56 protein-coding genes are annotated in these 56,208 nt (G+C 60.8%); 28 read left to right on the forward strand and 28 right to left on the reverse strand.

All coding sequences use genetic code 11. From position 1 onward, the window contains the following. Positions 1-254: 254 nt before the first annotated feature. The 9 genes from AC0L3L_RS10300 to AC0L3L_RS10340 all read right to left on the reverse strand — a co-directional run bounded on the left by AC0L3L_RS10300 (position 255) and on the right by AC0L3L_RS10340 (position 10,032). Positions 255-473 carry a DUF3072 domain-containing protein gene (locus AC0L3L_RS10300; protein WP_473487318.1) on the reverse strand — a complete coding sequence of 73 codons (219 nt, stop codon included), beginning with the start codon at positions 471-473 and terminating at the stop codon, positions 255-257. Positions 474-717: 244 nt separating this feature from the next. Next, positions 718-1,314 carry an ATP-dependent DNA ligase gene (locus AC0L3L_RS10305; protein WP_473637482.1) on the reverse strand — a complete coding sequence of 199 codons (597 nt, stop codon included), beginning with the start codon at positions 1,312-1,314 and terminating at the stop codon, positions 718-720. A 368-nt stretch (positions 1,315-1,682) separates the two neighbouring features. Next, complete coding sequence (locus AC0L3L_RS10310; protein WP_473487320.1) at positions 1,683-2,021, reverse strand: slr1659 superfamily regulator; 339 nt, start codon at positions 2,019-2,021, stop codon at positions 1,683-1,685. A gap of 18 nt (positions 2,022-2,039) precedes the next feature. Continuing rightward, positions 2,040-2,600 carry a slr1658 superfamily regulator gene (locus tag AC0L3L_RS10315; RefSeq protein ID WP_473487321.1) on the reverse strand — a complete coding sequence of 187 codons (561 nt, stop codon included), beginning with the start codon at positions 2,598-2,600 and terminating at the stop codon, positions 2,040-2,042. A gap of 2 nt (positions 2,601-2,602) precedes the next feature. Next, complete coding sequence (locus AC0L3L_RS10320) at positions 2,603-4,987, reverse strand: SpoIIE family protein phosphatase (protein WP_473637483.1); 2,385 nt, start codon at positions 4,985-4,987, stop codon at positions 2,603-2,605. Further along, a complete protein-coding gene (locus tag AC0L3L_RS10325) occupies positions 4,984-6,162 on the reverse strand; it encodes a methyltransferase domain-containing protein (protein WP_473637484.1) in 1,179 nt (392 codons plus the stop codon). The genes AC0L3L_RS10320 and AC0L3L_RS10325 overlap by 4 nt, the downstream gene beginning before the upstream one ends. After that, entirely contained in the window at positions 6,159-6,680 is a 522-nt protein-coding gene (locus AC0L3L_RS10330) for a ubiquinone biosynthesis methyltransferase UbiE (RefSeq protein ID WP_473637645.1), read from the reverse strand. Before AC0L3L_RS10330 ends, AC0L3L_RS10325 begins: the two co-directional genes overlap by 4 nt. A gap of 172 nt (positions 6,681-6,852) precedes the next feature. Then, complete coding sequence (locus AC0L3L_RS10335) at positions 6,853-8,595, reverse strand: putative bifunctional diguanylate cyclase/phosphodiesterase (RefSeq protein ID WP_473527954.1); 1,743 nt, start codon at positions 8,593-8,595, stop codon at positions 6,853-6,855. A 294-nt stretch (positions 8,596-8,889) separates the two neighbouring features. Beyond that, positions 8,890-10,032: a helix-turn-helix domain-containing protein gene (locus AC0L3L_RS10340; RefSeq protein ID WP_473637485.1), complete on the reverse strand. Its 1,143-nt coding sequence runs from the start codon at positions 10,030-10,032 to the stop codon at positions 8,890-8,892. A gap of 230 nt (positions 10,033-10,262) precedes the next feature. Here AC0L3L_RS10340 and AC0L3L_RS10345 point away from each other — a divergent pair, with 230 nt between their 5' ends. The 3 genes from AC0L3L_RS10345 (at position 10,263) to AC0L3L_RS10355 (ending at position 11,384) form a co-directional block, all read left to right on the forward strand. Further along, positions 10,263-10,565: a hypothetical protein gene (locus tag AC0L3L_RS10345; protein ID WP_258117201.1), complete on the forward strand. Its 303-nt coding sequence runs from the start codon at positions 10,263-10,265 to the stop codon at positions 10,563-10,565. Positions 10,566-10,652: 87 nt separating this feature from the next. After that, positions 10,653-10,886: a hypothetical protein gene (locus AC0L3L_RS10350; RefSeq protein ID WP_258117200.1), complete on the forward strand. Its 234-nt coding sequence runs from the start codon at positions 10,653-10,655 to the stop codon at positions 10,884-10,886. Between the two features lie 372 nt (positions 10,887-11,258). Continuing rightward, positions 11,259-11,384, forward strand: coding sequence for a hypothetical protein (locus AC0L3L_RS10355; protein WP_473637486.1), 126 nt, complete (start codon positions 11,259-11,261; stop codon positions 11,382-11,384). A gap of 166 nt (positions 11,385-11,550) precedes the next feature. On the opposite strand, the gene AC0L3L_RS10360 is transcribed toward AC0L3L_RS10355, so the two are convergent. Together AC0L3L_RS10360 and AC0L3L_RS10365 are read right to left on the reverse strand one after the other, a co-directional pair. Continuing rightward, positions 11,551-11,811, reverse strand: coding sequence for a hypothetical protein (locus AC0L3L_RS10360; RefSeq protein WP_473637487.1), 261 nt, complete (start codon positions 11,809-11,811; stop codon positions 11,551-11,553). 234 nt (positions 11,812-12,045) lie between these two features. Continuing rightward, a complete protein-coding gene (locus AC0L3L_RS10365) occupies positions 12,046-12,213 on the reverse strand; it encodes a hypothetical protein (RefSeq protein ID WP_473637488.1) in 168 nt (55 codons plus the stop codon). Positions 12,214-12,408: 195 nt separating this feature from the next. Here AC0L3L_RS10365 and AC0L3L_RS10370 point away from each other — a divergent pair, with 195 nt between their 5' ends. The 18 genes from AC0L3L_RS10370 (at position 12,409) to nuoG (ending at position 32,953) form a co-directional block, all read left to right on the forward strand. Beyond that, the gene (locus AC0L3L_RS10370; protein ID WP_473637489.1) at positions 12,409-14,457 is read left to right on the forward strand and encodes a family 16 glycosylhydrolase; all 2,049 of its coding nucleotides are present in this window, start codon (positions 12,409-12,411) and stop codon (positions 14,455-14,457) included. Positions 14,458-14,932: 475 nt separating this feature from the next. After that, positions 14,933-16,519, forward strand: a complete 1,587-nt coding sequence (locus tag AC0L3L_RS10375; protein WP_473637490.1) for an adenylate/guanylate cyclase domain-containing protein — start codon at positions 14,933-14,935, stop codon at positions 16,517-16,519. A gap of 370 nt (positions 16,520-16,889) precedes the next feature. After that, on the forward strand, positions 16,890-17,393 hold the full coding sequence (locus AC0L3L_RS10380) for a ParB/Srx family N-terminal domain-containing protein (RefSeq protein WP_473637491.1): 504 nt from the start codon (positions 16,890-16,892) through the stop codon (positions 17,391-17,393). Between the two features lie 424 nt (positions 17,394-17,817). Then, on the forward strand, positions 17,818-18,249 hold the full coding sequence (locus AC0L3L_RS10385) for a CBS domain-containing protein (protein WP_123151424.1): 432 nt from the start codon (positions 17,818-17,820) through the stop codon (positions 18,247-18,249). A gap of 279 nt (positions 18,250-18,528) precedes the next feature. After that, positions 18,529-19,029: an NADH-quinone oxidoreductase subunit J family protein gene (locus tag AC0L3L_RS10390; RefSeq protein ID WP_473527961.1), complete on the forward strand. Its 501-nt coding sequence runs from the start codon at positions 18,529-18,531 to the stop codon at positions 19,027-19,029. Continuing rightward, positions 19,029-19,331 (forward strand): NADH-quinone oxidoreductase subunit NuoK, encoded by a 303-nt coding sequence (gene nuoK, locus AC0L3L_RS10395; RefSeq protein WP_473637492.1) that lies wholly within the window; start codon positions 19,029-19,031, stop codon positions 19,329-19,331. The genes AC0L3L_RS10390 and nuoK overlap by 1 nt, the downstream gene beginning before the upstream one ends. Before the next feature lie 4 nt (positions 19,332-19,335). Continuing rightward, positions 19,336-20,799 (forward strand): monovalent cation/H+ antiporter subunit D family protein, encoded by a 1,464-nt coding sequence (locus AC0L3L_RS10400; protein WP_473637493.1) that lies wholly within the window; start codon positions 19,336-19,338, stop codon positions 20,797-20,799. Then, positions 20,796-21,050 carry a hypothetical protein gene (locus AC0L3L_RS10405; RefSeq protein ID WP_473527963.1) on the forward strand — a complete coding sequence of 85 codons (255 nt, stop codon included), beginning with the start codon at positions 20,796-20,798 and terminating at the stop codon, positions 21,048-21,050. The genes AC0L3L_RS10400 and AC0L3L_RS10405 overlap by 4 nt, the downstream gene beginning before the upstream one ends. After that, entirely contained in the window at positions 21,043-22,803 is a 1,761-nt protein-coding gene (locus AC0L3L_RS10410; protein WP_473637494.1) for a Na(+)/H(+) antiporter subunit D, read from the forward strand. The genes AC0L3L_RS10405 and AC0L3L_RS10410 overlap by 8 nt, the downstream gene beginning before the upstream one ends. A 7-nt stretch (positions 22,804-22,810) precedes the next feature. Next, the gene (locus AC0L3L_RS10415; protein ID WP_473637495.1) at positions 22,811-24,286 is read left to right on the forward strand and encodes an NADH-quinone oxidoreductase subunit M; all 1,476 of its coding nucleotides are present in this window, start codon (positions 22,811-22,813) and stop codon (positions 24,284-24,286) included. Next, positions 24,283-25,722: an NADH-quinone oxidoreductase subunit N gene (locus AC0L3L_RS10420; RefSeq protein ID WP_473637496.1), complete on the forward strand. Its 1,440-nt coding sequence runs from the start codon at positions 24,283-24,285 to the stop codon at positions 25,720-25,722. Before AC0L3L_RS10415 ends, AC0L3L_RS10420 begins: the two co-directional genes overlap by 4 nt. A gap of 152 nt (positions 25,723-25,874) precedes the next feature. Continuing rightward, complete coding sequence (locus AC0L3L_RS10425; protein WP_023800384.1) at positions 25,875-26,240, forward strand: NADH-quinone oxidoreductase subunit A; 366 nt, start codon at positions 25,875-25,877, stop codon at positions 26,238-26,240. Next, positions 26,228-26,731: a NuoB/complex I 20 kDa subunit family protein gene (locus tag AC0L3L_RS10430; protein ID WP_027152448.1), complete on the forward strand. Its 504-nt coding sequence runs from the start codon at positions 26,228-26,230 to the stop codon at positions 26,729-26,731. Before AC0L3L_RS10425 ends, AC0L3L_RS10430 begins: the two co-directional genes overlap by 13 nt. Next, positions 26,728-27,264, forward strand: coding sequence for an NADH-quinone oxidoreductase subunit C (locus AC0L3L_RS10435; RefSeq protein ID WP_473637497.1), 537 nt, complete (start codon positions 26,728-26,730; stop codon positions 27,262-27,264). The genes AC0L3L_RS10430 and AC0L3L_RS10435 overlap by 4 nt, the downstream gene beginning before the upstream one ends. Positions 27,265-27,292: 28 nt before the next feature. Then, a complete protein-coding gene (nuoD, locus tag AC0L3L_RS10440; RefSeq protein WP_473637498.1) occupies positions 27,293-28,507 on the forward strand; it encodes an NADH dehydrogenase (quinone) subunit D in 1,215 nt (404 codons plus the stop codon). Positions 28,508-28,525: 18 nt separating this feature from the next. Next, positions 28,526-29,038: an NADH-quinone oxidoreductase subunit NuoE gene (locus AC0L3L_RS10445; protein ID WP_123151400.1), complete on the forward strand. Its 513-nt coding sequence runs from the start codon at positions 28,526-28,528 to the stop codon at positions 29,036-29,038. Positions 29,039-29,043: 5 nt separating this feature from the next. Then, entirely contained in the window at positions 29,044-30,309 is a 1,266-nt protein-coding gene (gene nuoF / locus AC0L3L_RS10450; protein ID WP_473637499.1) for an NADH-quinone oxidoreductase subunit NuoF, read from the forward strand. Positions 30,310-30,340: 31 nt separating this feature from the next. Beyond that, the gene (gene nuoG / locus AC0L3L_RS10455; RefSeq protein ID WP_473637646.1) at positions 30,341-32,953 is read left to right on the forward strand and encodes an NADH-quinone oxidoreductase subunit NuoG; all 2,613 of its coding nucleotides are present in this window, start codon (positions 30,341-30,343) and stop codon (positions 32,951-32,953) included. Positions 32,954-32,976: 23 nt separating this feature from the next. Here nuoG and AC0L3L_RS10460 read toward each other — a convergent pair whose 3' ends face one another. From AC0L3L_RS10460 to nuoH, 3 genes are read right to left on the reverse strand one after another with little or no spacing between them, the layout of a single operon-like run. Beyond that, positions 32,977-33,417 carry a CBS domain-containing protein gene (locus AC0L3L_RS10460; protein ID WP_127316750.1) on the reverse strand — a complete coding sequence of 147 codons (441 nt, stop codon included), beginning with the start codon at positions 33,415-33,417 and terminating at the stop codon, positions 32,977-32,979. 39 nt (positions 33,418-33,456) lie between these two features. Then, on the reverse strand, positions 33,457-34,023 hold the full coding sequence (locus AC0L3L_RS10465) for an NADH-quinone oxidoreductase subunit I (RefSeq protein ID WP_292396800.1): 567 nt from the start codon (positions 34,021-34,023) through the stop codon (positions 33,457-33,459). Positions 34,024-34,051: 28 nt separating this feature from the next. Beyond that, positions 34,052-35,038 carry an NADH-quinone oxidoreductase subunit NuoH gene (gene nuoH / locus AC0L3L_RS10470; protein ID WP_123151391.1) on the reverse strand — a complete coding sequence of 329 codons (987 nt, stop codon included), beginning with the start codon at positions 35,036-35,038 and terminating at the stop codon, positions 34,052-34,054. 618 nt (positions 35,039-35,656) lie between these two features. Between nuoH and AC0L3L_RS10475 the strand changes: the two genes are divergently transcribed. Further along, positions 35,657-36,379: a hypothetical protein gene (locus tag AC0L3L_RS10475; protein WP_473637500.1), complete on the forward strand. Its 723-nt coding sequence runs from the start codon at positions 35,657-35,659 to the stop codon at positions 36,377-36,379. 151 nt (positions 36,380-36,530) lie between these two features. On the opposite strand, the gene AC0L3L_RS10480 is transcribed toward AC0L3L_RS10475, so the two are convergent. From AC0L3L_RS10480 to AC0L3L_RS10500, 5 genes are all read right to left on the reverse strand, one after another. Further along, positions 36,531-37,004, reverse strand: coding sequence for a hypothetical protein (locus AC0L3L_RS10480; RefSeq protein ID WP_473637501.1), 474 nt, complete (start codon positions 37,002-37,004; stop codon positions 36,531-36,533). Between the two features lie 117 nt (positions 37,005-37,121). Next, on the reverse strand, positions 37,122-37,436 hold the full coding sequence (locus tag AC0L3L_RS10485; RefSeq protein ID WP_473637502.1) for a hypothetical protein: 315 nt from the start codon (positions 37,434-37,436) through the stop codon (positions 37,122-37,124). 536 nt (positions 37,437-37,972) lie between these two features. Continuing rightward, the gene (locus tag AC0L3L_RS10490; RefSeq protein ID WP_473487341.1) at positions 37,973-38,329 is read right to left on the reverse strand and encodes a VOC family protein; all 357 of its coding nucleotides are present in this window, start codon (positions 38,327-38,329) and stop codon (positions 37,973-37,975) included. A 29-nt stretch (positions 38,330-38,358) separates the two neighbouring features. Further along, on the reverse strand, positions 38,359-38,757 hold the full coding sequence (locus AC0L3L_RS10495) for an SRPBCC family protein (RefSeq protein WP_292178882.1): 399 nt from the start codon (positions 38,755-38,757) through the stop codon (positions 38,359-38,361). 68 nt (positions 38,758-38,825) lie between these two features. After that, complete coding sequence (locus AC0L3L_RS10500; RefSeq protein WP_473487342.1) at positions 38,826-39,623, reverse strand: helix-turn-helix domain-containing protein; 798 nt, start codon at positions 39,621-39,623, stop codon at positions 38,826-38,828. A gap of 271 nt (positions 39,624-39,894) precedes the next feature. Here AC0L3L_RS10500 and AC0L3L_RS10505 point away from each other — a divergent pair, with 271 nt between their 5' ends. Continuing rightward, positions 39,895-40,581 carry a TerC family protein gene (locus AC0L3L_RS10505; protein WP_473487343.1) on the forward strand — a complete coding sequence of 229 codons (687 nt, stop codon included), beginning with the start codon at positions 39,895-39,897 and terminating at the stop codon, positions 40,579-40,581. A gap of 151 nt (positions 40,582-40,732) precedes the next feature. Then, positions 40,733-42,046 carry a 30S ribosomal protein S12 methylthiotransferase RimO gene (rimO, locus tag AC0L3L_RS10510; protein ID WP_473637503.1) on the forward strand — a complete coding sequence of 438 codons (1,314 nt, stop codon included), beginning with the start codon at positions 40,733-40,735 and terminating at the stop codon, positions 42,044-42,046. Positions 42,047-42,216: 170 nt separating this feature from the next. Here rimO and AC0L3L_RS10515 read toward each other — a convergent pair whose 3' ends face one another. From AC0L3L_RS10515 to AC0L3L_RS10550, 8 genes are all read right to left on the reverse strand, one after another. Further along, positions 42,217-43,284 (reverse strand): BMP family ABC transporter substrate-binding protein, encoded by a 1,068-nt coding sequence (locus AC0L3L_RS10515; RefSeq protein WP_473549540.1) that lies wholly within the window; start codon positions 43,282-43,284, stop codon positions 42,217-42,219. Between the two features lie 50 nt (positions 43,285-43,334). Then, entirely contained in the window at positions 43,335-44,255 is a 921-nt protein-coding gene (locus AC0L3L_RS10520) for an ABC transporter permease (protein WP_473637504.1), read from the reverse strand. Next, positions 44,255-45,367, reverse strand: coding sequence for an ABC transporter permease (locus tag AC0L3L_RS10525; protein ID WP_473527976.1), 1,113 nt, complete (start codon positions 45,365-45,367; stop codon positions 44,255-44,257). Before AC0L3L_RS10525 ends, AC0L3L_RS10520 begins: the two co-directional genes overlap by 1 nt. Further along, a complete protein-coding gene (locus AC0L3L_RS10530; RefSeq protein ID WP_473637505.1) occupies positions 45,364-46,941 on the reverse strand; it encodes an ABC transporter ATP-binding protein in 1,578 nt (525 codons plus the stop codon). The genes AC0L3L_RS10525 and AC0L3L_RS10530 overlap by 4 nt, the downstream gene beginning before the upstream one ends. 229 nt (positions 46,942-47,170) lie before the next feature. Beyond that, complete coding sequence (locus tag AC0L3L_RS10535) at positions 47,171-48,148, reverse strand: quinone oxidoreductase family protein (protein WP_473637506.1); 978 nt, start codon at positions 48,146-48,148, stop codon at positions 47,171-47,173. 20 nt (positions 48,149-48,168) lie between these two features. Continuing rightward, positions 48,169-48,936 (reverse strand): phosphatidylcholine synthase, encoded by a 768-nt coding sequence (gene pcsA, locus AC0L3L_RS10540; protein WP_246684285.1) that lies wholly within the window; start codon positions 48,934-48,936, stop codon positions 48,169-48,171. 35 nt (positions 48,937-48,971) lie between these two features. Then, a complete protein-coding gene (locus AC0L3L_RS10545; protein WP_473527979.1) occupies positions 48,972-49,586 on the reverse strand; it encodes a DUF1326 domain-containing protein in 615 nt (204 codons plus the stop codon). 12 nt (positions 49,587-49,598) lie between these two features. Continuing rightward, positions 49,599-50,495 carry a DUF2182 domain-containing protein gene (locus AC0L3L_RS10550; protein ID WP_473637507.1) on the reverse strand — a complete coding sequence of 299 codons (897 nt, stop codon included), beginning with the start codon at positions 50,493-50,495 and terminating at the stop codon, positions 49,599-49,601. A gap of 104 nt (positions 50,496-50,599) precedes the next feature. Between AC0L3L_RS10550 and AC0L3L_RS10555 the strand changes: the two genes are divergently transcribed. Both AC0L3L_RS10555 and hspQ read left to right on the forward strand, forming a co-directional pair. Next, complete coding sequence (locus AC0L3L_RS10555) at positions 50,600-51,811, forward strand: UbiH/UbiF family hydroxylase (protein ID WP_473637508.1); 1,212 nt, start codon at positions 50,600-50,602, stop codon at positions 51,809-51,811. Positions 51,812-52,038: 227 nt separating this feature from the next. Continuing rightward, positions 52,039-52,362: a heat shock protein HspQ gene (gene hspQ, locus AC0L3L_RS10560; RefSeq protein WP_473487406.1), complete on the forward strand. Its 324-nt coding sequence runs from the start codon at positions 52,039-52,041 to the stop codon at positions 52,360-52,362. A gap of 109 nt (positions 52,363-52,471) precedes the next feature. Here hspQ and AC0L3L_RS10565 read toward each other — a convergent pair whose 3' ends face one another. Beyond that, positions 52,472-53,101 carry an invasion associated locus B family protein gene (locus AC0L3L_RS10565; RefSeq protein WP_473487352.1) on the reverse strand — a complete coding sequence of 210 codons (630 nt, stop codon included), beginning with the start codon at positions 53,099-53,101 and terminating at the stop codon, positions 52,472-52,474. Between the two features lie 231 nt (positions 53,102-53,332). Between AC0L3L_RS10565 and AC0L3L_RS10570 the strand changes: the two genes are divergently transcribed. Beyond that, entirely contained in the window at positions 53,333-55,153 is a 1,821-nt protein-coding gene (locus AC0L3L_RS10570) for an extracellular solute-binding protein (RefSeq protein ID WP_473637509.1), read from the forward strand. 23 nt (positions 55,154-55,176) lie between these two features. Further along, the gene (locus AC0L3L_RS10575; protein ID WP_473637510.1) at positions 55,177-55,857 is read left to right on the forward strand and encodes a DsbA family oxidoreductase; all 681 of its coding nucleotides are present in this window, start codon (positions 55,177-55,179) and stop codon (positions 55,855-55,857) included. Positions 55,858-56,208: the final 351 nt, after the last annotated feature.

Genomic DNA, 56,208 nt, shown 5'->3' on the forward strand with positions numbered 1-56,208 from the left:
GGGGCCAATGAGTCATTAAGGTCTGCAACATCGCCAGGACTATCCAGCGAGCGGTTGCAGAACGCAATGCAGCTCATGCCCGGCGTTGATTAGCACCTCTTGACCAAGTTTTGGCCGCAGTCACCCAATTCGTAATGCAGAGCACCGCAAGCCTCCAGACCACGGTAACAAAACTGGACAGAGCCGCTGCCTGGTTCGATGGAACGGCCCCAGGAACGGCCCCCGTCACTGGAGACCAGGAGCCACAGCGGGCACTACAGGCCTAACTTCTCCCGGAGTGCATCAATGCGTTTAGAGGCTTCCGCCTTGCTGAGGCCGTCAGCATAGGCGTCAGGGTCGTCGGCCTGTTCGGCCAAAGTTTTCAAATAGGAGGCTTGTGCGGGGGTCATGGGGTCATCTCCGCTGATCCAATCTTCCGGGTCCTTTTTGACAGTTGCCGGTGCCTCGATTTTTGGGTTGTGCCGGTCGCCCATGATCAATCTCCCTTGATGATCATCACAATGAGAATGATCATGATTTGTTCCGCCAGATTGTGTCGCGTCCGCCCGCCAGGCCGGTTACGCGCAAGCGGAGCGAATCTCTTCTTGGCTATTTCATAGCGTGGATACCTATGGTTGTAATCTTGCACGATCCTCAAATCGGTGAGGACGCCCCTTGAGCAGCGATCAGGGCCATTGGAGCCGTACCTGGCTCAACTCGGGAGTCGGCTTCTTCGAATTATTTGGCCTTCAGCCATGTGTTCGACAGTCCGCTCCTGTAGCGGCTGTCGGCGCGCTTCGAGATAATTCCATTGAGCCCGATCTTCTCGACGGTGCGGAAGAGCGCCAGCGCACTGCCCTCGAAGTGCTCACTGTATTGGATCTTGCCGAGGCCAGGCTCAACCAGTTGCCATAGCGCCTGCTTGCGCTGCAGCAGCGGCAAGGAGCCTAGATCGCGGCCGTCGAGATGGAGGATATCGAAAGTGACGAACACCAGCCGGCTCGGCTCGTTCCAGATCGCGGCTTCCAGCGCAGGGCAATCGGAAGCGCCCTGCTCGCCGGAAACAATGACCTCGCCATCGAGAATGGCAGTCCGGCATCGCAGATCGACGGCTAGTGCGATGGGCCAGTATTTCGTGGTCCAGTCACGGCCGTTCTTGCTGTAAAGACGCACGCCGCCATTATCGATGATGATCTGGGTTCGATAGCCGTCGAGATTGGCCTCGTGGACCCAGCCCTCATCTTCAGGCGGCCGCTCGACCCGAGTCGGGATCTGCGGCGGAAGAAACTCCAGCCGGCCGCCATCGACCTTGGCACGCTTACTCAATGACGCCACCTTTGACCGCGCAGCGGCGGCTAATCGGCACAGGCAGCACGACATCACCCCAACAGGATGCCTGCCACCTGTGCCGAGCCCCCGCCAAGCCATTGCAAGCATCTACGCACGAGGCCGATCTGTCGTTAGCTTTGCATCCTAATACTTATCCTGGCGTACATATCTTGCTCGGCGCGGCGCTCTTGCACCGTTCCCGACCGGCTTATTGCTGTCCGGGATTGCCGCCAGCCTACGCAGCCCTTGGCTAGAGCGGTTCGTCATTTCACGGAACCGCAGAACCGCTCTATCTCTTTATTTTTTGACTGCAATTCCGGACGGAAAACCGTTCGCACTTTTCCTGGAATTGCTCCGATTGCGGACTACCTTGGTCAGTCCATCAAAAGCACCACAGCGGGATGCAGCTTCTTCAGATTCGGCAATGATTTCGACTGCCAGGGTATGTCGGGCGTTCCACGCACGACGAGTCGAACATCGGGATGCTTGCGCACCTCAATGGTAAATTTCGCCAGCAGGTTGATGCCGGAAGAGTTGAGAAAGTGAAGGTCCTTCAGATTGAGCGTAATGGAAGCGGGGTTCGAGGCAAGAACACGGGTCGCCAACGCCGTGATAGGCGCACCGTCGTCGGAACTGGCAAGCCGCATTGCACCGTCGAAGAAAATTTCGCTTCCTTCAGTCCACACGCGGTAATCGTCTGTCTTGATTTCCATAGCCTGGCTTCGTTTTATTTAGTTGTGAATTTGCGAGATCGGAATGGAGGCATATGTCTCCACGCAAATCCGATCGCTTTCGTCTGCGGCGCTGAATATCCAAGCCAGGCGTGCGCCGTAGTCGCTCATCAACGTCAGCAATCCAAGTCCGGAGCCTCCTACGCCGGCGTTGGCGGCATTGGCTTCAATTCGCTGTATCAGCAGGTCCATGGGGTCGCCAACCGTGATGTCCGCCAGGAGACTTTGGAACTCAGACGCATCTTCACCATCGACTTCATTCGACACTTTGAGCTTGAAGCACTCCGAATCCATCGACGCCTCGATCACGATCTCACCCGGTGCGCGAAACTTGACGGCATTTTCGATGAGTTCGTTGACCAGATATCCGATGCTGTGCCGCACTTCCATGTAGTCATTGCGGGACGACCGGAAGCGCAACGCGAAAAGATCGGCGATGAAGTCCGAGGTGGTGGCACAATGACGCCAACTCAAGTCGAGAGGTCCGTCGAACAGCCGCACGCGACTGACGCTCTCCTTCATCCCGATCGCAATATCAGGGGTACCGAACAGCGTTGTCATTGCTATGTGTGCCTTATGATCACGAGGGTGATGTCATCGTGGATCTTCTGGATCCCGATATGGGCCATCAGATCGTCGATGATCCCAGTCTTGATGTCCTCGGCGCTGCTGCCGTGACGTCTTTGTACGCTCTGGCTGAGGCGCTCGAACCCGAACAACTTTCTTTCGTGGTTTTCCGCCTCGGTCACACCGTCGGTGTGCAGCACGATCACGTCGCCGCTTCCGAACAGGATGTCACGCGTGGCAATGAACTTCGAGATGTCATTCTCCAGGCCAACCGGCAGACCCAGATCAATCGTATCGATACGTTCGACTTCCCCATCCGCACGCACGACAAGAACGTCCTCATGCTGGCCGGATAGCGTTACCCGCTCATCTTCGAAGTCAAGAAAGGCCAGCGAGAGATGCTTGTCGGTGTTCGTCCGCTCGATGTTCTTGTAGATCGCTCTGTTCAGCCGATCCAGAAACTGGTGCGGATTCGCTTCGTCGGTCTCCTGCAGCGCGCGTGCAACGGATTGGACCATCAGCATCAGCACGCCGCTCTCAAGACCATGACCGGTCACGTCGCCGATGCCGATCTTGACCCGTGATCCGTTCTGCAGGACGTCATAGTAGTCGCCGCCAACCTCGTCAGCCGGACGCATGTAGGCTGCGATCTCCAGCCCAGGAATCGCTTCGAGTTCGAATTGTTTCGGCAGGACCATCATCTGGATCTGCCTGGCAACCGCGAGCTCGGCACCGAGGCGGACGTTCTCGTCTCGCAGCTTTTCGTTGAGTGCCGAAATCTCCTGGTTGGCGTCCCCGAGCTCCCTGGTTCGTTCGTCGACGAGCTGCTCGAGGTTTTCCGTGTGAAAGCTGATCTGCTCAGCCATCCGGTTGAAAGCGACCCCCACCGCTCCAACCTCGTCGCGCGTCGGAATGCTTACCCGGACTGAATAGTCTTTCGCCTGCAACCGCTTGGCGGCCCCGGCAAGCGCACTGAGGCCTGCAGTGATCCGCTTTGAAATTCCGAAAACAGCCGCAAAGACGATCAGGAGCGAAACGATAACTGCGATGACCTGGGTTATCAGGATCCGGTTGGTTGCGCTGGAAATGCTCTGCTGCGCTGCAAGGAGGGAAGCATAAATTTCCTGTTCGGGGACGACGAAGCCAAGCATCAGGGTTTCGGCCGTGATGGACCCAGTACTATTCCAGAGATTGACTGGGTTTAGTCGGCGAAGTGCGACGATGTACGGTTGGGCTTTACCGTTTTCCTCAATCGAAATATGCTTAATGACTGTCTTGTCGTCGGCGGGAAGTTCGAGCGCTGCGACGGTCGCGTGCGTGCTCTTTTTGAGCGAGCGATCGAGGCCGGTAACGCCTTGACCTGCCGCACCACTTGCGATCTTGAGCCCGAGCATTTTCTCGCCTACAGGCTTGATCGCGAGCACATTGCCGTTCGACATGGTGAGAAAACCGAAGCCCGTATCGGCGACCTTCACGCTTTCGACGATGTCAGCGAGTTGATCGAGCGTAACGTCGGCAGCGACCATGCCGGCGACATTACTGCGGTCTTTCGTCCAGAGTGGGTGGAAGAAGCTCACTATGAGCTTGCCGGTAATCGCGTCGATATAAGGAGCAGTCGCAGTGATGTCATCGCCCTTTACGGGGCGCGAATCGGGCTCCCTGATCCAGCCTTCCCAGCCTTCATAGACGCCAGGAAAGAAGAAATCCCAGAAATTCGCTTTATCGTGGCCTGGATAAAGCTTGTCGAAGGTCTGCGCCTGATCGGAATAAGGAATCGTGCGCATGATCGGCCCTGCCTTCGGCCCTACGTAGTAGACCTGCAGCTTCTTGGCGCCAGTTGACATCTGGCTTGTGCCAAAAATATCGAAGATCGCACTCTCCTGAATGTCGCGGAGAATTTCGGGCTTCGGTTGGTGATCAGCGGAGAGGAGATATCCCCAGACACTCATGACCGAAGGTGACCCTTGCCGGGTCTGTACCCAGTTTCCCGTGGCGTCATATGCAAGCGGCGCATTAAAATAGGGGTTCTTCGCCAACGCCTTGCCGATCGCATCTTTTGCTTCCGGATAATCTATTAATCTCTGCATGGAGGCTGCAAGTGCGGTCACCTCGGAGTGCATGCGGCCGAACAGGAGATCGGCGCGCAGCGCCGTCGTCTCGATATAGTTCTGGAGGTATTCCTGGCTTGCCTTGGTGAGGCCGCTCTCGATCTGGTGCGTCGCGTCCCGGGAAAGCCGGTTCACATTCCACAGCGCGACGCCGCCGCCGACGAGGAGGTCGAACAGCACCGCCCCACCCACAACGATCAAGAATTTAGCGCGGAAGCTGTTAAGCCGGAGGACAGGCCAGGGTCTGGGCGGTGTTGCATCCAAATCGGTCATAGCGGCTTGCGTCCCGATGCAACCCAGATCGGCCAGCCGGCATAGCCCTTGGAGTGGAGCGCAGCGAAGATGTGGTCCTGGAAGCCCTGTCGGAACCGCCTGATAAACGCCGGTGTGTCACCTCGCTTGGTAGCCATCTCGCCTGCATAAACATTCTCCCATGCCGCTATGACGTCCGCGAAGTCCTGTGGATCGCCGTCGTGGTTGGTGACCATGAAGGACTCGACCCGAATGTCTTCGAGCCCCGCTTCGGTCAGGTAGCGTTTGCTCTTCGGGCCGAGCTCAATATCCATCTGGAAGTGCGCCCACAGCTTGGCGACCTCGTTATAGGTCCACTGGATGCTGTCGGCGCGTGGTTCGCCCAGGCAGTGCGAATTTTTTTCATTGGTGATGTAGACACGTCCGCCCGGCTTGCAGATGCGAAACAGTTCCCTGAGGATCAGTTCGGGCTTGTTGAACACCTGCAGCGAATGGCGGCACGTGACGAGGTCGAACTGATTTTCCTCGAGCAGCATTTCTGCTGCATCGCCATAAGTGTACTCGATGCCCTTGATATCGAACTCCGCAGCCACGTTTCGCGCATAGGCGAGGCTCGACCTGGAGTGGTCGAGCGCGATGATCCGCGATGGCTGGAACTCCTTCTGCACGAGCACGGCGAAATCACCTATGCCGCAACAGATGTCGGCCATCACGATCCCGGGCCTCATGCCGTGTCGGGGCAAGATTGCGCGCTCGTGGCGCCAGGTCATCTTTGTTTGTGTGCGCAGGATCGGCACGAACCCGCCTTCCTCAAGGAAGCCCTGCCCCGGATAGAATTCGCTGTCATACTCCTCGACCGTGATGTTCGGTTCGATTCCGCTCAAGCGACCGAACTTTCGTGACGTCCATCCGACGACGCTTGACGTGATGACGATGAATTTGAGATCGGGTCGAGCCCGACAAGCGTCGAGAATGATCCTCGAAAAGGCGTGAAACGCAGCGTTGTTCATCTGAGTCAGACGTCTGACATTGACGTAGAGAACGCCGCGCACACGGCCGATCGCATCGCGAAGCAATGCTATGCTGGGTCCAAGTTCATCGATTGCCTGAGGCCGGACCACCCCCGATATGGAGAACTCCTGATTGTTGGCGTCGTATTGCGCCTTGAAACGCGGGAGAAGGTCGTAAGGGTTCAATTTTGCAAGCCCTCGAGCGGGAGATCCACGACAAGCTTGATCGCATCACCGTCGGCTTCCTCGACCCTGAGTGTCGCGTTGTAGTCGATGGCCAGTTCCAAAAGAACCACCTCCCGGCTCGGGGCGAGATCCCCGGATACCGAATTGAGATATCGCTCCCGGACCTCGGATCCTGCGACCAGCGACACGGCTTGTTCGTAGAATTGACGCTCCTCTGGCACGCAAGGGAATGTCAACTCGATCCTGTCCGTCGCGCCATGGCGAGACACCCTGCATGCCAATTCGCCGTCGGCATGGCGCGTACGAAAGGCGACTTCCAGCAATTCGTTAAAGGCGGAAGAAAAGAGATTTGAATGCCGAACCGAGTCTGACCTGTTTCGGCTGATCATCCGGGCCATGTATGTCGAGACATAGTCGCAATGTTTCCAGGCGGAGACGAAAGCTTTGATTTCCATGTCGATCTGGATCATCGGTTCAAAAGTCGGCCCGCCAGCCAGGTGATGATGAACAGTTCCCATCGGCATCCTCACTTTTCCATCGTATTGAGCCCTCGCGGGGTGATGACCTCCGCGACAAAAAATGTCACCGCGTCCTGATGGGTCAGTCTCGCACCGACTCGAAAAATTGCGCGGTATCTGCCTTGATCGTTCTACAAATCTCCACTTCATCGTTAACAAAGGGTGCAAGGCGCTAGAGCGCCCGATTTGATTCCTCCATCGTCCGTACCACCCTCAGCGGGGACCGCCTGATGAAATCGCTAATCGCCTCGGCTCCAAGCGGCTTTCCCAGGAAGTTGCCTTGCAGGCAATCGCAATTCTCCTTGATCAGCCACCGTGCCTGTGCCGACGTCTCGACCCCCTCGGCAGTGACATTTATCCCCAGGCCGTGCGCCAGGTTCATGATCGATCGCACGATCGTTTGGCTTTTGAGATCGGTCTCCAGGTCCGCAATAAAGTACCGATCTATCTTCAAAGTATCGAAGGGAAAGTTTTTAAGGTAGCTTAACGATGAATAGTATGTTCCAAAATCGTCGAGCGAAATTCGTATTCCCAAAACGTTCAGAGTGTTCAACGTGTCGATATTGTCGATCGTCTTTTCAAGCAGGACCGTCTCGGTTATTTCAAGTTCAAGTCTGTCGGCTTCGATTCCAACTGCGTCGATGATCTGAGCGACCGTGTCCGTCAGCGAACCGCTAAGGAACTGAGCTGGCGACAGGTTCACTGCGACTGTCAGCGAGGAAGGCCACGTCAATGCCTGGCGACAGGCTTCCTCGAGCACCCATCGCCCAATCTCGTCCATCAGACCGTCGGCTTCGGCGATCGGTATGAACACGTTGGGTGGAATGGTTCCGACCTCGGGGTGCCGCCACCGCAGCAGCGCTTCGAAACCGATCACCGACGCGGGAGGCCGAATGAGCGGCTGATATTCCAGATAAAGTTCGCCGCGCTCCAGCGCGGTTCGAAGGCTGCGTCTCAGATTCTCGCGTTGCTCGAGCAAGAGCAGCATCGAACGGTTGAATGTTCGAGCGCAACCGCGTCCATCTGTCTTGGCCGCGTAAAGGGCAATATCAGCGGCTTTCATCAACTGTTCGCCATCGGTCCCGTGCTCTGGCCCGAAAGCAATTCCGATACTCGAGCCGACGAAGACGGGAATGCCGTTAATGACGAACGGGTTCTTGAACGCGTCGACTAGCGATCCGGCGAGGCGCTCAGCCTCTGCCGGCTGCTCCTTTCCCAATTGGATGACAGCGAACTCATCGCCGGCATACCGGTATGCGGATTCGCCGTCCTGCAGGGCGTCGCGAATACGACCCGCCGCGAGTTGAAGAAGAGTGTCGCCTGCTCCATGGCCGAGCGTGTCGTTGACCGCTTTGAAATCGTCAAGGTCGATTTGCAGAAGGGCTGCTTTCGGCTTTGATCCGCCGAGGGCGGCCATTGCCTGCTGCAGCCGCTCGCCGAAACGCCGCCGATTCTGCAGTCCGGTCAGTACGTCGTGCGTCGCCTGATGGAGCAGAATTACATGCTCTTGCTCCTCCACGACGCTTCGCCCATCGCGCCCCCTTGATTCGATGATTCCCACACCATTCGCAGTGGCGAAAACGAAAGCGGACCGTGGCGCTTCACCCGGTGATCGCGGCAAATCAATGCTTGCCGGTGAGCCGCCGTGGAACACACGAAGAAATTCGTCACGATACCTCGCATCGAGGAAGCTCGGGTAGATCTCCCAAACGGCGGCACCCGGCACCACCGCGCCTCCGTACACGCCTTTGAGTTTGGCTGCGTAGTGCGTCAGACAGAAGTCGCGATCATAGAACGACAAAAATTCGGTCGTGTACGCCAAAAGGTCAGCGAGCAGCGCTTCGCCGGGACGTGGTGCATCGCTTGAGGCAGGCCCCTCGCTCTCCGTGCCGACCCCTGATGCCTCCGGGTGCAATAGCCACCTCCATGAGCAGTGAGAATCCACGTCCCCCAGCCCAGAAATAGCATAACTGTCAAGCTTGGCAAACATACAACTCGCAGTCTCAACAAGTGTCTCATGCTGCGTAGTTGCAATGTATGCTCCGCTGTGATTGGCAGCGACATCGATGAACAGTTGGTTGATAAATCGGGAATTGGCTATAATTGATGGCGCGGTGGACGCGACACGAAATATTCTGGTCCATGAGGCGGCTGATCTTCCCCGCCCTGTTTTAAGCCCGCCCCACTTCAACCATCCCCGATCCTGTACTCAGCTTCCGAGCGCTTTGAGCCAATGTTCAAAGGAAGAGGCCTCCTCGTGTCCGGCATGCGAAACAGAGTGGGCGGGGCGCGGCAACACCACGGAACTTCGGACTTCGCGGGGGCTGTAACCGAATTCCTTGCTAAATGCTCGGCTGAAATTAGCCGCTGAACTAAAGCCGACGGCTTCGGCAATATTAACAATGCGCCGGCTGTCCGCCGGATCGCTAAGCGCAACATGGGCTGCCAGAAGTCGGCGACTTTGTATGTAGTGGAGAACACCACCGCTCGGTTCGAACAACTGATAAAGACGAGAGCGCGAGACGCCGAGCGCCCGGCACATTGAATCCGGCGTCAGATGAGCCGCATCCAGATTGTTGTGGACGTATCGACGGGCTCGCTCCATCAGCGCGACACTCACCAATTGTTCGGTGGCCGCGGCATGTTCTGTCGGTGGCGAGAGGCAGGCAATGATCATGCTGCGTGTTGCGTGCACGATGCGGGGCAGATCGTCAGCCGTGAGACTGCGCAGTCTTGCTTCGATGCTGTTGAGGTAGTCGAGCAAAAGGTTGGCAAAGTTGCCGGACAGAATTGAATTATTCTTTGCGTCCAGGGTTGCCGCCGCATCGGCGAACAAATCACGCGGCAAATAGAGAAAGAGACTTTGGGATTCCGTTGCCCTCCCGCGAAACGGGTAGCCAAGCGATCTAATCTCCAATTTGCCCGGCTGGTTTTCCGCTACGCGGCGATCGACCTCCGTCCACGACCGGCCAGTATGCGGCAAAGCGATATACCAGTGATCGATCGAGCTGGACCGAAGCTTCGCAGCAGAACGCATATAACTATGTGCCGGTGCGCGCTGTTGAACGATCAGCATGCCGCCGAGGTTCCAAGCCGTGTGGTCGGCGGGAAAGCCATCGTCGAGCGATTTGTCATCCGGCAACTTGATCTCGACAAGCGGAGCCATATGCGCCTGCCAGGCGACAAATTGATCCTCTGGCGCCAGTTCGAGCGTCGAAAAGGGCAAAGGTTCGAGCGCCGGCGCAAGTGACGGGGCAGCCTCATTGTAAGGTTGAGCTTCGCGCGGCCAACGACGTCGATCGCGCTCAAGCGCCTGCCTCGCAAGCGCCTTGTCCTGCCTCTTAGCGTCCATCGCGTAGTGCCGTATCCGATTCCGGTATGCCCATCTCCACCTCAATCATGTGGTGTATCACAGGCATCTGGCAAGACTAGCGGAATGCGAGTCCACAGGAGCGCCATCACGCTGGGTTACAGCAAGAAATGCATTCCGAGATAAGTTTCTGGATGCGACGATAACGACACTCTTCAACCTGGCGCGTATAGAGTCTTGCACGGTGAAAGCGTAGTTGAGGAGACAACGAAATGAACGCAAAGCTCAAAGCAGAAGCTCGTCGCAAGATAATTCTTGATGGATATTTTAATAACGAACCTTTGAAAGATATAGCAGCCAAGGTCGGATGCTCACTGGCGAGTTTGAAAGTCACTGCCAGTAAACTCGGTTGCACTCGAACTCCGAAAGAGGCGGCGGAATTTCGGCGAGGATTTCATGTCCCAGAACAAAAACTGCGAGATTACCGACAACTTATGATTGCTGGACAGTATAGAGCTCGCGAGTGCGCGCTGATTTTGGGACTATTGAAAGACCAATTATCAGTCAGCGAGTAAACTTATTCCAATACACGCCTCAGCGGTTCATCGGCAAAAAAAGGCCCGCCGCAAACACGGGCAACGGGCCCTGAAAGGTTCGCACAGATGCTGCGTCGGCGTTTCAATCGCACCTGCCTCAGCCCTCATGATCTGGCTATTTGCGAACGCGTGTTCGATCAGGTTTGCGCAGATGAACACATTGACTCTTCAAGCCGGGATGCCGAGGCCTTAGCGGTGGCGATTGTCGCAATCTTCCGAAACATTACTACCAAGGAGCGCGAACTGCTGGATGAAGTTAGGTCTCTTCGTCTTTCAAAGGGCGCAGAGAAGGCGCACTAGCTTGGCGCCGTTCCGAGGCGAATTGTTCTAGTCCCGCGTTGGCACAGCCGGATTGGCATCTGCATTGCCCCATTGAGTCCCGCCAGAGTGTAGCCACAGCGCTTGCGAAAGAGATGGAAATGGGTTTAGCCCAAGACTTGTCTGATGTTGCGCTCACTTTCGATTGTCCGGGTTGCTCGCATCCGGCGGTAAGGAAGGGCTCTGCGCTAAGAACGATCGCGCACTTCAGATGCGACGGGTGCAACGCCAAGGTACGGATCACCTATCCGCAGAAGCTAGCGATCTTCGAAAAGTACAGGCTAATAGCCGCCCAAGGGGCATTGCGATGCGACGATCCGGAAACGCGTCGCCAATAGCGGTGACGTGGACCAGATGCAAAAGGTCGATGCCCTGGTGGACCTCGCTAAAGAAATGGCCGACCGGCAACTGGCCGGGTTAGAGAGCCCGGCAGATAAAAACGATGGCTCTGTGCAAGACGGTGATGATGCAAAGGACTGAGCGTCGTCGACCGCCTCCTCACATTCCGCGATCACGGAGTTACTCGAATCGCCAAGTTTGATACTATCCAACGGCGGACCCCAATCCGCCAGGCCGGCGCCCTACAGGCATTCTACCCCAACGCCCCCCAAGCGGCGCCGGCCTTCCCCTTGTATGGCGTTGCCAATCAGCAATCTTCGGTGGTCTTCTTCATTTGCCTGGGGGCGGCGGTCTTGGCGCCCGTGTCCTGCTGACCAGGGGCGGCCTCCTGCGCGCTGCCGGGCTGCTGGCCAGGCGCGCGATCCTTGGCCGAGTTCGGGTTCGTGCCGCTGGTGGTGGTGGTGTCAGTCCCCTGATCGGTGCTGGGCGTGGTTGTGGTCGTGGAGGTTCCGCCCGAAGTTCCGCTCGTCGTCTGGACAAAGGAAAGCCCGGCGGAAAGCGCCAACACGGCCGAGGTTCAAAAGAATTCGTTTCATATTCCTTTCTCCTGTCTTAAGCGCACGACGCGCTCACAAACCAACATGCGGACAGAAGGAATGTTGCACTGATGGGGCTCACCCTCGGAATCTTTCCGCGTGCCAGTGGATCTTGCCGTCAGGACCTTTCATCGGCTTGTGGATCATCAATCATTTGGGCAGGTGCTCGGGATGCACCTCTGGCAATGTGACTTGATCTCAGGCTTTCAGCGGGTGCAATCGAACTTGAGTTTCAGCGGGTCGGCGCCTCCGCCATAGACCATTATCAGATCGGCGGAACGGCAGTAGCGCACGTTCCCGCAGATGCACTCGGCTTTGACGAGCATGTTGTGCCGGGTCGCCTTGCCCAGCGTGTCGATCGGATCATGCGCCATGGAGGATTCGCAGTATCGTGTGCCGGCTACGTCAACCGATTTGCGACTTCTCCCAAATTTCTCGTGAAGCGCTGGGGATAACCGCACTGACCCCATTTGCGGCGGAATCGGTGTCCATTTCCGTTCCGTTAACAAATGGACGATTAGATCTTGGTGGGTCACCGCGAAAATGTTGCGCGAACGAGGAGCCCATCAATGGCTGCGATTGCTCTTCCTGGCGATTGGACTGGACAGTACAAGGGATCGGAGCTGAACCTCACCGGTTTCAACCTCTCCTTTTCTGACGAGTTCAATACGATGGATGTCGTGCCGAACAACGGCACCGGCAACTGGTTCGCGCCTGTGCACGCCCCCTACGGGGCCGCCACGTTCATGTCGCCGGTGGGGGCAACGAATCCGTTCTCCGTCTCTGACGGGAAGCTGACCATTACCATGAAGCAGGTGGACGGCGTCTGGCAGTCTGGAACGATGCAAACGGTTAACAGCGCCGGCCAGGGTTTCGCGCAAGAGTACGGGTACTTCGAGATGCGCGCAGCCTTTCACGGCGGGGCGGGAGCCTGGCCGGCTTTCTGGATGCTGTCGCCCGATCAGACTGTGCCACGCGTCGAGGTCGACATCGTTGAAGCGTATGGGGGCGATCCCGATGGTCATCACCAGGCGGTGCACTTGAGCAATAAGGAAAGCCACGCCTGGGAAAGCAACTATACGGGCCTCGCCAGTTCGCTGTTCGACGGGGCGTTTCACACCTACGGCGCGAGGATCACGACGGACTGGATCACCGTGTACTATGACGGCAAGGAGCTGAGCCGCTTTCCAATGAGCGAGTCCTTCCGCACGCCGCTCTATATGATAGCCTCGCTTGCCATGAATCCCCTTGAGGTCGAGCGGGCGTCCGGCACCTACAAGATGGTCATCGACTACGTGCGCGCCTATGCCGCGCCGGACGTGATGGAGCAGCACCTGACCGGGACGGATGCGGCGGATATCCTGAACGGCGGCAGCTTTGATGACGTTCTGGACGGCGGAGCTGGTGCTGACAAAATGTCCGGCGGTTTCGGCAACGATACCTACCGCGTCGATGACGCATTCGACGTAGTCATTGAGGCTGACGGCGCCGGAATCGATCTGGTCATCACCTCGATGACGTATTCGCTGTCCGGCCAGCAAATAGAGCAGCTCACACTCACCGGCGTTGCCGACATCGACGTGATGGGTAACGAACTCGACAACACGCTGGTCGGCAACGCTGGCAGCAACCTGCTCGACGGCGGGGTCGGAATCGACAAGATGGAGGGCGGCGCAGGCAACGATACCTACTATGTCGACCATGCGCTCGACCGCGTGGTCGAGGGCGATGCGGCGGGCAACGATTGGGTGTTCAGCTCGAGCACCTATTCACTGCCATCCTATGTCGAAAATCTGACCCTCATCGGCCTTGGCGCTATCAATGGTCGCGGCAATTCTTCCGACAATGAGCTGACCGGGAACAATGGGAACAACACGCTGGACGGCCTTGCCGGCAACGACACCATAAGGGGCGGGGCGGGTAGCGACCGGTTAGCGGGCTATGATGGCGCCGACCTTCTCGATGGCGGGACCGGGGCCGACCTGATGAATGGCGGTGCCGGCAACGATACCTATTATGTGGACAATGTACTGGACAACGTCATCGACGAAGCGGGCCTCGACCAGATTTTCAGCTTGGTCACGTACTCACTGGCGGTCGATCGCCGGCTGGTAGAAAATCTGCGTCTGACCGGAAACGCCAACGTCGGAGCCACGGGAAATTCCCTCGACAACGTGCTCGACGGCAACGACAGCGACAACAAACTGGACGGCGGCCGAGGCAATGATTCCGTGCTTGGGTGGGGTGGCAACGATACACTAACGGGCGGCCTGGGCATTGACTGGCTTACTGGTGGCGCCGGCAACGATTCCTTCGTTTTCAGCGCGCCGCTCTCAGTGGCCAACCGCGACATCATCACGGATTTCGACCATACGGCCGATGCATTCAGGCTCCAGAATTCGGTAATGCAGGGGCTTGGAGCCACCACGGGAGCCCTCGAGCCAAGGTACTTCTTCGCTGGGACTAGCGCGCACGACGCCGACGACCACATCGTCTATGACGAGGTTACGGGTGCGTTGTTTTACGATTCCAACGGAAACGTCGCAGGCGGCATGACAGAGCTCGCGACGCTGACGAACAGGCCGACGCTGCTGGCCGACGATTTTTTCGTGATCTGATCCGGCGCCCACAGCGGTGCGCGTGAAAACGAGATCAAGCGCACCGCTGTAACTTCTTGTTTGCGCATCGCTTTGTTCGAAAAACCGGTGACCTCTTTTTCGAGCGATGCTCTCGGACAGTGGCTTTGAGCGTTCCTTCTCCAAGGATGAGAACAGTCCGCAGTTGGCCGGGCGCCGAAGGATACGCTTCGCGGGACACTTGCTTTTCCGGCGCGCTCTCCGGCCGCAGAAGTCTCAACCTTGCCGGAGCGCATTCCGGGCCACAACCGACTTTGCGACTTCCCCTTCACTGATTCACGGCCCGTCTAGCGCCAGAATGCGAAATCCGCTGTGACGGTGGGGCTTAGCAACAACCGCTCAAGGTCGATCCGTTGTTGCAGGACTGACGTGTTTTCATCGAGCCAAGACTGGCGCTAGGTACCGTGCCGGGAATGAGCTATAATTCAGATGCTAATGACTGCCGGGCGCTTGGATAATGGCCGGACTGGGTGAACAGATTGCGCGTCAGCAGCGAACCATGGGACCGCTCCTGGTGGCGGCAGTGGTCATCGGCCTTATAGGTCTGCCCGTCGCAGCCTGGCTCGACCTGCGAGACCTATCGGAACGGATGCTGCGCACGCAAGCCAGCGAAATCAGCCGGATCATCGATGAAATGCGCGGATTCTACGGCAGCGACGTTGTGGGACGCGTGCTGCAAGCAGACGACGCCGTGACCGCGACGCACAACTACCGGGACGTTCCAGGTGCGATCCCTATTCCAGCAACCCTCTCGATCGAACTCGGCAAGCGCATCAGCGCTCACGATGGGTCCGTCAAATATCGGTTCGTCTCGGATCTACCTTTCAAAGGTCGAGACCCCCACCAGCTCGATGTATTCGAGCGGAATGCGATCCTTGCTTTGCGCGCCAACCCGAGGGAGCCGATCATCGAAGTCTCGGGTTCGCTGTTTGACCGGCACGTCCGCGCCGCGGCCCCTGTTGTAATGGGACAAGTCTGCGTGACCTGCCATAACTCACACCCGGACAGCCCCAAGACGGACTGGAAGGTAGGGGATGTCCGAGGGATCCAGGAGATATCAGTCAATCAGCCTATCGCTGCGAATGTCCTCACCTTCAAGTATCTGCTCCTATATTTCGGCTTCGCGGCGGCGGCGGGCCTGACGTTCATTCTCCTGCAGCGTCGGCAGTCCGCCTTGGTTCAGGGCATCAACAAGGAGCTTTCCGAGGCAAACGACTTCCTGGCCGCGATTTCATTGAAGATCGCCAAATATCTTTCGCCTCAAATTTACAAAAGCATCTTCAGCGGCCAGAAGGACGTCACCATCGCGACCGAGCGCAAGAAGCTCACGATCTTTTTCTCCGACGTCAAGGATTTCACCGCGATCGTGGAACGGCTCCAGCCGGAGGACTTGACGCTTCTCCTCAACGAGTACTTCACCGAGATGTCGACAATCGCGCTCAAACACGGCGGCACCATCGACAAGTTCATCGGCGACGCGCTTCTTGTGTTCTTCGGAGACCCCGAGACGCAAGGCGTCGAGGAAGACGCGAGAGCCTGCTTGCGCATGGCTGTCGACATGCAGCATCGGCTGGAGCAGTTGAACCGGGTGTGGCATGACCGCGGAGTTGAACGGCCCTTCCGAGTTCGCATGGGCATCAACACGGGCTATTGCAACGTTGGGAACTTCGGTTCCGATGATCGGATGGACTACACGATCATTGGGGCCGAAGCGAACTTGGCGGCCCGTCTGCAGTCGATTGCCGAGCCCGGCGGCATCTGCCTCAGCTATGAGACTTACGCGCTCGTCCGCGACCTTGTCCGGGCGCGTCCGTTAGCACCGATTGCCATGAAGGGGATCAGCCGGGAGGTTGTCCCCTACGAAGTCGAGGGCCTCCTGGGGGAACTGGCCCAGCGCCCTCAGGTCATCAGCGAGCACGCGACTGGCCTCGACTTGTTCCTCGATGTTGAGGCAATCGACGAGAACGGGGTCGAACGGGCGAAGAAACGCCTTTCGGAGGCGCTCCTGGCCCTAACCATCCGAAGCAGGCCCGCCGCTTTTTAGGTTCTTGAACGTCTGATTCTGGACCGCATTTGAGACTTCAACGATCTCCATGCCGTGTGGATTTACAGAGCACATGGCAAGCGCCACTACAGTGCAAGCTAATCTAAAGTAGGCCGCCTCTAGAAACTGTCCCACTGTCAGGGCATGGGGACAGCGGGTCACCAATCTGGACCGTGGTCAGCCACATAAATTTGAAGCGGCGGGACCGGCGCAGGACGCCCCGTTGCATGGGCCGATCGAAGTTCTTCGCAAACAATCGTTCTCCCACGAAGAACAGCAGAGAGGACAGACACATAGCGGCCCTGCTATAATCGAGACTTGAAGCAGGCGGACGTACTTGGCCGATGAGCCTGCACGGAAAGGAACTCCGATGCAGGTGGAGCACGGCGATGAAGCCCTTATCGTTTTCGCGCCTGTGGCGGATGGGGCTGCTATCTCTCCGCCTGCTGTCGGTCAAATCGGCGGCGTCGGGAATGCTCCTCCTCGCCTCGCAGTGGAGTACCGTCCTGCCGCGGCTCTGATCCCTTACGAGAAGAACGCCCGCACCCACTCCGATGCCCAGGTGGCGCAGATCGCCGCCTCGATCCGGGAATTCGGCTGGACGAATCCGGTCCTGGTCGACGGCGCGAACGGTATCATAGCTGGCCACGGCCGCCTCCTGGCAGCGAGAAAGCTCGGCTTGCAGCAAGTACCCGTTATCGAACTCCTTGGCCTGAGCGAGGCGCAGAAAAGAGTCTTGGTCATAGCCGACAACAAGCTGGCGCTCAATGCCGGCTGGGACACCGAACTGCTGGGTCTCGAACTGGCCGACCTGGGCGAGCTTGGCTTCGATCTGTCCCTCACCGGCTTCCACGATTTGGAAATTGCCGCCTGACCAACATTGGTAAACCTGGCCTTACCGATCCAGATGACGTGCCTGACCCGCCGGAGCAGCCAACCACCCTCCCCGGCGATGTCTGGACGCTCGGCAAGCATCGGCTGATTTGCGGCGATAGCACCAATGCGAAGGATGGCCCCTGAGGGTCTTTAGTCGCTTTGCGAAGTTCTAGGCATCGAGGAAGGAGTCTGGCGCTCGGCGCTCTCGGCTGATCGATGAGCATCGGCGCCGGCAAGGCGACCCCTGTAGCAGGCGGCGGTTTGTGTGAGCCAATCATGAAGGCCTACCGCCAGGAAGCACTGGTGCCTGAGCGCGCAAATCGGACTTGAAATATCAAGGCGCGCGGCGCACGATGGCGCAGAAATGCACCGAGAGGGAGACGGGGTGGAGGGCTGGAGCGTAGCAGCGCTTGGAGGAAGCCATGAACGTCAAAGCGATTCTCGAGGACAAGGGTCGAGCCGTCGAGACGATCGGCCCGAACGAGACGCTCGCCGTGGCGATCAACAGGCTCGCCGAACACAGGATTGGCGCACTGGTCGTTACCAATGGTGATCGCAAGGTGGTCGGCATCGTGTCCGAGCGCGACATCGTCTGCGCCATGGACAAGTATGGGGCTGCGGCCCTGCAGCAGAGTGTCCGTCACGCAATGACCGCCAAGGTCAACCTCTGCACCGAGAACCACACGATCAACCAGGTCATGGAGATCATGACCACAGGCCGCTTCCGCCACCTGCCCGTGGTAAAGAACGGCCAACTCGACGGCATCGTCTCGATCGGCGACGTGGTGAAGAAGCGCATCGAGGAGGTCGAGCGCGAGGCCGAAGAGATTATTCACTACATCTGGGCGGGGTAAGCTCGCCAAAGGCCCGCCGTCTGGCCGCGACGTCCTTTTTTCAGGGTTTCTGATCCCGTGCCCGAACCTCCTTCGGCAGCCTGAATAACGGATAGGCAGGCTGCGGGATCGCACACCGTATCAGATGCTGAGACTTGGGCATAACGTAGCGCCAAACCATGTAATCTTGAGAAAAATTCGATACTAGGGCACAATTTGTAGACGCATCTGAAGTGCGCAGCTATCTCAAACCCGGCCGTCTTGCGCCGAGCGACAGATCGCGGCGGAGGGTCGGCGTCGATGGATCAGGCGTTCTTTCTTCTGTTCGCTGCGGCGTCCGTGATCACGGCACTGACCGTGGTCCTGGCGCGGAATCCGGTTCACAGCGCATTGGCGCTGATGGCGTGTTTCCTGCAGATATCGGCAATCTTCGTCTTGCTCGAGGCGCCGTTGCTCGCGGTCATCCAGATATTTGTCTATGTCGGCGCGATCATGGTCCTGTTCCTGTTCGTGATCATGATGATCGATGTGCGCGAAGCGGTGTTGCAGCGCTTCGTGCCGGGCGGCAACCTGCCGGCCATGGTGCTGCTCGTCCTGCTTGGGGTCGAGATGCTTGTGCTGGTCCTCTGGAGCGACCGCTTTTCGGTCACGGAGCCCGTCGTTGTGCGCGGCGGCGATCAGATCAGGCAACTCAGCACGACACTTTTCGCCGACTATCTCCTGCCGTTTGAAGCCGCCTCGGTCATCCTGCTGGCCGCCCTGGTCGGCGCCATTGTGCTGGCGCGGAAGGAGCAGGGGTGATGGTTCCGCTCTCGTGGTATATTTTGCTCGGAGTGGTCCTGTTCGTGATCGGAGCAGCAGGCGTACTGCTCAGGCGCAATATCCTGGTCGTGCTGATGTCGCTGGAGCTCCTGCTCAACTCGGTCAACATCAATTTCATCGCTTTCGGGCATTACGACGACGATTTCCGCGGGCAGATATTCGCGATCTTCGTCATCGCAATCACCGCGGCGGAGGTTGCCGTCGCCCTCGGCATCTTGGTTGCCCTCGTAAGGAACAAGTCCACTCTCAAGGTCGACGACGTGACCATGTTGAAAGGATAGCGGCTTGGAACCGGTGATATCGATCCGGCCGCTGCTTGCCGTCGGCGTTGCGGGCCTGGCGGCCCTGGCCGTTCTCCTTCTGAACAACCGCGAGAAACTCCGCGATGTCGTCTCGCCGTTGGCCGCGATCGCCATGTTCGCAATTGTCGCCTCGATGGCGCCCGTGGTGCTGGCGGGCGGGACGGTCGATTTGCGCCTGTTCGAGATTCTGCCGGGGATTGACTTCGCTTTCCGGGTCGATGCGCTCGGCATGGTGTTTGCCACCGTCTCGTCGCTCTTGTGGATCGTGGCGGCGATCTATTCCATAGGCTACATGCGCCACTTGAACGAGCACGCGCAGACCCGGTTCTTCGCCTGCTTTGCCGCCAGTCTCGCGGCGGCCGTCGGAGGCGCCTTCGCCGCCAATCTGTTCACGCTGGTGATCTTCTACGAGGTGCTCAGCCTCGTCACCTATCCGCTCGTCTATCACCACGAGGACGAAGAGGGATGGACGGGCAGCCGGAAGTACCTCGTCTATCTGATGGGCGCGTCGAAGAGCGTCCTGCTCGCAGCGCTGGCGCTGACCTACCATCTGGCGGGGTCGCTCGACTTCGTGCCAGGCGGGCTGCTAGCCGGGGTCGATGCCTCGCCGGCGCTGCTGACCGTGGTCTACTTCTGCTATCTGTTCGGCTTCGCCAAGGCCGCGGTGATGCCGATGCACGCCTGGCTGCCTGCCGCGATGGTGGCGCCAACGCCGGTCAGCGCGCTCCTGCATGCAGTGGCCGTGGTCAAGATGGGCGTGTTCTGCGTGCTGCGGGTGGTTTTCCATGTCTTCGGCACAGGGCTGGTCGGGGAGTTGGGCCTTGGCGTAGCCACGGCCTATCTGGTTTCGTTCACGATCCTGATGGCGTCGGTCTACGCCCTGACGCGGGACGACCTGAAGGCTCGGCTCGCCTATTCGACGGTCAGTCAGCTCTCCTACATCGTGCTGGGCGCGGTTCTGCTCTCGCCGGTCGCGATGGTCGGCGGGATCATTCACATCGCGGCGCACGCCTTCTCCAAGATCACGCTCTTCTTCTGCGCCGGATCGATCTATTGCGCGTCTGGCAAGCGGAACATCAGCGACATGGCCGGCATCGGCCGCAGGCTGCCCTGGACGATGGGGGCGTTCTTCGTGGCCTCGCTCAGCATGATCGGGGTGCCGCCGACCGCGGGCTTCGTCAGCAAGTGGTATCTGGCGCTGGGCTCGGTGGAGGCGGGGGAGATTGCGTTCCTGGTCGTGCTCTTGGTGAGTTCGGTCCTGAACGCCGCCTACTTCCTGCCGGTCAGCTATGTCGCTTTTTTCGGGACGGAGACACAGGAAAGTCCGGCGACGGTCCGTGAAATTCCGATGGTGACGATCCCGCTGGTCGCGACCGCGATCCTGTCGGTGTCGATGGGTATTTTCCCCGGCTATTTTCTCACCCTGGCGGAAGGAGTGGTCAGATGATCAGGCGTGTCGTCGATTTCTTTGGTGAGGCGAGATACGCGGAGCAACGCCGCCGGCTGTTTTATCTGGCGCTCGTTCTGATCGTCATCGCCGATTTTCTGGTCCCCCGCGAACACGCTGAATACCTGTGGGACCGCTTGCCGGGCTGGTCGGCCGTCTATGGCTTCTTGTCCTGCGTCCTGCTGATCTTCGTCTCCAAGTTCCTCGGCCATCGGGGCGGGTTGATGCGGCGCGAGGACTATTATGATTGACTTCGTCCATCCCGCCCTGCTGTTCATTCTTGGCGCCCTGCCGATCCCTTTCCTGAAAGGATCAATCCGCAAGGCCTATCTGCTGCTGATCCCGGCGCTGGCGATCCTCGCCGTGCTCACCGCGCAGCCGGGCAGCTACGGCGTGGCGGAGTTCATCGGGCAGGAAATCCTGATTGCGAAGGTCGACAAGCTGAGCATCGTCTTCGCCACCGTTTTCACCATCATGGCGCTGATCGGCATGGTCTATGCGCTGCACCTGACGGGCGCCGGAGAGCATGTGGCGGCGTTCGTCTATGCTGGCAGCGCGCTCGGCGTGGTGTTTGCTGGCGACTACCTGACCCTGTTCTTGTTCTGGGAAGCCATGGCGTTTGCCTCTGCCTATCTGGTTTTCGCCCAGGGAGGCGAGCAGGCGATCCGCGCCGCGTTCCGCTACCTCATGGTCCATATCACTGGCGGCGTCGTCCTGCTCGGCGGCGTCATTCTCCACGGGCTCGCCACCGGCTCTTTGCTCTTCGGCCCGATCGAGGGGGGGATGGACGTCGCCGCCTACCTGATCCTTGCCGGGTTCATGCTCAACGCCGCGGTGCCGCCGCTCAACGCCTGGCTGACTGACGCCTACCCGGAGGCGACCGTCACCGGGGCGGTGTTCATGAGCGCCTTCACCACCAAGACCGCCGTCTACGTGCTGGCGCGGGCGTTTCCGGGGACCGAGATTCTGATCTGGCTCGGCACCATCATGGCGCTTTACGGCGTCGTCTACGCGGTGCTGGAGAACGACTGCCGGCGGCTCCTGGCCTATCACATCGTCAGCCAGGTGGGCTACATGGTGGCGGGCGTCGGCATCGGTACCGAGATGGCGGTGAACGGGGCTTCCAGCCATGCCTTCGCGCATATCCTCTACAAGGCGCTCCTGTTCATGGGTGCGGGGGCGGTGATCTACGTCACCGGGCGGCGCAAGCTCACCGAGCTCGGCGGGCTCTACAGGACCATGCCGCTGACCGTGGCGCTCTACATGGTCGGCGCCTTCGCAATCTCGGCATTTCCGTTCTTCTCGGGCTTCGTGACCAAATCGATGGTGGTGGCCGCCGCCGGGCAGGATCACCGCGCGCTGGTGGTGCTGGCGCTGACGATGGCGTCGTCGGGGACCTTCCTGCACACCGGGCTGAAGCTGCCCTACTACATGTTCTTCGGCACCGACCGGGGGCTTCAGGCGCGGGAGCCGCCCCGCAATATGCTCGTTGCGATGGGCATGGCTGCGGTGCTGTGCATCGCGATCGGGGTGTTCCCCCAGCCACTTTACGAGCTTCTGCCCTATCGGGTCGACTTCGAACCCTACACCGGCGTCCATATCACCGAGAGCCTCGGCATACTGATGTTCACCGCATTGGGTTTCGTGCTGTTCCTCAGGGCGCTCGACCCCGAGAACACGATCAGCATCGACACCGACTGGTTCTACCGCAAAGGCGCGCGGCACTTCATGTGGCTCGCCGAAAAACCGCTGGCGCGTTACGAGCAGGCGGTGAGCGACATCTCCGAGAGCGCGGTGCTGCCCTTCCTGCACGGAACCGCACGGGCCGGACTGCGGATCGATCTCAACGGTGTGGACGCCGTCGTCAACGGCGTCGCCCGTTCGATCCTGCGCGGTGGCGGCGCGCTGCGACAGTTGCAGACCGGCGTCGTGACCCATTACGCGCTGGCCATGATCGTCGGTGTGATCGCAGCCATCGCCGTCTTCGCCGTGGTGTGGCGGTAGGGGTGCGATGGCGTTCCCGCTGCTTAGCCTCATCGTGTTCATGCCCGCCGCCGGGGCAGCGGTTTTGATGTTTCTCCGCAACGACGATGCGGTGCGGTGGACGGCGCTGGGCGTCACCGTCCTCGACTTCGCTCTCTGCATCGTCATGCTGGCCGGCTTTGACACCACTACCCACGAGATGCAGTTCACCGAGACGCGCCCCTGGGTGCCCGCGCTCGGGATCACTTACTCGCTTGGCATCGACGGAATCAGCGCGCTCTTCGTGTTCCTGACCGCGCTGTTGGGCTGGATCTGCGTGCTCGCCTCGTGGGTGGCGATCGACCGCAAGGTGAAGGAGTTCATGGTCAGCCTGCTCACCATGCAGGCGCTGATGCTGGGGGTGTTCTGCGCGCTCGACCTGTTCCTGTTCTACGTCTTCTGGGAGGCGATGCTGATCCCGATGTACGTGATCATCGGCGTCTGGGGCGGCGACGGCCGGGTCTATGCGGCGTTCAAATTCTTCCTCTACACGCTGGCGGGCAGCCTTCTGTTCCTGATCGGTGTCATCGTGCTCTATTTCCACGGCGGCGAAACCTTCGACATCCGCGCCCTGACGGCGCAGGATTTGCCGTTCCGGGTCCAGTCCTGGCTGTTCTTCGCCTTCCTGATCGCGTTTGCGGTCAAGGTGCCGATGGTCCCGGTCCATACCTGGCTGCCGGACGCCCATGTGCAGGCGCCGACGGCGGGTAGCATCATCCTCGCCGGCGTTCTCCTGAAGATGGGCGCCTACGGGTTCCTGCGGTTCTCGCTGCCGATGCTGCCGGAGGCGTCGCTGTATTATTCGACGCTAATGCTTTCACTTTCGGCGCTCGCAATCGTCTATGGCGGGTTACTCGCGCTGGCGCAGGACGACCTCAAGAAGCTGGTGGCCTATTCCAGCATCAGCCACATGGGTTTCGTGACGCTGGGTATTTTCACGTTGAACCTCCGCGGGCTCGAGGGCGGCATCCTGCAAATGTTCAATCATGGCGTAACGACGGGCGCGTTGTTCCTGTTCGTCGGCCTGATCTACGAGCGGACCCATACCCGCAGCATCGCGGATTATGGCGGGCTGATGAAGGCGGCGCCGGTCTATACCGCGTTTCTTGCGCTGTTCACCCTGTCGTCGATGGCGCTGCCGGGAACGAATTCGTTCGTGGGCGAGTTGCTGGTGCTGTCGGGCGCGTTTGCGGCCAATCTGGCCGTCGGCGCGGCCGCCGTTTTGGGGGCACTGCTGGGCGCGGCCTATCTGCTTGGCATGTACAGGAAAGTCGCGCTTGGTCCAGCCAGCATCGGCGTGCGGTTCAAGATTCGCGACGTAAACGCCCGCGAACTGGTGGCGATCCTGCCGCTGGCGGTCTTCGTGCTCTGGGTCGGGCTCTATCCGAAACCTTTTCTCAACATCATCGGGCCTTCGGTGAGGCATCTGCTCACGCAGGTGCATTCTAACGGGGGCGGCCAATGACCGCTGCCACGCTTTTCCAGTCGATCCTAGCGAGCCTGCCCGAGATCGTGGTGGTCACTGGGGCCTGCATCTTGCTGATTCTGGGACAGCTTGTGCCAAAGGGACAGGGGTATTTCCTCGTCTGGGCTTCCGCTGCGACCGTGCTGGTTGCGGCCTTGGCGACACTGTTACTGGCGGGCGAGGTGCGGCCGGCCTATTCGGGCATGTTTATCGCCGACCGCTTCGCGGTCTTCTTCAAGATGGTGTTCTACCTTTCGACCATCCTGACGTTCCTCCTGTCGCGAAAATATGCCGAGATCGAGGAGATCGCGTTGAGCGAATACTATGTCCTGCTGCTCTTTGCGCTTTCCGGCATGATGATCATGGCCTCGGCAACCGATCTTCTGTCGATCTATGTCGGCCTCGAGCTGACGGCGCTCTCGACCTATGTGCTCACCGGCTTCCTCAGGAAGGAGCGGCGGTCGAACGAGGCGGCGCTGAAATACGTGGTTCTCGGCGGGGTTTCGACGGGAATCTTCCTCTACGGCGTCTCGCTGATCTACGGGATCACCGGCACGACGCAGCTGGACGGGATGGCTGCGGCGGTGACCGGCGACCCGCTCGATCCCGGATTGCTCCTGGCGGTGGTCTTCATCGTCGCGGGGCTGGTCTTCAAGGTCGGCGCGGTGCCGTTCCACATGTGGGTGCCGGACGTCTATGAAGGCGCGCCGACGACAATCACGGCCTTCATGTCGGTCGCCCCCAAGGCGGCGGGGTTCGCGGTGATCCTGCGCGTGTTCCTCAACCCGCTGGTCGCCGCTTCCGACGCCTGGATCATCGTCGCGGTGATCGCGGTGGTGACGATGGCGCTCGGCAGCTTCGTGGCGCTGGTGCAGGACAATTTCAAGCGCCTGCTCGCCTATTCCAGCATCGCCCATGCGGGCTTCGCGCTCTTCGGCGTGGTGGCGGGTGGCGCCGACGGGATTGCCGGCGTGATGCTCTACCTGCTGATCTACGCCTTCATGAATCTCGGTATCTTCGGCATCGTCATCATGATGCGGAATGGCGATTTCTCCGGCGAGGTCATCGAGGACTACGCCGGCTTCGCCAAGTCGCATCGCGGGTTGGCGCTTCTGATGCTGCTCTACCTGTTCTCGCTCGCCGGCATTCCGCCGACAGCCGGGTTCTTCGCCAAGTTCTACGTGCTGGTGGCGCTCGTCGAGCGGGGTTTCGTCACGCTGGCGGTGATCGCGGTGCTGCTGAGCGCCGTCGCCGCCTACTTCTACATCCGCATCGTCATGGTGATCTACATGCGCGAGCCGGAGCGCGCGTTCGAGCCTGCCCTGACGCCGTCCGTCCGCGCCACGCTCGCCTTGACCGCCGCCGGCACCATCGGCATCGGACTGTTTCCGGCGTGGTTTCTGAGGCTTGCCCAGAGTTCCGTGTTCGGCGGTTGACTACGATTGGATTTGCAATGAACCGGCCAACCGAATACTCTTGGCGCTACGAAAGGATGCCCTAGTCGCTGCACGAGGGCCGCACCGCCGGCCAGAAGATTGGTCGGTCGCAGCTTGAGCAAGCCCTCGGTGGGTGACCGGGGCAGCGCGACATGACTGGAATGGAATTCCTGCCGGTTCTCTTCATGGTCGCCGGAATTGTGCTGGTGGCCGTGGCGACGCTGTTCGTCTCCTCGCTCCTGCGCCCGTCCAACCCCTATCCCGCGAAGAACATGCCCTATGAGTGCGGTATGGACCCGGCCGGCGAGGCCGCCGGGGGCCGCTTCAGGGTGCAGTTCTTCATCCTCGCAATCCTGCTGGTGGTGTTCGACGTCGAGGCGATGTTCCTGTTTCCCTGGGCGGTCGTGCTGAAGGAGATCGGGCTCGTCGGCTATGTCGAGATGTTTGTCTTCATGCTGCTGCTTATCGTGGGCTTCGCCTACGCCTGGCTGAAAGGAGCGCTGGAATGGGAGGAGTAGGCGAAACGATCCGCGACAGCGTGCTGTTCACCACCGCCGACAGCGTCATCAGCTGGAGCCGGCGGTCGGCGCTCTGGCCCGAGACCTTCGGGATTGCCTGCTGCGCCATCGAGATGATTTCGGCCGGCTGCGCCCGCTACGACCTCGACCGCTTCGGCGTGGTGTTTCGACCTTCGCCGCGCCAGTCCGACGTGATGATCATCGCCGGCACGGTGACGCGGAAGTTCGCTCCGGTCGTGCGCCGGCTCTTCGACCAGATGCCGGAGCCACGCTGGGTCATCGCCATGGGCACCTGCGCGATCTCGGGCGGGGTCTACAACACCTACGCCGTGGTACAGGGGGCGGAGACTTTCGTGCCGGTGGACGTGCATGTGCCCGGCTGCCCGCCGCGGCCCGAGGCACTGATGCATGGCATCCTTCTGCTCCAAGAGAAGATCAAGAGGTCCCGCGCGCTGGCCGGGACGCCTCTGGATCGGGTTGCAGCCTCATGAGCGTGGAGACGTCCCTCATCCGCACCCTGATCGCGGAACGTTTCGGGGGGGAAATCGAGGAGCTTGGCTTCTCGCGTGGGGTTCACGCTTTCGCCTCACCGCCTGACATGATCGTCGAGCTTTGCCAATTCCTGAAGGGCCACCCTGCGCTGAGGTTCGATTTCCTGTCCGACATCTGCGGCGTCGATCACTACCCCGACACACCACGCTATGAGGCGGTGTACCACCTCTATTCGCTGCCGAACAAATGGCGCGTTCGGATCAAATGCCGCCTCGGCGATCCGCCGCGGGTCCCGTCGGTGACGGGGGTCTGGCGGACCGCCAACTGGCACGAGCGCGAGGCCTGGGACATGTATGGCATCCGGTTCGAGGGCCATCCCGACCTGCGCCGGATCTACATGTGGGAAGGCTTTGAGGGCTTTCCGCAGCGCAAGGACTTTCCGCTCCGGGGCTACAAGGATACGCTGAACCCGTTTGGCGCGGAAGGCCCGCCGCCGACGCAGCCCGATCTCGCCACCAAGGACATTCCATAAGGGAGGCCGTTCGACGCCGGGAAGTGAGATGACCGAAGTCACGGAACTGAGCAGGCCGGCAGGTGAAGCACTCAACACAAAGGAGGTGCTTCTCAACCTCGGCCCGCAGCATCCCAGCACGCATGGGGTGCTGCGGCTCGTCCTTGAGCTGGACGGCGAGTATGTCGCGCGCGTGGACCCACACATCGGCTACCTCCACCGCGGCACCGAAAAGCTGGCCGAGAGCTTCACTTACACCCAGATTTTTCCGCTAACCGACCGGCTCGACTACCTCTGCCCGCCCTCGAACAACCTCGCTTTCGCGCTAGCGGTGGAGAAGCTCCTGGGCATCGAAGCGCCGATCCGCGCGCAATATATCCGCGTGCTGATGGCCGAACTCGCGCGGATCTCCGGTCACCTCCTGATCACCGGCGCGTTGCCGATGGACCTGGGCGCCATGACCGCGTTGGTTTACGCCATGCGCGAGCGTGAAATGATCATGGACCTGTTGGAGATGATCAGCGGGGCGCGTATGCACACCTCTTTCTGCAGGGTCGGCGGCGTGCGCGAGGATCTGCCTGACGGATTCTTCCCCAAGATCAGGGAGTTCTGCGACATCTTCCCGAACCGGATCCGCGACTATGAACGGCTGGTCGAGAACAACCGGGTGTTCCTGAAGCGCACGCAGGGGATCGGCGTGATCTCCGCCGAGGACGGCATCGATCTTGGCCTGAGCGGCCCGAACCTGCGGGCCTCGGGCGTCGACTGGGACATCCGCCGCGACGAGCCCTATGAGATCTACGACCGGTTGGCTTTCAACGTCATCACCCGCGACGAGGGCGATTGCTACGCGCGCTGGCGATGCCGGGTCGAGGAGATGCGCGAGAGCGTCCGGATCATCGAACAATGCCTCGACCAGATGCCCGAGGGGCCGTTCCAGATCGATATGCCGACAATCGCTTTCCCGGTGAACAAGGACAAAGTGCACTGCTCGATGGAGGCGCTGATCCAGCATTTCGACCTATCGGCCTATGGCTTCAAGGTGCCGAAGGGCGAGGTCTATTCGGCGATCGAGGCGCCAAAGGGCGAGCTCGGGTTCTACATCATCAGCGACGGGTCGCAAAAACCGTTCCGGATGAAAGTGCGGGCACCGTCATTCGTCAACCTTCAAGGACTGTTCGGGGTCGGCAATGCCCGCTACCTGGCGGACATGATCGCCGTGCTGGGCAGCCTCGACCCTGTGATGGCCGAGGTGGACAAGTAGCAGGAGATTTTGGACGCGATGAACATGCGCGAACAGATCGAGGCGGCGGCGGCGCGGTATCCCGACCAGCGCTCGGCGATCATGCCCGCGCTTCTGATCGCGCAAAAGGAACATGGCCATCTGCCCGGCCCGGTGTTGGAAGAGGTCGCCGACATCCTCGGTGTCGAGCGGGTCTGGGTCTATGAATTGGCGACCTTCTACACCCTCTTCCATACCGAGCCGGTGGGTCTGTTCCACCTGCAACTCTGCGACAACCTCTCCTGCATGCTGCGCCGATCCGACGACCTGCTGAGGCATCTGGAGACGGTGCTGGGGATCGAAAAGGGCGGCACGACCCCGGATGGGCTGTTCACGCTTTCGACCGTCGAATGCCTCGGCGCTTGCGAGATGGCCCCGGTGATGCAGGTCGGCGACGACTATCACGGCGACCTCGACATCGCGCGGATCGACGCGCTCGTGGACAGGCTGCGCGCGGCGGCGGGGCAAGCGACCGGCGCCGAACTCGCCGCCGCAGAACCGCCGGGAGAGTAGCCGCCATGTTTGAACCGGTCCTTCTCAGAAACATGGACGTGCCGGATACCCATCTGCTTTCGAGCTATGAGGCCGGCGGCGGCTACCAGGCGCTGGCGAAGGCGCTGCGCGAGCACACGCCCGACGAGATCATCGACCTCGTCAAGCAATCGAACCTGCGCGGTCGCGGCGGCGCCGGATTCCCGACGGGGTTGAAATGGAGCTTCGTGCCGAAACGGGCCGACAAGCCGAAATACCTGTGCTGCAACGCCGATGAGGGCGAGCCCGGCACGTTCAAGGACCGGATCATCATGGAGCGTGATCCGCACCAGCTAATCGAGGGCATGGCGATCAGCGCCTACGCGATCGGGGCGGAAACCGCCTATGTCTACATCCGCGGGGAATACGTGCTGGCGATCCACCGGCTGGAGCAGGCGATCGCCGAGGCCCATGCGAAGGGTTATCTGGGAACACGGATTCTGGGCTTGGATTTCAATTTCGTCGTGCACATCCATTGCGGCGCCGGCGCATATATCTGCGGCGAGGAGACGGCGATGCTCGACTCGCTCGAAGGCAAGCGGGCGCAGCCCCGTCTGAAACCGCCATTTCCGGCGGTCGCGGGGCTCTACGCCAGCCCGACCGTGATCAACAATGTCGAGACGCTGGTCTGCGTGCCGCATATTGTGGCGCGGGGGCCGGACTGGTTTCGCGGCATCGGCCCTGACAAGAGCCCCGGTCCGAAGCTTTATTGCCTCAGCGGGCACGTGCGGAAACCGGGCCTTTACGAACTGCCGATGGGCATATCGCTGCGTGAACTGGTCGAGGACCGCGCGGGCGGGCCGCCGCCGGGGCGCAGGATCAAGGCGGTGATCCCCGGCGGGGTCTCGGCGCCGCTGATCCCGGAGCGCGGGCTGGATGTCGGGATGGACTTCGACTCGCTGGCTGCGGTCGGCTCGATGCTTGGCTCGGCCGGGGTGATCGTGATCGACGACTCGACCTGCATGGTCAAGGTCGCCACCCGGATCATCGAGTTCTTCCACCACGAGTCCTGCGGCAAGTGCACGCCGTGCCGCGAAGGGCTCAACTGGGTTGTGAAAGTGCTGCGTCGGGTCGAGGCGGGACAGGGCGTGCCGGACGATCTGGAACAGCTGGAGGCGCTCTGCAAGGGCATTTTCGGCAACACGTTCTGCGCTCTGGGCGATGGCGCGGCTATGGGGCTGCGGGCGGCACTGGCGCATTTCGAACATGAATTCGTCGCCCATATCGAGGAGGGCAGGTGCTCGTTTCACTAAGGAGCGCGCAGGGAGAAGGCCGCAAGAAGTCATGGTTAGCGTCACGATCGATGAACAAACGCTGGAAGTGGAGGCAGGCTCTACGGTGCTGCAGGCTGCCGAGCGTTTGGGCATCGAAATCCCGACCTTCTGCTATCTGAAGCGGCTGCCGGCGCTGGCCTCCTGCCGCATGTGCCTGGTGGAGATCGAAGGCCAGCGGCGGCTGCAGCCTTCCTGCGCCGCCGCGGTCACCGACGGCATGGTAGTGCGGACGAACACGCCGCTGATCGACGAAACGCGCTCTTCTATGCTCGACATGCTGCTCGCCAACCACCCCCTCGACTGCCCGATCTGCGACAAGGGCGGCGAGTGCGAGCTTCAGGACATGGTGATGGCATACGGGCCCCGGGAAAGCCGGTTCCGCGATGCCAAACGTGTGTTCCACTCCGAGGACATCCGTCTCAGCCCGGTCATCATCATGAACGTCAACCGCTGCATCCAGTGCCAGCGCTGCGTCCGGATGTGCGAGGACGTGGTCGGCGCGGTCGCCTTGGGCACCATCGAAAAAGGCATGGACACCGCCGTCACCGGCTTCGAGGGCAGTCTCGCGAGTTGCGACCAGTGCGGCAATTGCGTCGAGGTCTGCCCGGTCGGCGCACTGATGAGCTTCCCCTATCGCTACAAGGCACGGCCCTGGGATCTGGTCGAGACCGACACGGTCTGCCCGCACTGCGGCACCGGCTGCCAGCTCACCGTCGGCGCGCGCAAGGGCGAGTTCATGCGGGTCCGCTCGAAGTGGGAGCATGGCGTCAACCGCGAAACGCTCTGCGTTCGGGGGCGCTTCGGCCTCGACTTCGTCGGGAGCCGGGACCGGATCAAGCGGCCGATGATCCGTCGTGACGGCGCACTGGTTCCGGTTTCCTGGGACGAAGCCGGGGACTACCTGCGCCGAGGCCTGTCGGCCGTCGAGAGCAAGGCTGCGGGCGGGTTGGCCTCGCCGCGCCTGCCCAACGAGGTGCTTTATCAGTTCCAGAAGCTGATGCGGATGGTATTCCGGACCAACAACATCGACTGCTCGTCGCGCTGGTCCACGCCCTTCGAGACGCTCGGCCCGTTGGTGGCGGGCTTCTACACCCGCGCGCCGCTGGAGGAGGTGATCGGCAACGACTGCGTGCTTGTCGTCGGTGGCAACGTGACCGACGAGAACCCGGTCACTGAATACCTGCTGCGAGACAGCGCCCGGCGGCGGCAGACCGGGTTGCTCATGCTCTCGGCGCGACCATCCCGTCTGGACGCCGATGCCCGGGTGGTCGTTCGCGTTCGGCCGGGCGGTGAGGCAGCGAGCCTTGCCGCGGTAGTGGCCGGGCTGGTGGCGGCGGCTGGTCAGGCCTTGCCGCGTGACGTTTTTGCCGACAGGGGCGCGACAAGCGGTGGGCCGGAAGCGACCGCAGAGAGTAACGGGCCGGACCGTCTGGTCGCCGCGCTGCTGGAAGGCCGCAGCGTCACCGTTCTTGTCAGCGCCGACCTTCTGAGGCTTTCCGAAGCGCGCGCAACGCTGCAGCAGCTCACCAACCTGTTGCGGGTTCTCCGCGTGCTCGGCAAGGGCCCGGCGATGCAGTTCCTCTTCGACCGAGCCAACCAGCTGGGCGCCTGGGACATGGGGGTTCTGCCGGCGGCCCTGCCGGGGCTGCGCCCAGTCAACGATGATGCGGCGCGCACAGCTCTCATACGGGCCTGGGGCGCCGAAATTCCACCTGAGCCGGGCGCGGATCTCGACGCCATGCTGGCGCTTTGTAACGAGGGGCGGGTAGGCGCGCTTTATATCGCCGGAAGCGACCCCCTGATGGCCTATCCCGACCGGGGATTCGTGAAGCGGGCCCTTGATGCGGCCGACCTCCTGATCGTGCAGGACACGTTCCTCACGGATACGGTGGGCCTGGCCGATGTCGTCCTGCCCGCAGCGGGTTATGGCGAGGAATCCGGCACGTTCACCAACAACGAGGGCCGGATCCAGAAGGTCTGCAAGTTCCGTGAACCCGCATTCGAGGCGCGAGGCAATCTGGCAATTTTCGACTTCGTCGCCGCACTCCGCAACCAGATATTGCAGCCGTCGATGCAAGGCGAAATCTTCCGCGAGATTGCCCGGCTGGTTCCGGCCTACCAAGGGCTGACGCAGGACGGGCTTGGCGCCGACGGAGCATTCACGACGGCGGACCCGACGCCGCCGGCTGGCGAGTTCTTCGCCCCTCCGCCTAACCCGAATGCGGCCGACCGGCTCATGTTGGTCACCGGCAACTGCCTGTTCCACAATGGATATCTTTCCGAACGCTCGGAGATCCTAAATACGGTGGCGGATGACCCATATGTTGAGATGAGCGCGTGGGACGCCGCGCAGCTTGGCCTTTCGGATCGCGATCAGGTGATCGTACGATCCACCCAGGGCGAACTGAGGGCGCAGCTCAAGGTCAACAGGCATTTTCCCGGGGGGCTCGTGTTCGTGCCGGAAAACTATAGAGACCTGCGTCTCAACAGCCTTATGCGGCGGGGCGAATACCCTTGTCCGGTGGAGGTTCAAAAGGCGCACGCTGCTTTCGCCACCGGAGTCGGGGCGCGCCCTGAAAATCGCGGCCTAGGCATCGCCGAGCTTCCGGGCAGTTCACCCTAATCGGCTCTCCCGGGTTTGCATCCTCAGTGATAAGGGGTCCCGGCAATGTAATCGCTCAACGCTTGCTCGGTACGGAGCAATTCGTCGAGCCGGTGCTTGACCACGTCGCCGATGCTCACCACGCCGACAGAAGCGTCGCCGTCCATGACCAACACATGGCGCGTGCGTCGGTCGGTCATGAGCGACATCACAAAGGGCAGCAAATCCTGTGTCGAACAGGTCACCACACTGCGGTTCATGATGTCGGCGACCCGCATTGTGGGCGCCTCGATTCCGTATTCAGCCACCGCATAGCAGCAGTCCCGCTCCGACAGCGTGCCCAGGCATTCCCCGGGCGAACGGCTGACGACCACGAATCCGATGTTGTTGTCCCGAAACAGCCGCAGGACTTCTACGACCGTCTGATCTGGTGTGACCGAGATGAGCTCGGGAGATTTGGTCTTCAAGATTTGGCAGACAAGCATCTGAGCCTCCTGTGCTCCGGCTTGACGGCTACCGCGCGTTCACGTTCGGCGGATATTCCGCCACCAGTTGTATCCCTGCGGCTCACTCGTCTCGACCAGCACGTCCTGTTCGGTGTTCAGGCGCGCCGCGACCACACCGCCGCCGGTCGTCGCCTTGCCCGGTTTGCCGAGCAGATCGTCACGTCCGACCACCAGGTCACGCGAGGAAAAACTCGAGAATTCGTACTCTTGGCCAAGCGCGATCGCGTCGGCCGGGCAGGCGTCCTCGCACAGCCCGCAGAACAGGCAGCGGGCCATGTCGATCTCGAATTTTGCTGGATGCCGGTTGCCCTTCTCGTCCTCGTAGGGAATGACTTCGATACAGTCGCAGGGACAAATCCGCGCGCAGAGCTCGCAGGCCACGCACTTGATCTCGCCCTCTTCGTCGCGCGTCAGGAAGTGATGCCCGCGGTAACGCGAATAGGGCAACCATTTTTCCTTGTCAGGATACTGCATGGTCACGGATCTGGAGAACATGTAGCCGAAGGTCAGCGCCAAGGCGCCCGCCAGATCGGCGAAGAACGCCCAGCCGATCCATGCTCCACTTCTGTCCAGTGCGCGCGACATAGCGCCTCGCTACGAGCCGCTGCTATCCCTAAAGGAAAGCAACACCAGTTATAATTATGTTCCCCAGTGACAGTGGAAGCAAGACTTTCCAACCGATCGCCATCAGTTGGTCGTATCGATAGCGCGGGAAGGTGAAGCGGAACCACATAAACACATAGAGGAAGAACGCGACCTTGAGCGCGAACCAGAGGAGCGGCGGCAACGGGATCAGCACGCCGTTCCAGCCGCCGAAGAACAGGATGACCGACAGGACCGACACCAGCAGCATGACGGCGTATTCGCTGACCATGAAGAACGCAAAGCGGATGCCGCTGTATTCGGTATGGAACCCGGCCCCCAGATCGCCTTCCGCCTCCGCTAAGTCAAAAGGTATGCGCTGCGCTTCGGCCAGCCCGGCGACGAAGAATACGAAAAACCCGACCGGTTGGTAGACGATGTTCCAGACATCGGCCTGCGCCCGTACGATCTCGAGCAGGCTCATGGATTGCGCCAGCATTACCACGCCGATGACCGCGAACCCCATCGGGATCTCGTAGCTGATCATCTGCGCGCAAGTCCTGAGGCTGCCCAGGACCGCGTATTTGCTGTTCGCGGCCCAGCCGCCGAAGATGACGCCATAGACCTCGATCCCGATCACCGCGAAGACGAAAAGGAGCGCCACGTTCATGTTGGAGACGTAGAGCGTGATCTCCGCGCCGAGGACCGAGACGCTTTCGCCGAAGGGGATCGCGACGAACACCACGAAGGGCGGGGCGAGCGCCAGGATCGGCGCCAGTTTGAACAGGAAGCGGTCGGCTTCGGCCGGGATGTGGTCCTCTTTGGTCAAGAGCTTGATGCCGTCCGCCACCGGCTGCAGCAGCCCGTGCCACCCCACGCGCATCGGCCCCATCCGCTGCTGGATGTGCCCGGCGATCTTGCGTTCGAGCCACGTCAGCGGCAAGGGCAGCAGCAGCAGGATCGCAATCAGCAACGCGACCTTGAAGGCGATCAGGCCAAGGGCGAAGACAAGTTCCATAATCCGTAGCTACTTGTTGAACGGGTTGAGACCTACGACACTGAGCACTTGCGCTTGTCCGGCTTCGCGGGAACGGCAGTCTGCCGGCGGCGACGCAATTTGTGCAATGGTATCACAGTCTTACCGTTGCTGGCCACGGTGTGTGTCGCTTGGGGCCCAAACGGGCTCTGTCGCAAAGCTTTCTTTGCCCCTCTATCGCGTCGCGAGAAGTGGTTAGCTGACGGCGTGGGTCGCCACGCTCTCTGGCGAAGCCGAAATGATCCGCGCGCCACGGTTGGCAGGGGGATGAAGAAATTCGCTCCAAGGGCGATGGTTTCGGCGATGCGGTGTGCTGGCGCGCCGAGTGGAAGTGCTACCGCCCGCCGGTTTTGCCGGCGCACGGAGAATGTTGGATTGCAGTTCCCTCCCCTCCGCCATTTGCACCCTGCACAGGTTTTGGGACATGCCCGTCGGGTCAGGCCCGGAAAAGCGGATGAGGTAAACTTGCGTTACCTCCGATTAAATTCAACCTCAGGTGGTTTTGAACTTTGACGCAACCGCCTACAGGAATGGAGGAGGACCGTCTGGCGAACGCGGTCTTAAAGTCCAGGACCGGAGCACGAAAGCCACCCCGACGCGATGACCACGACGATTGAAGACATATACCGGCAGCTGGCGTTAACCGCGCGGTTGCTTGCCCAGTGCTGGCCGCAGCTGTTGCTTGTCGGCTGCCTCGGTATGATCGCTCATGATCTGCTGCTTCAGGGCGCAGTGAGGATCGGCCTCCAATTCCCGTTAGGCGGGATGGTCATACTGTCGCTGGTGGTTCTCGCTAAGCTGACGGTATTGGTCATGATGTTCGTGGTGCTCCGGCCGCACATGCCGGCGGTGGCGGCACTGAGACAAAAAGCGAAAAAGCAAGCGAACGAAACAAAACGCGAGCCGGTCCTGGCGATTACCGCGGCCGCGATCCTGCCGTTCTTCGCCTACTATGCCGCCTGGGGTTTCCTTGGCGATACGGTTCGCGAATATTCGCGCGTGGCGCTGGCCCAGGCCGATCTCGGCAAAAGCGTCGATATCTTCGCCATTCTTCAGTCAAGCGGCGTGGTACTGTCGATCGTCATATGCTGGCTAGTGCGTTTTGCCGCCAAGCGACTGAATGCGCGCGCCTCGTACCCCTACTGGCGGCTGCTGATCGTAGCGACGGACGCAACTTGGGTCTTCATCGGTCTCTACGCGCTCGGCGTATGGAAAGACTTCGGGTCAGCAGCGAGAGCTACGAATTCGGCAAGGACGACGGCGTTTCCCTCACTGCCTGCCAGTCTGATGAGGCGCGTCACGGTCCAGCTTGCGCCGGCATAATCGATCGGCTGCCGCAACGTCCCAGATAGCGGCTGGCGCAAATGTTGGGAGCGCCAGTCCTTGATGCTTCCCCACGTCTGCGCGGCTAGCGCGGCAGGCAGTGCGACCACCAGCGCCATCATGCTCAGCCAGTAGCCTCGCCGCGTTGAGGTCACCTTTGCGGGAGAACTGTCCATGGCGGCCTTTCTTCGTTGCGGCGGATGGTGATAGCGGGCTCGATGTCCTTGCCGGAAACATCCGCGGTGATGCGGATCTCATCGTCGAGCGGCAGCAATTTTGTGCGTGCGACCACGACGGTCCCGCCGGCGACGGCATCCTCCGGCACTTCAAACACCAGAAGGACGCGGCGTGGGAGGCCGGGCTGGTAGGCATTGCCCGGCATCATTTCGATCGTCGCCGGCAACCGGTCGGTCAGGACATAACGGATGCCGCTGCGGCTCAGCCACTCGCCCGATGTGAGACCCAAGGTCTCGAATTTCGCCTCGGCCTCGCCTTCGGCCACAATCCATACGCCGGAACTCGTATAGGTCTTTGACTTCCCGAAGGTCTCGACGTTGAGAACACGCGCCACCCGGGCGCTTTCCAGCGAAAGCGCGAAGGCGCGGGCCTCCACACGCTTGTTCATGCCGCCCGAAGAGACGATCGGCGATGTTAATGTCGCTGTACAGCGGTCGCGTATGCTGCATGCCGTAGAGCACGGCGGCAGCGAACAGTACCGCAAGCGCCGAACGCACCATGTGCATCATGGCGCCTTCTCCACCGGCAGATCGACCGTCGCAACGGGATCACGGTCGTACCACCCGCTTGCGCCGTAAAGATTGTCGCGCAGCTTGTAGATCTGGCCGGTGACGGTGACCGTCACCTCGTTCGGCACGGGCACACCGGCCGGCCACTCCCAAGCCATCGTCAGGCGTTCCGGCATGTTGGGATTGAAATATCCCGCCAGATACTTGTCGCGATCGAGATAAACCGTCGGCATCGGCAGCTTTTGCGCCGGCACGCTGAGTGTGACGACGCGGTAGAGCACGTTGTTCGGTGTGGCGGAACGGTTCGCCACATCCAGATCCACCATCACAAGCTGTACGGGTTGCGATGGGGGAACGCCTGTCGGCGGCACTGTTCCGACACGTGCCGTTTGCAAGGTCACAAACCAGCGACCGGTATCGATCTGCTGGCCCGCTTTGCACAACCGGCACCTTTGGCGGATGGGCAGCTTCGTAGAGCGTCATCGAAAACGAGATTGCCGATGCGGCCAGCCCGCCCAGGCCTGCAATTAAGAAAGCATATAGCCTTTGCCGTATTGTCGTTCGTGTCTGTTCCGTCATGCGCGGTGCGGTATGCGATGGTTCTCAGGCCAGGCTTATACGATGCGAGCTACGCCATCGGACAATAATTGTTACATCGTTTAAACAGCAGCGCTGTCATTCTTAAGGTGGTTCAGTGCAGGGACAACCAGCCGCGCAATCGGACCTTGGTGGCTCGTCGAGTCAGTGTTCAATATTCGCTCCTGGCGCTAGGAGCGGCATTAGTCCCCCTGGCCCGCGCAAACCATGCGAAAGAGGCGCCGGGCTCGGCTCGGCGCCCCTCACCTCTTCACTTATCCGACCACACCGCCAGCTCGTAGCCGTCCGGATCGGAAAAGTGGAAGCGGCGGCCGCCCGGGAACGAATAGGCGGGCTTGACGATCTTCCCGCCGGCCTCCTCGACGCGGCGCTGGGTCTCGTCGAGCTTGTCGGCATAGAGTATCACCAGCGGCCCGCCTGCCGCCTTGCTTTGGCCGCCGAGAGCGAAACCGCCGGTCAGCCGGCCGTCGTTGAACTCGCAATAGCTCGGCCCGTAGTCCTTGAAGGACCAGCCGAAGGCCTTGCCGTAGAAGCCACGCGAACGCGCGATGTCGCCGACGGAAAACTCGACATAGTCGATGCACTTGTCGTTGCTGGATTTGGCCATGATCTTCTCCTTTCGTGGTCTTTCGAAGCTCAGCGTTCGAGCATTGCCTTCAGGGTGTTGAGGTCGCGCTGCACGGCTTCGGCGTCGGCAGCGAATATCTCCTCCGTCATGTCCGGCGTCCTCAAGAGCACGAACATGACCTCCGCGCCGGTTCCATTGGGGACCACGCGCACCGCATTGCGGGTTTCCTTGCCCTCGGCGAAGACGATGTGATCGAGGACACCGAGTTCGTTGGGCCGGGAGAAGCGGATGCGGATGAGCCGGCCGTCGGGGTCCTCCGCGGTCCATTCCTCGCCCGATCTTTCGAAGCGCCTGCCGAGGCCTGCCGCCCAGCGTTGGAAATTCTCAGGGATGGAGGCGAAGTCATAGACTTCGCGCCAGTCCCGGTCGATGGACACGGTGATGATGCGGGATTTGTAGATCGTCATATCTGCCTCCTTTCAACGAAGGCAGACTAGGCGGAGTTAGCGGTGGCGTATTGAACGAAACGGCCAGCTCAGGCGCCGAGCTGTCGCAGAACTGTCGCGGGCGAGAATCCCGACAGGCGCCGCACCTCGCGCGTGAGATGCGCCTGATCGGAATAACCCGCCTCGAACGCAAGATCGGCTAGGCGCGGCCCGGCGGACTGCCGCGCCAGGTTCAGAAACCGCTGGAAGCGGAGAATGCGGTCGAGCGTCTTCGGGCCATAGCCGAAAGCCTCCTGGCAGCGGCGGCGAAGCGTTCGCGGGCTGACGTCGAGCCGGTCGAGGATCACCGCCATGCCCGGACCGGCGGATTCCGTTTTCAGCGCGTTGAAGGCAAATCCCATGTCCGGGGGCGGCGGCTCGACATCGGGCGCAAGCCTGGAGAATGCCGCTTGCATCGCCCGCATCCGCTCCGCCGTGGAGGACGCATCGCCAATTCTCTGGGCGATTTCGCGCGCCAGCGCCCCCCAGAAGTGGCTGAGCGCCACCCGGCCGCCAACGATCTCCGACATCGGCAGGCCGACCCACCGGCTTGCCGCACCCGGTCGGAAGCGGGTGCCGATTACGGTAGAGCCGGGTGTCAGCGCAGAGAGGGCAACCGCCACGTCGGGACCTGCTACGACCAGATCGCCGTCGATCCAGGTGATGTCGACGCAGCCGTCGGGGACCACCGCCGACAAGCTCCCCGCGTCCGGGCGCAATGTATTGGACCAGACACACTGGAAATGCCCTTCGAGTGCGGCCGGAGGATCGAACTCGCGGTATTCCCCAATCGCCCCGGAAAGGATTGGCGCCCCGGAAAGGACGGGTGTGTTGTCGTCAGACGTCACGAGCTCTCCTGTGAGGAACACTTTCGCAGGCATCGTACGCAGGCATCGTACTGTTCGGTCCCCGAAATCTATTGCGACGGCGGCCTGCTTCAACCCTATCCTCTGCTAGTGTATCTCAATCATCGCAGCTTTCACCGGCTGCCGGCGATTTCCACCCCGATCAGGCGGTTTGCCGGCCTTGTTCTCAAGCCGTCTCTTGACGCGCGGGAACCATACACGTTAGGGCGTCCGGGCACGAACGATTGGCGACCAAGCAAGGAAATTCCAACTGATGGAAATTTTTACCGCCGCCGGCCTCGCGGCCCTGTTCCAGGTCATCGCCATCGACCTTGTGCTTGCCGGCGACAATGCCATCGTCATCGGCCTTGCGGCGGCGGGCCTGCCGTCGGATCAGCGCAAGAAGGCGATTCTCGTCGGCATTGCGGCGGCCACCGTGCTTCGCATCTTCTTCGCTCTGATCACCCAGTGGCTCCTCACCATCGGCCCCATTCTCCTCATAGCCGGCGGCCTGCTGCTGCTTTGGGTGTGCTGGAAGATGTGGCGCGAGTTGCGTGTCAGCTACGAGCAGGAACATGACGCGACGGAATCGTTGTCAAATCTCGATTACGACAAGAATGGAACGATTGGCGGCAAGGGACCGCGCAAGACCTTCGCACAGGCAGCCTGGCAGATCGTCATTGCCGACGTTTCGATGTCTCTCGACAACGTCCTTGCAGTCGCCGGCGCGGCGATGGACCATCCGACGGTCCTGATCATCGGCTTGGCGCTGTCGATTGCGCTGATGGGCTTCGCCGCTTCGTTTGTCGCACGCCTCCTGCATAAGTACCGCTGGATCGCCTATATCGGCCTGGTGATCATTTTCTATGTCGCCGTGAAGATGCTTTTGGATGGTGCTGTGCAGCAGTTCCCCGAACAGTTTTCGTTCCTGGCGCCCTGGTTCGGGCCGGGCGGTCATTGAATCCTTAGCAGTGTAGGCCCGCCCGGGCGGCGCCAGGTCGTTCCTCGGTTTGCTTGATTGCGGAACTATGCTATTGCGCCGTGCAAATTGAGCATCGAGACTTCCGGGCCGGGCCTCAGGGTTTCCGGCCCGCGTCCATTGGAAACCGCACATGTCTGCCCCTCGCGTCAGTTTCGTCAGCCTTGGATGCCCCAAAGCCCTCGTGGATTCGGAGCGCATCATCACCCGCCTGCGCGCCGAGGGCTATGAGATCGCGCGCAAGCATGACGGCGCCGATCTGGTCGTCGTCAACACCTGCGGCTTTCTCGATTCGGCTCGCGATGAATCGCTCAATGCCATCGGCTCCGCCCTTTCGGAGAACGGCAGGGTCATCGTCACCGGCTGTCTCGGCGCCGAACCGGACGTCATCCGCGAAAAACATCCCAACGTTCTCGCCATCACCGGTCCGCAGGCCTACGAGAGCGTGATGGCTGCGGTGCATCAGGCCGCGCCCCCGAGCCACGATCCCTATGTCGATCTTTTGCCGCCGCAAGGCGTCAAGCTCACGCCGCGCCACTATGCCTATCTCAAGATTTCGGAAGGCTGCAACAACCGCTGCACCTTCTGCATCATCCCGGCGCTGCGCGGCGATCTCGTCTCGCGGCCGGCGGTCGACGTGCTCCGCGAGGCCGAGAAACTGGCCAAGGCCGGCGTCAAGGAAATCCTGGTCATTTCGCAGGATACCAGCGCCTACGGCATCGACATCAAGTACCAGAGCAGCATGTTCGGCGATCGCGAAGTGCGGGCGAAATTCCTCGATCTGTCGGAGGAACTCGGCAAGCTCGGCGTCTGGGTACGCATGCACTACGTCTACCCCTACCCGCATGTCGCCGATGTCATCCCGCTGATGGCCGAAGGAAAGATCCTTCCCTATCTGGACATCCCGTTCCAGCACGCCTCGCCGCAGGTGCTGAAGAACATGCGCCGGCCCGCCCATGGCGAAAAGACGCTCGACCGCATTCGCGGCTGGCGCGAAATCTGTCCGGATCTCGCGATCCGCTCCACCTTCATCGTCGGCTTTCCCGGCGAGACGGACGACGATTTCGAGATGCTGCTCGACTGGCTGGACGAAGCCAAGATCGATCGCGCCGGCTGTTTCAAATACGAGCCGGTCAGGGGCGCCCGCTCCAATGATCTCGGCCTCGAACAGGTACCGCAGGGGATCAAGGAAGCGCGCTGGCACCGCTTCATGCAGCGCCAGCAGAAGATCTCGGCGACGCAGCTCGCAAGGAAGGTCGGCAAGCGCCTGCCAGTCCTGATCGACGAGGCCCATGGTACCTCGGCGAAGGGCCGAACCAAATACGACGCACCCGAAATCGACGGCTCGGTGCATATCCAGTCGCGGCGCCCGTTGCGCGCCGGCGACATCGTCACGGTCAAGATCGACCGCGCCGACGCCTACGATCTCTACGGCTCAGCGGTCTGACCGCAACTCGCTCTACGGCGCCGCGTGTCCTTTTGGACGCAAAAGGACGCCGCAGCACCTGATTTTTTGCGCATGACCCTTTCCGAAATCGATCCCGATTTCGGGCTCTTGCTAAACGAAAGGGCGCCGTGCGGCGCCCTTCTTTGTCAAGATTTTGGCCCCGCTTGCGCTTACTGCGGCAGCTTGTCGTCGACGCCCTTGACGTAGAAGTTCATGCCGAGCAGCGTGGCGTCGTCGGCGACTTCGCCGTCCTTTAGCCACGGCGTTCCGTCCTGCTTGGCAATCGGCCCGGTGAAAGGATTCCATCCGTCGATAATCTTCTTCTCGGTGGCTTCCGCCATCGCCTTCACGTCGTCGGGCATGTTGGTGTAAGGGGCCATCTTAACGGCGCCATCCTTGATGCCCAGCCAGACATTGCCGGGCTTCCAGGTGCCGTCGAGTGCAGCCTTCACCCGGCCGATATAATACGGCCCCCAATCGTCGACGATCGAGGTCAACTGTGCCTTGGGAGCGAACTTGATCATGTCCGAAGACTGGCCGAAGCCCTGCAGTCCGCGCTCTTCGGCGACTTGCAGGGGAGCGGTCGAGTCGGTGTGCTGGACGATGATGTCGGCGCCCTGGTCGAACAGAGCCTTGGCGGCATCGGCTTCCTTGCCCGGATCGAACCATGAATTGACCCAGACGATCTTCGCCTTGAAATCTGGCTTGATTGACTGGGCGCCGAGCATGAAGGAATTGATGCCCATCACCACTTCGGGAATCGGGAACGAAACGATGTAGCCGGCGACGCCCGACTTCGATTGCTTGGCGGCGATCTGGCCGAGGATGTAGCGGCCTTCGTAGAAACGTGCGTTGTAGATGCCGAGATTTTCGGCCGTCTTGTAGCCGGTCGCGTGTTCGAACATCACGTCGGGGAACTTCTTGGCGACCTTTACTTCGGGGTCCATGAAGCCGAAGGACGTGCCGAAAATGATTTTGCATCCTTCGCGCGCCAGGCGCTCGAAGGCACGATCGGCATCGGGACCCTCGGAGACGTTCTCCAGATATGCGGTCTCGACCTTGTCGCCGAGTGCCTTCTCGACGTCCAGGCGGCCCTGGTCATGCTGGTACGAATAACCGAAATCGCCGATCGGTCCGGTGTAGACCCAGCAGGCTTTCAGCTTTTCCTGAGCTTCAGCGGTCGCCGCCAGCGACAATGTCGCCGCCGTGGCTACCAGCGCAATAAGCAGTTTTTTCATCGTGTTACCTCTCTGAGTTAAACCTTGGAGCTTCCCGTCTTTTTTCATTGTCAACGATCCGGAACGAATGGCTGCCCCAAGGAAGCCGGTGTGTTCATCATCGTCAAACGCTTGTTGCGCGAGATTAGAACGAGAACCACGATGGTTGCCAGATAGGGTAACGAAGAAAGCAGTTGCGAGGGAACCGGAATGCCAAAAGCCTGTGCATGAAGCTGGCCGATCCATACCGCGCCGAAGATATAGGCGCCAGCCAGCACCCGCCATGGCCGCCATGATGCGAACACGACCAGCGCCAGCGCAATCCAGCCGCGTCCGGCGGTCATGTTCTCCACCCATTGCGGCGTATAGACCAACGACAGGTGGCCCCCGGCAAGGCCTGCACAGGCGCCGCCGAAGATCACTGCCAGATAGCGGTAGCGGATGACCTGGATGCCAAGCGCATGGGCCGATGTGTGGCTGTCGCCGATCGAACGCAGCGTGAGCCCGGTGCGGGTTTTGAACAGGAACCACATGACAGCGGCGGTCAACGCGATCGAGATGTAGAAGATCGGGTCCTGGCCGAACAACAACCTGCCGATGACGGGGATCGCTGTCAGGCCGGGAATGTCGAGGTTTGGCAGCCTCGCGCCGGGCTGGCCGACAAAGCTGGTGCCCATCATGCCGGAAAGCCCGAGGCCGAGCAATGTCAGCGACAGGCCGGTCGCCACCTGGTTGGTGGCCAGCGTCAGCGTCATGACGGCGAACAGCAGCGAAAACACCGCACCCAAGGCGATCGCCGCCAACAACCCGATCCACGGCGATCCGGTGAGATAGCCGGCGCCGAAACCGCCGACCGCCCCCATGATCATCATGCCTTCGACACCGAGATTGAGCACGCCGGAACGTTCGACCACCAGCTCGCCGATCGCCGCGATCAGCAAAGGCGTCGCCGCGGTAGCGATGGTCAAAAGAATGTTGACGGTGATGTCCATCAGCGGGCCTCCTCCAGCTTCGGCGCGGATTCAAGCTTCGGCGCGGCAAAGCCGATCAGACGAATACGGTAGTGAATGAGGGTGTCGCAGCCGAGCACGAAGAACAGGAGCATGCCCTGGAACACGCGCGCCACCTTGTCGGAGATGCCGAGCGCGCTTTGCACAGCCTCGCCGCCGAGATAGGTCAGCGCCAGCACCAGGCCCGCCGCGACGATGCCTAGTGGATTGAGCCGGCCGAGGAACGCCACGATGATGGCGGCAAAGCCGTAGCCGGGTGAAATCACCGGCTGCAGCTGGCCGATGGCGCCGGAGACTTCCGAGATGCCGGCAAGTCCGGCCAGTGCACCCGACAGCGTGAAGGCGAAGAACACCATCCGGTTGATACCGAAGCCGGCGAAGCGCCCTGCCCTGGGGCTTGAGCCGAGCACGCGAACCTCGAAGCCTTTCAGCATGCGGCTCATCAGGATCCAGACCAGCACCGCCGCGACTAGCGCGAACACGAAACCCCAATTGGCACGGCCGGAGGCCGGCATCAGTTCCGGCAATATGGCCGAGTCGTTGAACTGTATCGTCTGCGGGAAATTAAAACCCTTCGGATCGCGCCACGGCCCGCGCACCAGCCAGTCGAGGAACAGCTGCGCGACATAGACCAGCATCAGGCTGGTCAGGATCTCGTTGGTGTTGAAGCGCGTCTTGAGCAAGGCGGGAATGGCGGCGTAGGCGGCACCGCCGACCATGCCGAACAGCAGCATAAGCGGCAGCACCAGCGGCCCTTCAAACTGCGGAAACAGCACCGGAATGCTCGATCCGACGATGCCGCCCAGGATGAATTGGCCTTCCGCGCCGATATTCCAGATGTTGGCCCTGTAGCAAACCGACAGGCCGACCCCGATCAGGATGAGCGGTGCCGCCTTGATCGCCAGTTCGTGCAGCTGCCAGACCTGACTGACCGGCTCAAGGAAATAAATTTGGAACGCCTTCAAAGGATTGACGCCAAGCAGTGCGAACAGGATGGCGCCGGCGATGATCGTCAACACGAATGCAATGAAGGGCGACAGCGCCGAGAACAGCATCGAGCGCTGCGGCCGTTTGACGAGTTCGAGGCGCATCATGACGTCTCCAGAGCGTGTTGGGCGTGGCCTGGCTCGGCCCCGCCCATCAGCAGTCCTATCTTTTCGAACGTGGCCTCAGCGATCGGCAATGGCTTCGACAATTCGCCATTGTGCATCACCGCAATCGCGTCGGATATCTCGAACAATTCGTCGAGGTCCTGACTGATGACCAGCACTGCCGAGCCGCTGCGCGCCAATTCGATCAGCGTCTGGCGAATGTGGGCGGCGGCACCGGCGTCGACGCCCCATGTCGGCTGATTGACGACCATGACGCTTGGCCTGCGGTCGAGTTCGCGGCCGACAATGAATTTCTGCAGATTGCCGCCTGAAAGCGCTGCCGCCTCCGGGTCCAGGGCGCTCTTGCGCACATCCATCGCCTTGATGATGCGCTGGGCAGCGGCATAGATCGCATCGCTTTTGACCATTCCGCCGGCGCCGACAAACACCTTGCCGTCGGTGGCATGGCGCGACAGCAGCAGGTTTTCCGAAAGCTTCATGCGGGGTGCTGCACCGTGGCCGAGCCGCTCTTCCGGCACGAAGGCAGCGCCCATCAGCCGCCTGCCGGTGATGCTGAGGCCGCCGGCATCCTTGCCACGGATGCGCACCGAGGCGGCATCCTGCTGCCGCACCTCGCCGGAAACGGATTCGAAGAACTCGCCCTGGCCGTTGCCGGCAACGCCTGCAATGCCGATCACTTCGCCGGCGCGTACCGTCAGGTTGATGTTCCTGAGCGGGATCGAGAACGGCGTTGCCGGCCTGCGGCTGAGTGCACGGATTTCAAGCAGCGGCTGCGCGGTCTCAATACCCTGAACCGGCGCGCGCACCACGGCCTGAACGTCGTTACCGACCATCATGCGTGCCAGCGATGCCGCAGTTTCCTTGCGCGGGTTGCAATGGCCAACCACCTTGCCGTGGCGCAGCACGGTGGCGCGGTCGCAGATGCGCTTGACCTCTTCCAGCCGGTGCGAAATGTAGAGGATGGACTTTCCTTCCGAGCGCAGCCGTTCGAGCGTCTCGAACAGCTTGTCGGCTTCCTGCGGCGTCAGCACCGAAGTCGGCTCATCGAGAATGATGAGCTGCGGCGTCTGCAGAAGACAACGGATGATCTCGATACGCTGGCGCTCACCGACCGACAGATCGCCGACCAGCGACTGCGGGTCGAGCGGCAGGCCGTAGCTGTAGGAAAGCGCCCTCGCCTTCGCGGCGATCGTGCTGATCGGCGAACCGTCGTCCAATGACAACGCGATGTTTTCGGCCGCCGTCAGTGCCTCGAACAACGAAAAATGCTGGAACACCATGCCGATGCCGAGCTTCTTCGCAAAGCCGGGATTGGTGATCGTGACCGCCTGATCGTTCCAGAAAATCTCGCCCGAATTGGGCTCCAATGTTCCGAACAGCATTTTGACGAGCGTCGACTTGCCGGCGCCGTTCTCGCCGAGCAATGCGTGGATTTCGCCTTTTGCGACGTTGAGATCGATATGGTCGCACGCTGTCAGCGTGCCGAACGTCTTGGTAAGGCCACGAACCTCAAGCAGGTCTGCGTCGTCCTGATTTGCACTCACAGTGCCTCCCATCTGGTTTGCCAGATATGTTCTGTGTTCCCGCAGGCATGGTATGCGCGGCCTGCTGTCATCGCAAAGCGGCACCCGTCTTGAAAGAGCTTCAAGAATTTCAGCGGAAACCTAACGCATCGGCCCGAAAATCGAAATCGATTTTCGGAAAGCACGATGCGTAGATTCAAACTGTTAGAGCGTGCTTTTGTGCGTCCAAGTGGACGCACGTCGCTCTAAGCGATAGCAAGGCTCAAGGGATAAGAATGGTTGTCCCGGTCGTCCTGCGGCCTTCAAGGTCGGAATGCGCCTTGCCGGCATCCTTGAGCGCGTAGCGCTGGTTGATCTTGATCTTGACCGCGCCGCTGAGCACGATTTCGAACAGCGCGGCGGCGGACGCCTCCAGATCTTCGCGCTTGGCATTGTAGACGAACAGCGTCGGACGGGTTGCGAACAGCGAACCTTTCTGGGCCAGCAACGACAAGCTGAACGGCGGGATCGGTCCTGACGATTGACCGAAGCTGGCGAACATGCCGAGCGGCTTCAGGCAGTCGAGCGAGGCCGGAAAGGTGTCGTTGCCCACCGAATCATAGACGACGTCGCATTTCTTGCCGCCGGTGATGGCGAGGACGCCGGCGACGAAGTCCTGCTCGCGGTAGTTGATGACATGGTCGAAGCCATGCGCCTTGGCGAGCTCGATCTTGTCGGTGGAGCTGGCGGTGCCGATCACGGTTGCGCCAAGGTGCTTGGCCCATTGGCCGAGGATCAGTCCGACGCCCCCGGCCGCCGCGTGAAACAGGATCGTGTCGCCCGCCTTCACTTTGAAGGTACGGCGCAGCAGATACTCCGCCGTCATCCCTTTCAGCATCATGGCGGCCGCCTGCTCGTCGCTGATGCCGTCCGGCACCCTCACCACGCGGTCGGCGGCGATCACGCGCTTCTCGGCATAGGCACCAGTCGTGACGGCATAGGCGATGCGATCGCCCGGCTTCAGCCAGGCGATGTCCGCGCCCACTTCCTCCACCACCCCGGCCGCCTCGCTGCCGGGGATCAGCGGGAAACCGCCTGGCGGCGGATAAAGGCCGGAGCGATGATAGACGTCGATGAAATTGAGGCCGATCGCCGTATGCTTGACCAGGATTTGTCCCGAGTCGGGTTGGCCCGGATCGGCGTCCTCATAGGTCAGAACCTCCGGACCGCCATTGGCGTGGATGCGTATTGCTTTGGACATTGACAAGACTTCTATTGGGATCAGGTTTTCTTGGCGCCGAGCGTTGGAAAGAGCTGCATGATACCGCCGATGCATGCGAGGTAAAGTCCGGTGACCGTGATGCCGATCTTGGTGAAGACACTCACCTGCTCGCCCAAGACGCCGATCTGGTCGTAAAAGGCGGCAAGAGCTGCCTGCGCCAGCGCCAGCGCTCCGAAAGCGCACCATAGCAGCGTCATACCAAGGTTGATCGGGCGCAGCCGCACCACCCGCACCGGGTGGATGAAATTGATCGGCACGAAGGTCAGAATGCCGGCCACCACGACGACGGCGAAGGAAACCCATTGTCCCGGATCGATGACGAACAGCGTGAACACCACCATGTTCCAGACCACCGGAAACCCCTTGAAGAAATTTTCCTTGGTCTTCATGCCGGTGTCGGCATAGTAGATCGCGCTCGATACGACGATGATCGCCGCCGACAGGAACGACAGGCCCTCACCCATGAAGCCGCGCTGGTAAAGCGCGAAGGCCGGTATCAGCACGTAGGTGACGTAGTCGATGATGTTGTCGAGGAGTTCGCCCGACCATGTCGGCAGGATTTCCTTGACCTCGAGTTTCCTGGCGATCGGCCCGTCGATGCCGTCGACGAACAGCGCCAGTCCCAGCCACCAGAACATCGCCGTCCAGCGCTGCTCGCTCGCCGCCACCAGGGACAGGAATGCCAGGAACGAGCCCGACGCGGTCAGCAGATGGACCGAAAACGCGCGCGCCTGCGGCCAGGTGACTTTCTTCTTCGGCCTCGGAATCCTGTCCGTGATTTTCCTGGCCGTTGTTTTTTTGCTCACGGGCCCCGCCAGTCCAGCTTGCAGATTTCGGCCGAGCGGCCGGCAAAATTCCAGTTGCGGCCGAAGGCCCGCATCTTGCTCTTGTCGGACCGGGCGACGATGATTTCCGGTGCGATCCAGTATTCCGAATTGCTGATCACCGTATCCTTGTCGCGGTCCTTGCCTGGGATCGGCGTCACCGCTCCATCGATGATCTTCGGAATCTGGAAAATCCGCGTCCTTTCGCGCGTCTCATAGGTGACCGGCGCTTGCTCGACGCCGAGGAACTTTCCGACCAGGATGGAGAGCAGCGAGGTGGTTCCGCCAGCCTTGCCGGTGAAAATCCTGGTCAACGCCTTTACCGCGTAGACTGAGGCGCGCTTGTCGATGAACAGTCCGGCGGTCCAGTTGCCGCGGCTCATATAGCCGGGGATTTCCATGATCAACCCAAGGTTGAGGCCGGACAGGTCGACCTCGCCGAAATGGCCGGCATCGATGCGGAACCCCGCCCAGGTCTGACAATAGCCCTCGGTCGGCGGATGACTGCCGAGGGACAGCACGCAAGGGCAAAAAACCGTGCAATTGCAGGAGAGCACCAGCTCTCCCTTCATTGCCCAGTCTTGATCTGCCATCGAATTCTCTCCCTATGCCGAGACTACTAGCAGGGCGGCTGCCCAGACAAGCAGTATCGCACCGGCGATCCGGGTTGGCAGCCTGCCCGCCGTCTGTTTTTCGATCAAGGTGAACAGGCCGATCAGCGCCATCCAGAACACGTTCATCACACCGACGGCGAACATCACCAGCATCAGCGCCCAGCAGCAGCCGAGGCACCACACGCCCTGCTCCACGCCGAGCCGGAAAATCCGGCCGGGCCTCGCGCTCCAGTTCGAAAACAGGATCGAGAACGGGTTTTTGCATTTCGTCAGGCAGGCTTCCTTCAGGCCGCTGAACTGGTAGAGGCCGGCAACCAAAAGCGCGACTGCTCCTGTCGCTCCGACCACCGGATTGAGCATCTGCACAGGTGAGGCGAAGGCGTTGACCATGAGCGTCAGCGCCGCATACACTGCCGACGCGGCCAACCACACGCTGAGGTAACCGGCGACCAGGACCAGCGGATGGTCGACCGGTTCGCCCTTGATCCGCGCCGTATCGGCAATCTCGCAATAGGTGCGGATCATCGGCGCCGCCGAGGGCAGCATGGTGGCGATCGCCATCAGGAACCACATGACGGTGAGCGCTCCGGCCTGCGCGCTGACGCCTCCGTCGAGCGGCGCGGGTGCAAGACAAAGGGTGAAGAAGCGCTCGAGAAAATCCGGCAGCGGCAGCTGCGGCAGATATCTGAGCATCATGTCGCCGGGTGCATCGATGCCCGGAACCCGGCTTTCGGCGCCGCGAATCGCCATCGCGCCGAGAAGCAGCCAGGCCAGGAGGACGCCTGCGCCCAAAGTGATGTTCACCGCCAGTCGGGGATTGCGCGAGACGCTCGCCATGGCGCGGCCGACGCGATCGAGATGGCTGAAATCATGGTCTTGGCCGATCATGGCAATCGAATGGGCCGAATCGCCGCGTTGATCAAGCCGTATGATCTGACCTATATGCTTATCAGGTCGGACCGACCGCCTCGCATCACAATCCGGAAGCGAACTTGGACCATCAGCAAACAGCACGGATATTGGTTGCCGGCAGTGGCCCGGCAGGGCTGATCGCAGCGCTTGGCTTCGCGGATGCCGGCTTTCCGGTGACGCTCGTCGGACCTGAGGCAAATGGCCAAGACGGCCGAACGACGGCTTTGATGAACCCAGCCCTGAAGATCCTCGAGCGGTTGGGCGTCCTTGATGAGGTGAGGTCCAAGGCCGCACCGCTGAAGGTTATGCGCATCGTCGATGCAACCAACCGGCTGATCCGCAGCCCGGTGGTCATTTTTCGCGCCAGCGAAATCGGCGAGGAGCAGTTCGGGCTGAATTTACCCAACAGCGCGCTCAATCCCGCACTTGCCGGGGCCGTAGCCGCGCATTCCGGCATCGAATGGCGAAAATCGATGGTGGCGACCTGGCGCCTCGACGCCGATCATGCCCATGCGATCCTGTCTGACGGCAGCGAGGTTGCAGCATCGCTGGCGGTCGCTGCCGACGGGCGTCTGTCGCCGGCCCGCGAGGCTGCCGGCATCTCGACATCCGCCCGGTCCTATCCGCAGGCGGCACTGGTTCTCAATTTCGGCCACCGCAGCGACCACGCTTTCACCTCGACCGAATTCCACACCGAGACCGGCCCGTTCACCCAGGTTCCCTTGCCCGGCAACCGGTCCAGCCTTGTCTGGGTGGTAGAACCGGAAACCGCGAAGGAACTTGTGGCGCTGGACGACGCGACGCTTTCGATGCGGGTCGAACAGCGGATGCAATCGATGCTGGGCCGGGTGTCTGTCGAGCCGGGCCGGCAGATCTACGCGCTTTCGGGCGTGACGCCCCGATGCTTCGCGCGTAACCGGGTGGCACTTGTCGGCGAAGCCGCCCATGTGTTCCCGCCGATCGGCGCGCAAGGTCTCAATCTTGGTATCAGGGATATCGACGATCTTGTTGGGATTGCTTGCGAAAACAGAACCGATCCAGGTGCCGTCAAGGCACTCGCGGCTTTCGATTTCAGGCGGCGGCCCGACATTCTGGCACGCAGCGGCGCGGTCAACCTTCTCAACAAGTCGCTGCTCTCGGACATGCTGCCGGCACAGATGGCGCGCAGCGCCGGCCTCGGCTTGCTCGGCGGCTTCGCGCCGCTTCGCGCCTTTTTCATGCGCGAGGGGCTGCGGCCCGGCAGTGGTTTTGCGGCGCTCGCCGGTGGCTTAAGGAAACAGGTCCGGCGGTAGCACGCCCCCGGGCGGGCTGGCCCGTAGCTTGACGTCGCGTCAAGCGCTTCGGCATTGATCAAGCACTTCGGCATTGAATTGATGCGGCGTCTGCGTCAAGGATGGCTAGGCATCAGCCATAAGTCGGGCTCGATTTTTTGAAGCGTAATGCGTAAATTCAAAGTCTTAGAGAGTCTTTGCGCATTCCAAGGACGCGGCACTCCTAGGACTTAGTGGTGAGTACGATGATGAAAACAGCCAAATTCTCGATCGGACAGGTGGTTCGCCACCGGCTGTTTCCGTTCCGCGGCATCATTTTCGATGTCGACCCGCAATTCGCCAACACCGACGAATGGTACGAGGCGATCCCCGCGGATGTGCGGCCGCGCAAGGACCAGCCCTTCTACCACTTGCTCGCCGAGAATTCGGAAACGGAATACATCGCCTATGTGTCTGAGCAGAACCTGCTCGAGGATCAGTCTGGCGAACCGGTGCGGCATCCGGAGATCGGCGAGATGTTCGACAAGAGGCCGGACGGGGGCTACGAGCCGAGACGCCAGTCAAGACATTGACCTGACGGATTGGGGGCCTGATTGGGATCAAGAAATGGCCGGCCGCAACAAAAAAGCGGGGCATGCCCCCGCTTTTCTCTTGGCTTGAGAAATTGCCCCTGAGGGGCGATCAGTTGGCGCTCTTCGCCTTGTCCTGCTCTTCCTTGAGCTTCTTGGCGAAGTCCTGGTTGTTCTTGGCAACGAAATCCTGAAGCTTCTTCTGCCGATCCTCGATGTCCGACTGCTGCAGCGGCGGCCCGTCGAAGGCGCCGCTGAAGCCGGTCAGCGCGATCTTGATCGGGTTCGGCTGGTTCTGGAAATTGACCGAGGTCAGCGTCAGGTTCGAACCCTTCTTGAAGGAGGCGACGAGCTGGTCGGTCAGTGGCACTTCCGCCACGCAGCGGTCGGGGAAGCAGATCACATAATCGAGCTTCTGCGCCTTCCCGGTATCGATTTGAAGGCCAATGCCGGGAGGAACCAGGCGACCGGTCGGAACCGTCACCTGGAACACCTTGCGGTTTATCTTGCCCTTCAATTCGATCAGGCTGACGCCGGTGACGAGCTGGCCGTTACCGGCAGTGGTGATGTTCTGGACATTGCAGATGTCGACGTCTTCCTGCTTGGTGCAGGCTTTGAACCAACCCTGCGGAATCTGCTGTTGCTGCTGCGCAAGAGCTGCTGGAAGTTGTGCGCCCAGAAAGCCGACCACGCCGGCGGCCAGGACCGACAGGCGGTACGCGTTGCTGTTCAGGCTCGTCATATCGTGAACTTCCTCTCAAATGATCCCAAGACCGGCTTCTTCGCGCCGTGTGGTCCAGCTACCTGTTGCCGAAATGAGGCAACAGAATGACTCGGACGGCGTGTTACACCGCTAGCGGTGCCGAATCCAGCCCGATACTCGCAATTCTTGAACGCGCGATTGACCGGGAGGCGGCCGGCTCATGCTAGGGTGCGCTCCGAATCATCAAGCCGACCCAGTAAGGAGACGGTCATGGGCCGCGTTCTTGTTTGGCTGATCGCCGCGATCTCTTTTATCACACTTTCGCTTCAGCCAGCTGTATCGGAGCCGAAACACGCGATCGCCATGCAAGGCGAGCCGGCGCTGCCGGCCGACTATACGCATTTCAACTACGTCAATCCCGATGCGCCGAAGGGCGGCAGCATCACCTATTGCGTCGTCGGCAGCTTCGACAATCTCAACCCATTCATCCTGAAAAGCCTGCGCACGACGGCACGCGGCATGATCGATAGGATCTTCGGCAATCTCGTCTTCGAGCCGTTGATGCAGCGCAATGACGATGAAGCCTTCAGTCTTTATGGCCTGCTTGCCGACACTGCCGATATGGATCCAGAGCGCAAGAGCATCGAATTCCACCTCGATCCGAGGGCCAAGTGGTCTGATGGCCAACCGATGACTGCGGAAGACGTGCTGTTCACTTACGACGTCTTTACCGAGAAAGGCCGGCCACCCTACAGCGCCCGTATGAGCATGGTCGCCAGACTCGAAAAAATCGGCGACCACAGCGTGCGCTTTACATTCAATGACAAGGCCAACCGCGAGACTCCGTTGGTTATCGCGATGACGCCAATCGTACCGAAGCACGCTTTCGACAAGGAGACCTTCGACAGGACCACGCTGAAACCTGTGATCGGCAGCGGCCCGTACACCGTGGCGCATGTGGCGCCTGGCCAGCGCATCGTGTTCAAGCGCAACCCAAATTATTGGGGCAAGGACATCCCCGCCAAGCGCGGTTTCGACAATTACGACCAGATCACCATAGAATATTTCCTCAATGCCAACGCCAAGCTGGAAGCTTTCAAGAAAGGCATCTGCGCCATCGATGACGACAGCGATCCGGTCAAGCGCGAGCGCGATCTCGACTTCCCGGCCTTCCACAAGGGCGACGTGATCGCCGAAACGTTCGACACCGGCATCCCGCCAGTGGTGACGGGGTTCCTGTTCAACACACGGCTGCAGAAGTTTTCCAATCCGGTCGTTCGACGCGCGCTCGGCATGCTCTACGACTTCGAATGGGCCAACAAGAACTTGTTTGGCGGCAAGTACATGCGCACCATGAGCTATTGGCAGAATTCCGAGCTTTCCGCGCTCGGCCATCCGGCCGACGACAGGGAAAAGGCGCTTCTGGCACCCTACCCGGGTCGTGTGCCAGCCGATGTCATGGACGGCACCTGGCGGCCACCCGTCACCGACGGCTCGGGCCAGGACCGCAAGGTGCTGAAAGCTGCCTTCGACATATTGAAGGGCGCGGCCTATACCTTGCAGGATGGAGTGATGCTCGATCCCGAGGGGAAACCCTTCGGCTTCGAGATCCTGACCGCCTCGCAGAACGAGGAGCGCCTTGCCGCCATCTACCAGCGCACGCTGGCGAAGATCGGCATCGCTGTCACCATCCGCAGCCTTGACGGCGACCAAATCCAGTCGCGCAAGCAACGTTTCGATTTCGATGTGCTGATCGGCGCCAGCGGCTTCGAGAACTCGCTGTCGCCGGGCATTGAGCAGTTCGGGCGCTGGGGATCAGCTGCCGCCAATGCCGAAGGGTCATTCAACCTTGCCGGCGTCGCCGATCCGGCGATAGATGCCGCACTAGAGGCGATGCTCGACGCCCGCAGCCGCGAAGATTATGTTGCCGCCGTCCGGGTCCTCGACAGGTTGCTGATCTCCGGCCACTACATGGTTCCGATGCAGCACAACACGCAGCAATGGCTCGCCTACTGGAGCTATCTGGAACATCCGCGAAAGACTCCCATATCCGGCTATAGACTGCCGACATGGTGGCGCAAGCCGAAGTGACCTCTTCGGAACAGGAGATCAAGATGAGCGACGAGAAGTCGATTACCGTCGATGTGGTCTCCGACGTCGTCTGTCCGTGGTGCTTCATCGGCCAGAAGCGGCTCGACAAGGCGATCGCCGCGGCAAGCGATGTCGACGTGCACATACGCTGGCGGCCGTTCCAGCTCGACCCGACCATCCCGCCTGAAGGCAAGGATCGCCGCGAATACATGGTGGCCAAGTTCGGCAGCGACGAACGCGTCCGCGAGATCCACGCCCGCATCGAGCCACTGGGCGAAGCCGAGGGGATCAACTTCGCCTTCGCCGCCATCCAGGTCGCGCCCAACACGCTGGACGCGCACCGCGTCATCCGCTGGGCTGGTGCCGCCGGCGAGGTCATGCAGAACCGGCTGGTGCGACGTCTGTTCCAATTGAATTTCGAGGAAGGCGCCAATCTCGGCGATCATGCCGTTCTGATCAACGCCGCCCGCGAGGCCGGCATGGATGCATCCGTGGTCGAGACGCTTTTGCCGACTGACGCCGATGTCGAGGCGGTGCGCACCGAAATCGCCACCGCTTCGCGCATGGGTATCACGGGCGTGCCGTGCTTCCTGCTTGAGGGCAAGTATGCGGTGATGGGCGCGCAAGACGTTGACACGCTCACCGACGCCATTCGCCAGGTCGCGGCGGCAAAGGCGCGGGGCGAGTTGGAGAAAGCGAACTGATAGACGCCATTCCATAGGCGCGTTTGGCGACATTGCCACAGCAGCCAACGCCCTCCGGTCACTTTCCGGCTGCCGCCAGGTCGATATGGCAACAAGGATGACGGCGCGTCTTTGCGTCGATTCGTCTTCCGCAACATAAAAATCGGCCGATCGACCACGCTCTTCCCATAACAAAACTGTGCAAAAAGCTTTCCCTAGGGGAAGGTGCTGGCGCCCGCCCGCATGAACCACCAACTCATTGAAATTATAGAGATAATCTGCTTCGAGAACGACATCGCATGGCGTTGCCGCTGTTGCTTAATGGCAACGGCTAGGGGTTCAATCCTCCACAGACCGAGAAAAGATAATGGA

The sequence above is a fragment of the Mesorhizobium sp. WSM4849 genome, assembly GCF_055811385.1.

What these genes read in the sequence shown, in the direction of transcription:
- AC0L3L_RS10300 (WP_473487318.1), bottom strand. Translation starts at nt 473, where the DNA reads ATGGGCGACCGGCACAACCCAAAAATCGAGGCACCGGCAACTGTCAAA.
- AC0L3L_RS10310 (WP_473487320.1), bottom strand. Translation starts at nt 2,021, where the DNA reads ATGGAAATCAAGACAGACGATTACCGCGTGTGGACTGAAGGAAGCGAA.
- AC0L3L_RS10315 (WP_473487321.1), bottom strand. Translation starts at nt 2,600, where the DNA reads ATGACAACGCTGTTCGGTACCCCTGATATTGCGATCGGGATGAAGGAG.
- AC0L3L_RS10320 (WP_473637483.1), bottom strand. Translation starts at nt 4,987, where the DNA reads ATGACCGATTTGGATGCAACACCGCCCAGACCCTGGCCTGTCCTCCGG.
- AC0L3L_RS10330 (WP_473637645.1), bottom strand. Translation starts at nt 6,680, where the DNA reads ATGGGAACTGTTCATCATCACCTGGCTGGCGGGCCGACTTTTGAACCG.
- AC0L3L_RS10340 (WP_473637485.1), bottom strand. Translation starts at nt 10,032, where the DNA reads ATGGACGCTAAGAGGCAGGACAAGGCGCTTGCGAGGCAGGCGCTTGAG.
- AC0L3L_RS10345 (WP_258117201.1), top strand. Translation starts at nt 10,263, where the DNA reads ATGAACGCAAAGCTCAAAGCAGAAGCTCGTCGCAAGATAATTCTTGAT.
- AC0L3L_RS10350 (WP_258117200.1), top strand. Translation starts at nt 10,653, where the DNA reads ATGCTGCGTCGGCGTTTCAATCGCACCTGCCTCAGCCCTCATGATCTG.
- AC0L3L_RS10355 (WP_473637486.1), top strand. Translation starts at nt 11,259, where the DNA reads ATGCAAAAGGTCGATGCCCTGGTGGACCTCGCTAAAGAAATGGCCGAC.
- AC0L3L_RS10365 (WP_473637488.1), bottom strand. Translation starts at nt 12,213, where the DNA reads ATGGCGCATGATCCGATCGACACGCTGGGCAAGGCGACCCGGCACAAC.
- AC0L3L_RS10370 (WP_473637489.1), top strand. Translation starts at nt 12,409, where the DNA reads ATGGCTGCGATTGCTCTTCCTGGCGATTGGACTGGACAGTACAAGGGA.
- AC0L3L_RS10375 (WP_473637490.1), top strand. Translation starts at nt 14,933, where the DNA reads ATGGCCGGACTGGGTGAACAGATTGCGCGTCAGCAGCGAACCATGGGA.
- AC0L3L_RS10380 (WP_473637491.1), top strand. Translation starts at nt 16,890, where the DNA reads ATGCAGGTGGAGCACGGCGATGAAGCCCTTATCGTTTTCGCGCCTGTG.
- AC0L3L_RS10385 (WP_123151424.1), top strand. Translation starts at nt 17,818, where the DNA reads ATGAACGTCAAAGCGATTCTCGAGGACAAGGGTCGAGCCGTCGAGACG.
- AC0L3L_RS10390 (WP_473527961.1), top strand. Translation starts at nt 18,529, where the DNA reads ATGGATCAGGCGTTCTTTCTTCTGTTCGCTGCGGCGTCCGTGATCACG.
- nuoK (WP_473637492.1), top strand. Translation starts at nt 19,029, where the DNA reads ATGGTTCCGCTCTCGTGGTATATTTTGCTCGGAGTGGTCCTGTTCGTG.
- AC0L3L_RS10405 (WP_473527963.1), top strand. Translation starts at nt 20,796, where the DNA reads ATGATCAGGCGTGTCGTCGATTTCTTTGGTGAGGCGAGATACGCGGAG.
- AC0L3L_RS10410 (WP_473637494.1), top strand. Translation starts at nt 21,043, where the DNA reads ATGATTGACTTCGTCCATCCCGCCCTGCTGTTCATTCTTGGCGCCCTG.
- AC0L3L_RS10415 (WP_473637495.1), top strand. Translation starts at nt 22,811, where the DNA reads ATGGCGTTCCCGCTGCTTAGCCTCATCGTGTTCATGCCCGCCGCCGGG.
- AC0L3L_RS10420 (WP_473637496.1), top strand. Translation starts at nt 24,283, where the DNA reads ATGACCGCTGCCACGCTTTTCCAGTCGATCCTAGCGAGCCTGCCCGAG.
- AC0L3L_RS10425 (WP_023800384.1), top strand. Translation starts at nt 25,875, where the DNA reads ATGACTGGAATGGAATTCCTGCCGGTTCTCTTCATGGTCGCCGGAATT.
- AC0L3L_RS10430 (WP_027152448.1), top strand. Translation starts at nt 26,228, where the DNA reads ATGGGAGGAGTAGGCGAAACGATCCGCGACAGCGTGCTGTTCACCACC.
- AC0L3L_RS10435 (WP_473637497.1), top strand. Translation starts at nt 26,728, where the DNA reads ATGAGCGTGGAGACGTCCCTCATCCGCACCCTGATCGCGGAACGTTTC.
- nuoD (WP_473637498.1), top strand. Translation starts at nt 27,293, where the DNA reads ATGACCGAAGTCACGGAACTGAGCAGGCCGGCAGGTGAAGCACTCAAC.
- AC0L3L_RS10445 (WP_123151400.1), top strand. Translation starts at nt 28,526, where the DNA reads ATGAACATGCGCGAACAGATCGAGGCGGCGGCGGCGCGGTATCCCGAC.
- nuoF (WP_473637499.1), top strand. Translation starts at nt 29,044, where the DNA reads ATGTTTGAACCGGTCCTTCTCAGAAACATGGACGTGCCGGATACCCAT.
- nuoG (WP_473637646.1), top strand. Translation starts at nt 30,341, where the DNA reads ATGGTTAGCGTCACGATCGATGAACAAACGCTGGAAGTGGAGGCAGGC.
- AC0L3L_RS10460 (WP_127316750.1), bottom strand. Translation starts at nt 33,417, where the DNA reads ATGCTTGTCTGCCAAATCTTGAAGACCAAATCTCCCGAGCTCATCTCG.
- AC0L3L_RS10465 (WP_292396800.1), bottom strand. Translation starts at nt 34,023, where the DNA reads ATGTCGCGCGCACTGGACAGAAGTGGAGCATGGATCGGCTGGGCGTTC.
- nuoH (WP_123151391.1), bottom strand. Translation starts at nt 35,038, where the DNA reads ATGGAACTTGTCTTCGCCCTTGGCCTGATCGCCTTCAAGGTCGCGTTG.
- AC0L3L_RS10475 (WP_473637500.1), top strand. Translation starts at nt 35,657, where the DNA reads ATGACCACGACGATTGAAGACATATACCGGCAGCTGGCGTTAACCGCG.
- AC0L3L_RS10480 (WP_473637501.1), bottom strand. Translation starts at nt 37,004, where the DNA reads ATGAACAAGCGTGTGGAGGCCCGCGCCTTCGCGCTTTCGCTGGAAAGC.
- AC0L3L_RS10490 (WP_473487341.1), bottom strand. Translation starts at nt 38,329, where the DNA reads ATGGCCAAATCCAGCAACGACAAGTGCATCGACTATGTCGAGTTTTCC.
- AC0L3L_RS10495 (WP_292178882.1), bottom strand. Translation starts at nt 38,757, where the DNA reads ATGACGATCTACAAATCCCGCATCATCACCGTGTCCATCGACCGGGAC.
- AC0L3L_RS10505 (WP_473487343.1), top strand. Translation starts at nt 39,895, where the DNA reads ATGGAAATTTTTACCGCCGCCGGCCTCGCGGCCCTGTTCCAGGTCATC.
- rimO (WP_473637503.1), top strand. Translation starts at nt 40,733, where the DNA reads ATGTCTGCCCCTCGCGTCAGTTTCGTCAGCCTTGGATGCCCCAAAGCC.
- AC0L3L_RS10515 (WP_473549540.1), bottom strand. Translation starts at nt 43,284, where the DNA reads ATGAAAAAACTGCTTATTGCGCTGGTAGCCACGGCGGCGACATTGTCG.
- AC0L3L_RS10520 (WP_473637504.1), bottom strand. Translation starts at nt 44,255, where the DNA reads ATGGACATCACCGTCAACATTCTTTTGACCATCGCTACCGCGGCGACG.
- AC0L3L_RS10525 (WP_473527976.1), bottom strand. Translation starts at nt 45,367, where the DNA reads ATGATGCGCCTCGAACTCGTCAAACGGCCGCAGCGCTCGATGCTGTTC.
- AC0L3L_RS10530 (WP_473637505.1), bottom strand. Translation starts at nt 46,941, where the DNA reads ATGGGAGGCACTGTGAGTGCAAATCAGGACGACGCAGACCTGCTTGAG.
- AC0L3L_RS10535 (WP_473637506.1), bottom strand. Translation starts at nt 48,148, where the DNA reads ATGTCCAAAGCAATACGCATCCACGCCAATGGCGGTCCGGAGGTTCTG.
- AC0L3L_RS10545 (WP_473527979.1), bottom strand. Translation starts at nt 49,586, where the DNA reads ATGGCAGATCAAGACTGGGCAATGAAGGGAGAGCTGGTGCTCTCCTGC.
- AC0L3L_RS10550 (WP_473637507.1), bottom strand. Translation starts at nt 50,495, where the DNA reads ATGATCGGCCAAGACCATGATTTCAGCCATCTCGATCGCGTCGGCCGC.
- hspQ (WP_473487406.1), top strand. Translation starts at nt 52,039, where the DNA reads ATGAAAACAGCCAAATTCTCGATCGGACAGGTGGTTCGCCACCGGCTG.
- AC0L3L_RS10565 (WP_473487352.1), bottom strand. Translation starts at nt 53,101, where the DNA reads ATGACGAGCCTGAACAGCAACGCGTACCGCCTGTCGGTCCTGGCCGCC.
- AC0L3L_RS10570 (WP_473637509.1), top strand. Translation starts at nt 53,333, where the DNA reads ATGGGCCGCGTTCTTGTTTGGCTGATCGCCGCGATCTCTTTTATCACA.
- AC0L3L_RS10575 (WP_473637510.1), top strand. Translation starts at nt 55,177, where the DNA reads ATGAGCGACGAGAAGTCGATTACCGTCGATGTGGTCTCCGACGTCGTC.